Origin of the sequence: Burkholderia sp. Bp9142, assembly GCF_003853415.1 — a bacterium.
Taxonomy (GTDB): Bacteria; Pseudomonadota; Gammaproteobacteria; order Burkholderiales; family Burkholderiaceae; genus Burkholderia.
The window spans coordinates 112005-169675 of the sequence record NZ_QTPP01000004.1 but is presented as its reverse complement, the minus strand read 5'-3'; the positions used below and the strand labels follow the sequence as shown (position 1 = coordinate 169675).

42 protein-coding genes, 1 pseudogene and 2 riboswitches (2 of these 45 cut by a window edge) are annotated in these 57671 nt (G+C 70.4%); of the genes and pseudogenes, 33 read left to right on the top strand and 10 right to left on the bottom strand.

Annotated elements, in window-relative coordinates:
- The 3 genes in view from DIE22_RS06525 to DIE22_RS06515 are tightly spaced (at most 16 nt apart) and all read left to right on the top strand, a layout consistent with a single transcriptional unit that may run on beyond the window.
- Positions 1 to 2159: the 3' portion of a fimbria/pilus outer membrane usher protein gene (locus DIE22_RS06525; RefSeq protein WP_124604796.1), read on the top strand. Its footprint begins 295 nt before the window's first position; 2159 of the gene's 2454 nt are visible here — the last part of the coding sequence; its start codon lies beyond the left edge, outside the window; its stop codon occupies positions 2157 to 2159.
- 16 nt (positions 2160 to 2175) lie between these two features.
- Positions 2176 to 2922 carry a molecular chaperone gene (locus DIE22_RS06520; RefSeq protein WP_124604758.1) on the top strand — a complete coding sequence of 249 codons (747 nt, stop codon included), beginning with the start codon at positions 2176 to 2178 and terminating at the stop codon, positions 2920 to 2922.
- Positions 2919 to 3941: a fimbrial protein gene (locus tag DIE22_RS06515; RefSeq protein WP_124604757.1), complete on the top strand. Its 1023-nt coding sequence runs from the start codon at positions 2919 to 2921 to the stop codon at positions 3939 to 3941. The genes DIE22_RS06520 and DIE22_RS06515 overlap by 4 nt, the downstream gene beginning before the upstream one ends.
- Positions 3942 to 4021: 80 nt before the next feature.
- Here DIE22_RS06515 and DIE22_RS38670 read toward each other — a convergent pair.
- Positions 4022 to 4102, bottom strand: a pseudogene (locus tag DIE22_RS38670) (HHHH-motif protein); the annotation flags it as partial.
- Between the two features lie 246 nt (positions 4103 to 4348).
- Here DIE22_RS38670 and DIE22_RS06510 point away from each other — a divergent pair.
- From DIE22_RS06510 to DIE22_RS06480, 7 genes are all read left to right on the top strand, one after another.
- A complete protein-coding gene (locus DIE22_RS06510; RefSeq protein WP_124497540.1) occupies positions 4349 to 5017 on the top strand; it encodes an RNA polymerase factor sigma-70 in 669 nt (222 codons plus the stop codon).
- Between the two features lie 95 nt (positions 5018 to 5112).
- Positions 5113 to 5355, top strand: coding sequence for an MbtH family protein (locus DIE22_RS06505; RefSeq protein WP_124497541.1), 243 nt, complete (start codon positions 5113 to 5115; stop codon positions 5353 to 5355).
- Positions 5356 to 5400: 45 nt separating this feature from the next.
- Positions 5401 to 6420, top strand: coding sequence for a TauD/TfdA family dioxygenase (locus DIE22_RS06500; protein WP_124497542.1), 1020 nt, complete (start codon positions 5401 to 5403; stop codon positions 6418 to 6420).
- Entirely contained in the window at positions 6410 to 7270 is an 861-nt protein-coding gene (locus DIE22_RS06495) for an ABC transporter ATP-binding protein (RefSeq protein ID WP_124497543.1), read from the top strand. The genes DIE22_RS06500 and DIE22_RS06495 overlap by 11 nt, the downstream gene beginning before the upstream one ends.
- Entirely contained in the window at positions 7267 to 9360 is a 2094-nt protein-coding gene (fhuB, locus tag DIE22_RS06490; protein WP_124604756.1) for a Fe(3+)-hydroxamate ABC transporter permease FhuB, read from the top strand. Before DIE22_RS06495 ends, fhuB begins: the two co-directional genes overlap by 4 nt.
- On the top strand, positions 9357 to 10157 hold the full coding sequence (gene fhuF, locus DIE22_RS06485; protein ID WP_124604755.1) for a siderophore-iron reductase FhuF: 801 nt from the start codon (positions 9357 to 9359) through the stop codon (positions 10155 to 10157). The genes fhuB and fhuF overlap by 4 nt, the downstream gene beginning before the upstream one ends.
- Positions 10154 to 11191, top strand: a complete 1038-nt coding sequence (locus tag DIE22_RS06480) for an ABC transporter substrate-binding protein (protein ID WP_124604754.1) — start codon at positions 10154 to 10156, stop codon at positions 11189 to 11191. Before fhuF ends, DIE22_RS06480 begins: the two co-directional genes overlap by 4 nt.
- 288 nt (positions 11192 to 11479) lie before the next feature.
- Here the strand turns inward: DIE22_RS06480 and DIE22_RS06475 are convergent, their stop codons facing one another.
- A complete protein-coding gene (locus DIE22_RS06475) occupies positions 11480 to 13225 on the bottom strand; it encodes a cyclic peptide export ABC transporter (RefSeq protein ID WP_124604753.1) in 1746 nt (581 codons plus the stop codon).
- Between the two features lie 272 nt (positions 13226 to 13497).
- On the opposite strand from DIE22_RS06475, the gene DIE22_RS06465 reads away from it, so the two are divergent.
- The 9 genes from DIE22_RS06465 (at position 13498) to DIE22_RS06425 (ending at position 35862) form a co-directional block, all read left to right on the top strand.
- Positions 13498 to 23217: a non-ribosomal peptide synthetase gene (locus tag DIE22_RS06465; protein WP_124604752.1), complete on the top strand. Its 9720-nt coding sequence runs from the start codon at positions 13498 to 13500 to the stop codon at positions 23215 to 23217.
- A gap of 9 nt (positions 23218 to 23226) precedes the next feature.
- Positions 23227 to 28233 carry a non-ribosomal peptide synthetase gene (locus tag DIE22_RS06460; RefSeq protein WP_124604751.1) on the top strand — a complete coding sequence of 1669 codons (5007 nt, stop codon included), beginning with the start codon at positions 23227 to 23229 and terminating at the stop codon, positions 28231 to 28233.
- The gene (locus DIE22_RS06455) at positions 28223 to 29248 is read left to right on the top strand and encodes a GNAT family N-acetyltransferase (protein ID WP_124497550.1); all 1026 of its coding nucleotides are present in this window, start codon (positions 28223 to 28225) and stop codon (positions 29246 to 29248) included. Before DIE22_RS06460 ends, DIE22_RS06455 begins: the two co-directional genes overlap by 11 nt.
- A 34-nt stretch (positions 29249 to 29282) precedes the next feature.
- Positions 29283 to 30659 (top strand): lysine N(6)-hydroxylase/L-ornithine N(5)-oxygenase family protein, encoded by a 1377-nt coding sequence (locus DIE22_RS06450; RefSeq protein ID WP_124497551.1) that lies wholly within the window; start codon positions 29283 to 29285, stop codon positions 30657 to 30659.
- 46 nt (positions 30660 to 30705) lie between these two features.
- Entirely contained in the window at positions 30706 to 32961 is a 2256-nt protein-coding gene (locus DIE22_RS06445; RefSeq protein ID WP_124497552.1) for a TonB-dependent siderophore receptor, read from the top strand.
- A gap of 86 nt (positions 32962 to 33047) precedes the next feature.
- The gene (locus DIE22_RS06440) at positions 33048 to 33887 is read left to right on the top strand and encodes a formyltransferase family protein (RefSeq protein WP_124497553.1); all 840 of its coding nucleotides are present in this window, start codon (positions 33048 to 33050) and stop codon (positions 33885 to 33887) included.
- Positions 33887 to 34903 carry a GNAT family N-acetyltransferase gene (locus tag DIE22_RS06435; RefSeq protein WP_124497554.1) on the top strand — a complete coding sequence of 339 codons (1017 nt, stop codon included), beginning with the start codon at positions 33887 to 33889 and terminating at the stop codon, positions 34901 to 34903. The genes DIE22_RS06440 and DIE22_RS06435 overlap by 1 nt, the downstream gene beginning before the upstream one ends.
- Before the next feature lie 267 nt (positions 34904 to 35170).
- Entirely contained in the window at positions 35171 to 35437 is a 267-nt protein-coding gene (vapB, locus tag DIE22_RS06430) for a type II toxin-antitoxin system VapB family antitoxin (RefSeq protein WP_124497623.1), read from the top strand.
- Entirely contained in the window at positions 35434 to 35862 is a 429-nt protein-coding gene (locus DIE22_RS06425) for a type II toxin-antitoxin system VapC family toxin (RefSeq protein ID WP_124604750.1), read from the top strand. Before vapB ends, DIE22_RS06425 begins: the two co-directional genes overlap by 4 nt.
- 42 nt (positions 35863 to 35904) lie before the next feature.
- Here the strand turns inward: DIE22_RS06425 and DIE22_RS06420 are convergent, their stop codons facing one another.
- Both DIE22_RS06420 and DIE22_RS06415 read right to left on the bottom strand, forming a co-directional pair.
- Positions 35905 to 36819, bottom strand: coding sequence for a nucleotidyl transferase AbiEii/AbiGii toxin family protein (locus DIE22_RS06420; RefSeq protein WP_124604749.1), 915 nt, complete (start codon positions 36817 to 36819; stop codon positions 35905 to 35907).
- Entirely contained in the window at positions 36788 to 37858 is a 1071-nt protein-coding gene (locus DIE22_RS06415; protein ID WP_124604795.1) for a type IV toxin-antitoxin system AbiEi family antitoxin, read from the bottom strand. The genes DIE22_RS06420 and DIE22_RS06415 overlap by 32 nt, the downstream gene beginning before the upstream one ends.
- Positions 37859 to 38212: 354 nt before the next feature.
- Here DIE22_RS06415 and DIE22_RS06410 point away from each other — a divergent pair, with 354 nt between their 5' ends.
- The 3 genes from DIE22_RS06410 (at position 38213) to DIE22_RS06400 (ending at position 40024) form a co-directional block, all read left to right on the top strand.
- A complete protein-coding gene (locus DIE22_RS06410) occupies positions 38213 to 39376 on the top strand; it encodes a M20 aminoacylase family protein (RefSeq protein ID WP_124604748.1) in 1164 nt (387 codons plus the stop codon).
- A gap of 113 nt (positions 39377 to 39489) precedes the next feature.
- Positions 39490 to 39735, top strand: a complete 246-nt coding sequence (locus DIE22_RS06405; protein WP_124497558.1) for a type II toxin-antitoxin system ParD family antitoxin — start codon at positions 39490 to 39492, stop codon at positions 39733 to 39735.
- Between the two features lie 16 nt (positions 39736 to 39751).
- Positions 39752 to 40024: a type II toxin-antitoxin system RelE/ParE family toxin gene (locus tag DIE22_RS06400; RefSeq protein WP_311767440.1), complete on the top strand. Its 273-nt coding sequence runs from the start codon at positions 39752 to 39754 to the stop codon at positions 40022 to 40024.
- Positions 40025 to 40092: 68 nt separating this feature from the next.
- On the opposite strand, the gene DIE22_RS06395 is transcribed toward DIE22_RS06400, so the two are convergent.
- From DIE22_RS06395 to cobA, 4 genes are read right to left on the bottom strand one after another with little or no spacing between them, the layout of a single operon-like run.
- Complete coding sequence (locus DIE22_RS06395; protein WP_124604747.1) at positions 40093 to 41418, bottom strand: cobyrinate a,c-diamide synthase; 1326 nt, start codon at positions 41416 to 41418, stop codon at positions 40093 to 40095.
- A gap of 3 nt (positions 41419 to 41421) precedes the next feature.
- Entirely contained in the window at positions 41422 to 42024 is a 603-nt protein-coding gene (cobO, locus tag DIE22_RS06390) for a cob(I)yrinic acid a,c-diamide adenosyltransferase (protein ID WP_124497561.1), read from the bottom strand.
- Between the two features lie 34 nt (positions 42025 to 42058).
- Positions 42059 to 42436, bottom strand: a complete 378-nt coding sequence (locus DIE22_RS06385; RefSeq protein ID WP_124604746.1) for a cobalamin biosynthesis protein — start codon at positions 42434 to 42436, stop codon at positions 42059 to 42061.
- On the bottom strand, positions 42433 to 43242 hold the full coding sequence (cobA, locus tag DIE22_RS06380; protein WP_124497563.1) for a uroporphyrinogen-III C-methyltransferase: 810 nt from the start codon (positions 43240 to 43242) through the stop codon (positions 42433 to 42435). The genes DIE22_RS06385 and cobA overlap by 4 nt, the downstream gene beginning before the upstream one ends.
- A gap of 109 nt (positions 43243 to 43351) precedes the next feature.
- Positions 43352 to 43587, bottom strand: a riboswitch (cobalamin riboswitch).
- Between the two features lie 126 nt (positions 43588 to 43713).
- Positions 43714 to 43978: riboswitch (cobalamin riboswitch) on the top strand.
- A gap of 330 nt (positions 43979 to 44308) precedes the next feature.
- Here cobA and cobW point away from each other — a divergent pair.
- The 7 genes from cobW to DIE22_RS06345 all read left to right on the top strand — a co-directional run bounded on the left by cobW (position 44309) and on the right by DIE22_RS06345 (position 52548).
- Entirely contained in the window at positions 44309 to 45397 is a 1089-nt protein-coding gene (gene cobW / locus DIE22_RS06375; RefSeq protein WP_124497564.1) for a cobalamin biosynthesis protein CobW, read from the top strand.
- 6 nt (positions 45398 to 45403) lie between these two features.
- The gene (gene cobN, locus DIE22_RS06370) at positions 45404 to 49201 is read left to right on the top strand and encodes a cobaltochelatase subunit CobN (protein WP_124604745.1); all 3798 of its coding nucleotides are present in this window, start codon (positions 45404 to 45406) and stop codon (positions 49199 to 49201) included.
- Positions 49198 to 50280, top strand: a complete 1083-nt coding sequence (locus tag DIE22_RS06365; RefSeq protein ID WP_124604744.1) for an ATP-binding protein — start codon at positions 49198 to 49200, stop codon at positions 50278 to 50280. Before cobN ends, DIE22_RS06365 begins: the two co-directional genes overlap by 4 nt.
- A 68-nt stretch (positions 50281 to 50348) precedes the next feature.
- Positions 50349 to 50957 carry a VWA domain-containing protein gene (locus tag DIE22_RS06360; protein WP_124604743.1) on the top strand — a complete coding sequence of 203 codons (609 nt, stop codon included), beginning with the start codon at positions 50349 to 50351 and terminating at the stop codon, positions 50955 to 50957.
- A gap of 75 nt (positions 50958 to 51032) precedes the next feature.
- Positions 51033 to 51485: a YaiI/YqxD family protein gene (locus tag DIE22_RS06355; RefSeq protein WP_124604742.1), complete on the top strand. Its 453-nt coding sequence runs from the start codon at positions 51033 to 51035 to the stop codon at positions 51483 to 51485.
- A gap of 127 nt (positions 51486 to 51612) precedes the next feature.
- On the top strand, positions 51613 to 52185 hold the full coding sequence (locus tag DIE22_RS06350) for a DUF1993 family protein (protein WP_124604741.1): 573 nt from the start codon (positions 51613 to 51615) through the stop codon (positions 52183 to 52185).
- A gap of 36 nt (positions 52186 to 52221) precedes the next feature.
- Complete coding sequence (locus tag DIE22_RS06345) at positions 52222 to 52548, top strand: low molecular weight protein tyrosine phosphatase family protein (protein WP_124497570.1); 327 nt, start codon at positions 52222 to 52224, stop codon at positions 52546 to 52548.
- A 15-nt stretch (positions 52549 to 52563) separates the two neighbouring features.
- On the opposite strand, the gene DIE22_RS06340 is transcribed toward DIE22_RS06345, so the two are convergent.
- Together DIE22_RS06340 and DIE22_RS06335 are read right to left on the bottom strand one after the other, a co-directional pair.
- Positions 52564 to 52992, bottom strand: coding sequence for an NUDIX hydrolase (locus DIE22_RS06340; protein WP_124497571.1), 429 nt, complete (start codon positions 52990 to 52992; stop codon positions 52564 to 52566).
- Positions 52993 to 53153: 161 nt separating this feature from the next.
- The gene (locus DIE22_RS06335; RefSeq protein WP_124497572.1) at positions 53154 to 53396 is read right to left on the bottom strand and encodes a hypothetical protein; all 243 of its coding nucleotides are present in this window, start codon (positions 53394 to 53396) and stop codon (positions 53154 to 53156) included.
- A gap of 275 nt (positions 53397 to 53671) precedes the next feature.
- On the opposite strand from DIE22_RS06335, the gene DIE22_RS06330 reads away from it, so the two are divergent.
- From DIE22_RS06330 to DIE22_RS06315, 4 genes are all read left to right on the top strand, one after another.
- On the top strand, positions 53672 to 54844 hold the full coding sequence (locus DIE22_RS06330; protein WP_124497573.1) for a CaiB/BaiF CoA-transferase family protein: 1173 nt from the start codon (positions 53672 to 53674) through the stop codon (positions 54842 to 54844).
- Between the two features lie 116 nt (positions 54845 to 54960).
- A complete protein-coding gene (locus tag DIE22_RS06325; RefSeq protein ID WP_124497574.1) occupies positions 54961 to 56262 on the top strand; it encodes a CitMHS family transporter in 1302 nt (433 codons plus the stop codon).
- Positions 56263 to 56371: 109 nt separating this feature from the next.
- On the top strand, positions 56372 to 57538 hold the full coding sequence (locus DIE22_RS06320) for an acyl-CoA dehydrogenase family protein (RefSeq protein WP_124604740.1): 1167 nt from the start codon (positions 56372 to 56374) through the stop codon (positions 57536 to 57538).
- A 60-nt stretch (positions 57539 to 57598) separates the two neighbouring features.
- Positions 57599 to 57671, top strand: the beginning of a protein-coding gene (locus DIE22_RS06315) for an IclR family transcriptional regulator (RefSeq protein WP_124497576.1). 671 nt of this gene lie beyond the right edge of the window; only the first 73 of its 744 coding nucleotides appear in the window; it begins with the start codon at positions 57599 to 57601; its stop codon lies beyond the right edge, outside the window.

Sequence of the window (57671 nt, the reverse complement as noted above, 5' to 3'; positions counted from 1 at the left end):
GCGTCGATCTCGGCGCGATCGAGGGCGCGACCGTGCGTTACCTGAAGAACGACGGACGACTGAAGATCACGATTCCGCAGGCCGCGCTCGAATTCACCGATTCGACCTACCTGCCGCCGGAGCGCTGGTCCGAAGGGATTCCGGGCGCGATGCTCGACTATCGCGTGATCGCGAACACGAACCGCAGCTTCGGTGCGGGCGGCGGACAGACGAATTCGATCCAGGCCTACGGAACGATCGGCGCGAACTGGGATGCATGGCGCTTTCGCGGCGACTACCAGGCCCAGTCGAACGTGGGCAACACGGCGTACGCGGATCGCACGTTCCGCTTCAGCCGGCTTTACGCGTTTCGCGCGCTGCCGTCGATCGAATCGACGGTGACGTTCGGCGACGACTACCTGAGCTCGGACATTTTCGACACGTTCGCGCTGACGGGCGCGTCGATCCGCAGCGACGACCGCATGCTGCCGCCGTCGCTGCGCGGCTATGCGCCGCTGATCGCGGGCGTCGCGCGCACCAATGCGACCGTGACCGTGTCGCAGGCAGGCCGCGTGCTGTACGTGACGCGCGTGTCGCCGGGCGCGTTCGCGCTGCAGAACATCAACACGAGCGTGCAGGGCACGCTCGACGTCGCAGTCGAGGAAGAGGACGGCAGCGTGCAGCGCTTCCAGGTGACGACGGCCGCCGTGCCGTTCCTCGCGCGCACCGGACAGCTGCGCTACAAGGCCGCCGTCGGCAAGCCGAGGCAGTTCGGCGGCGCCGGCATCACGCCGTTCTTCGGTTTCGGCGAGGCCGCGTACGGTTTGCCGTTCGACATCACGGTGTACGGCGGCTTCATCGCGGCTTCGGGCTATACGTCGATCGCACTCGGCGTCGGCCGTGATTTCGGCACGTTCGGCGCGGTATCGGCCGACGTCACGCATGCGCGCGCGCGCCTGTGGTGGAACGGTGCGACGCGCAACGGCAACTCGTACCGCATCAACTATTCGAAGCACTTCGACGGCCTCGACGCCGACGTGCGCTTCTTCGGCTATCGCTTCTCCGAACGCGAGTACACCAGCTTCGCGCAGTTCTCCGGCGACCCGACCGCGTACGGCCTTGCCAACAGCAAGCAGCGCTATTCGGCGACGATGTCGAAGCGCTTCGGCGACACGTCGACCTATTTCTCGTACGACCAGACGACCTACTGGGCCCGCGCGTCGGAGCAACGCGTCGGTCTCACGCTGACGCGCGCGTTCTCGGTCGGCGCATTGCGCAACCTGAACGTCAGCGTGTCGGCGTTCCGCACGCAAAGCGCGGGCGCGAGCGGCAACCAGTTCTCGGTGACCGCGACGCTGCCGATCGGCGGCCGCCACACCGTCACGTCGAACCTGACGACGGGCAGCGGCAGCACGAGCGTGAACGCGGGCTACATCTACGACGATCCTGCCGGCCGCACCTATCAGATCAACGCGGGCGCGACCGACGGCCGCGCGTCGGCGAACGCGAGCTTTCGCCAGCGCGCGTCGACGTACCAGCTGACCGCGCAGGCGTCGACGCTCGCCAACGCGTATGCGGCCGCGTCGCTCGAAGTCGACGGCTCGTTCGTCGCGACGCAGTACGGCGTGTCCGCGCACGCGAACGGCAACGCGGGCGATACGCGCCTGCTGGTATCGACCGACGGCGTGCCCGACGTGCCGCTGTCCGGCACGCTCACGCATACCGACTCGCGCGGCTATGCGGTGCTCGACGGGATCTCGCCGTACAACGTGTACGACGCGACCGTCAACGTCGAGAAGCTGCCGCTCGAAGTGCAGGTGTCGAACCCGATCCAGCGCATGGTGCTGACCGACGGCGCGATCGGTTTCGCGAAGTTCTCCGCCGCGCGCGGCAGCAACCTGTACCTGACGCTGACCGACGGGGCAGGCAAGCCGCTGCCGTTCGGCGCATCCGTGCAGGACGCGGCGAACGGCAAGGAACTCGGCATCGTCGGCGAGGCCGGTGCCGCGTTCCTGACCCAGGTGCAGCCGAAATCCGCACTCGTGGTGCGTGCCGGCGAACGCACGCTGTGCACGGTGGACGTGCTGCCGAACCAGCTCCAACTCGAAGGCACGCCGATTCCGGTGACGTGCCAGGCGCCCGGCGAGTCGCATGCAGCGGCCGCCCGGGTCGAACGATGATTTCACGGATGCCGCGATGAACCCTGCTTTCTCCCTTTCCTTCCCGCGACGCACGTCGTGCATGCTGGCCGCGGCCGGCGCGCTGCTCGCCGGCGTCGCGCACGCGGCGATCGTGCCGGACCGCACGCGCGTGATCTTCAACGAAGGCGAACAGGCCGCGATCGTCACGATCACCAACAAGAGCGCGACGTATCCGTATCTCGTGCAATCGTGGCTCGAGGACGCGAACGGCAACAAGATCACGTCGCCGCTGATGGTCGTGCCGCCGCTGCAGCGCGTCGAGGCGAACGAGCGCAACGTGCTGCGCATCGCGAAGCTGCCCGGCGCCGCGCTGCCGGCCGATCGCGAATCGGTGTTCTACCTGAACATCCGCGAAGTGCCGCCGAAGACCGATACGCCGAACACGCTGCAGATCGCGCTGCATACGCAGATGAAGCTGTTCTACCGGCCGAAGGGCGTGCAGCCCGCGCGCGACGAGGACTGGACGCTGCCGATGACGCTGCGGGTGGACACGGCCGCGCACCGGCTCGTGTTCGACAATCCGACGCCGTACCACGTGACGGTGGTCGACGTGACGGCGGGCGCGCAGAAGACGCCGGTGCCGATCGAGCCCGTGATGGTGAACCCGATGAGCACGGCCGACGTGCCGTTCAAGGCCGCGACGCCGTCGACGCTGTTCGTCACGCATATCGACGACTACGGCGGCCAGGTGGCGGTCGAATATGCGTGTGATGCGGGTGCTTGCAAGAGCGTGAAGCGATGAGCGGCGCCACGCATGAACGGCAATGGCCGGCGGCATGGTTGCGCTGGATCGTGCTCGCATTGCTGGCCGTGGCCGCGCAGCCCGCGTGGGCGTTGCGGTGCCTGACGAACAGCGGCGCGACTTCGCTGACCGAACCGATCGGCGGCGTTGCGTCGTATCCGACCGACGCGCCGGACGGATACGTGATCTGGGTGTCTCCGGTCCGCACGACGTCGGGGTATTGCTACAAGGACCTCGGGGACGCCGGCAGCCTGAAAGTCGTCGACAACATCTATTTCTATGCGAACCCGAATCGCACCAACCCGGCCGCGTGGGGGCTCGAGATCGGCATCCGCTACAAGGGTATCGACTATTTCGACAAGACGAGCAATCGCGGCGGCGGCGTGTTTACCGGGTATGCGGTGCCGCCGTGCAGCAAGTACGACTTTGATCGCGGGCGTTGTCAGCAGACCCGAATCAGCATCGACTACCAGGTCGTCGTGCGCAAGAAGGGCAACTGGGTCCAGCCGCCGAGCGATATCTACACGGTATTCCAGTTCGACGGCGAGTTCGGGCTGAATGCGTACAACCCGAGCTTCCAGTACCGGCTGAGCGGCCTGCGCAACCTCAAGCCGACGCCGTGCTTCGTCGACGTGCTCGTGACGCCCGAACCGGGCATCGTCAACTTCGGGCAGGTGCAGGCGATAGGTAACGGCTTCATGCCGACGGTGCCGCGCAAGCGGTTCTCGTTGTCATTGACCAAGAAATGCAACGTCGCGGTGCGGGTCGACGGGTATTTCGAAACGAGCTTTCCGGTGCAGAACGGCTTGCTGGTGCCGGCGAAGGACAGCAATTTCGGTATCGGCATCGAGGACAGCCAGGGCAAGGCCATTCCGTTCAATCAGCAGTTCACGCTGGCTCAGTTTGCGTCCAACGTGATGAATCAGAGCGTGTTGATGGACGCGGTGCTGAAATCGTTCGGTCCGCCGAAGATCGGGCGATTCGATGCGACCGCAACGATCCGGCTGTTCATCTACTGACGTTCGCGAGCGCACCACGCGCACGTCATGAAAAATGTGCCGGCATGCTGGCGCATTTTTTCAAAAGTGCTGCGCGATGCTCAACGCACCCGGCGGCACACCTTGTGATGGTGATGCTCGAAGTGGCACACCCGGTGCGGATGCGCTTCGGCGATGGCCGGCCGAGCACGGCATGGCGGCGTTCCCGTCGTGATCGTCGAGCCCTTTCGGCGCCGTGCAGCCTCCTTTCATGCGGAAAGCTTTCTTCGCGCCACCGATCCGTGGCATCCATCCCGTCCGCCGGAACGCCGATCCCTCTGATTGATCAGACAAATCCTGATAATCGGAAGGGGTATCCGGTAATGTGATTGAGAATGATTTGCGTTTACGTTAAATTGCGCTATCTCGGAATTAGACGGAGCAGATCGATGGCAATGGCGGAAGTGCTCGAACGACCGGCAGCGGCAACGGCGAACCCGTTCCTCGGCAGTTATCCGGACCTGCCGTCGCGCCGCGCGCCGCGTGCGCGTCGTGCCGCGGAGCCGCGCGCGCAGGGCGCGCTGCTCGACGTGCTGATTTCCCATCGCGCGATGCTCGTCAATATCGCGCGCGGCTTCGTCGGCTGCACGAGCCGCGCCGAGGACGTCGTGCACGACGTGTTCGTGAAGCTCGTCGAATTCCCGAACCAGGACGCGGTGCGCCAGCCGGTCGCGTACGTGACGCGGATGGTGCGCAACGCATCGATCGACGCGTGCCGCCGGCAAAGCCTCGAGAACGTCTACCACACGGAAGAGGACGACGGCTTCGACGTGCCGTCGCCGGAACCGACGCCCGAGGCCGCGCTGATGACGCGCGACACGCTGCGCCGGGTGTGGGCCGCGCTCGACGACCTGCCGGCGCGCAGCCGCGCGGCGTTCGAGATGGTGCGGCTGCGCGAGGAGACGCTGCAGACCGCGGCGCGCGCGCTGAACGTCTCGCAGACGCTGGTGCATTTCATGGTGCGCGACGCGGAGCGGCACTGCGCGGAGTGTCTCGATGCATGCCATCGCGGCGTCGCGTGCCCGGTGTTTCTCGGCGGCCGCGCGCGGCGCGGGTAAAAAATCGCGCCGGTCAATCGTCTTCAAGACAGGAGCGGCCGATTCGACAGTCCGCCGCTTCGCATCCTTCAACCGTCTCCCGCTTTCTTACGATCATGACGCAAGCCACGACGCCTTCCGCGGACACCGACGACCTCGTCTACACGGTCGTCATCAACGACGAAGAACAGTATTCGATCTGGCCGACGTTCCGGCCCGTGCCGGCCGGCTGGCGCGAGGTCGGCGTGCGCGGCCCGAAGGCCGACTGCCTCGCGCACATCGAGACCGTCTGGACCGACATGCGCCCCGCGAGCCTGCGCCGCGCGATGGACGGCGAACGCACGACGCGCGCGTCGTGACCCGCTGCGCCGCGCTTGCGGCGCGCCACCTGAAGAGGACGTTGCATGACCCTGCTTTCGTTGCCGACGCTCGACGACCTGCGTATCGAGCCGGGGCTGCCCACCGTCGTGTCGCCGCGCGGCACCGGCGGCATGTCGATCGACGAAGTCGCGCCGCTCGCGCATGCCATCGCGGCCGACACGCTCGAACGGGCGGGCGGTGTGCTGTTCACGGGCTTCCACGTGCCGTCGATCGATGCGTTCCAGCAGTTCGCGGCATCGTTCGGCGATCCGCTGATCGGCTATGAATACGCGTCGACGCCGCGCAGCCAGGTCGAGGGCGCCGTCTACACGTCGACCGAATACCCGCCGCACCGCGCGATTCCGCTGCACAACGAGCAGTCGTACACGCGCGAGTGGCCGCTGCGGATCTGGTTCCATTGCGCGCGCGCGGCGCCGAAGGGCGGTGCGACGCCGATCGCGGACAGCCGCGCCGTCCATCGCGCGCTCGATCCGGCGCTGGTCGCACGCTTCGAGCAGCGCGAGCTGCTGTACGTGCGCAACTTCGGCCAGGGGCTCGACCTGCCGTGGCAGCAGTCGTTCGGCACCGACGATCCCGCCGAGGTCGAGCGGATGTGCGCGGCGCGCGGGATCGAATGCACCTGGCGCACGGACGACGACGGCGAACTGCTGCTGCGCACGCGCGAACGCTGCCAGGCCGTTGCGCGTCATCCGCGCACCGGCGAGCGCGTGTGGTTCAACCAGGCGAACCTGTTTCACCTGTCCGCGCTCGACGACGACATGCAGGAAGCGCTCGTCGACGCGGTCGGGCTCGACAACGTGCCGCGCAACGTGTACTACGGCGACGGCGAGCCGCTCGAGGCCGATGCGCTCGCGGAAATTCGCGGCGTGCTCGACCGCCAGCGCATCGTGTTCCCGTGGCAGACGGGCGACGTGCTGATGCTCGACAACATGCTGACCGCGCATGCGCGCGACCCGTTCGACGGGCCGCGCAAGGTGGTCGTCGCGATGGCGCAGAGTTACACGGTCCCGCGCGCGACCGAACGGAGGACCGATGACGCGTAGTACCGCCGCGCTTGCCGCGCGCGGACTGACGGTGGGTTATCGCGACCATGTCGTGATCGACGGGCTGGACCTGTCGATCGCGGCCGGCCGCGTAACGGCGCTGTGCGGTCCGAACGGCTGCGGCAAGAGCACGCTGCTGCGCACGCTCGCGGGCCTGCAGCCCGCGCGTGCGGGCCACATCGACGTGAACGGCAAGCCGCTCGCATCGTTTCGCCGTCGCGCGCTCGCGCGCGAACTCACGATGCTCGCGCAGTTCAACCAGATCCCGTCGGGGCTGACCGTGCGCGAGCTCGTCGCGTACGGACGCTATGCCTATGGCGGCTTCCTGCGCGGGCTGTCGCGCGCCGACCATGCGGCGATCGACGAGGCGCTCGACACGAGCGGCCTTGCCGGCGACGCCGAGCGTGACGTCGGCGCGCTGTCGGGCGGCGAGCGCCAGCGTGCGTGGATCGCGATGGCGCTCGCACAGCAGGCGCCGATCGTGCTGCTCGACGAGCCGACGACCTATCTCGACATCCATCACCAGCTCGACATCCTCGACGCGCTGCGCGCGCTGAACCGCGCGCGCGGGCTGACGATCGTGTGGGTGTTGCACGACCTGAACCAGGCGGCCGCGTACAGCGACGAAATCGTGCTGATGCGTGCCGGCCGCCTCATCGCGCACGGTTCGCCCGACGCGATGCTGGAGCCGGCGCGGCTGCGCGCGGCATTCGGCGTCGACATGCTGAAGCTCGCGCATCCGCGGACGGGCGCGCCGATGTGCGTGCCGGCCTACGGGCCGCCGGCGTCCGGCCCTGCATCCGGCACGCCGCACGCGGCCGGCGCGTTCGACAGGGATCTCGCCGTATGACGACGTTCGCGTTGCGCAAGCGGCTCGCGGCGAGCGGGCAGCGCACGGCATCCGGCCGCCGCGCCGGTGCGATCGCGCTCGGCCTCGTCGTGCTGATCGCCGTGCTGGCGGTGCTGCGCGTCGCGCCGGACCTGCGCGCGTGGTGGAACGCGGTGCCGGGCAGCGACGCCGCTGTGCTCGCGGGCGTGTTCCTGTTCGACCTCAACCTGCCGCGCGTCGCGGCTGCGCTCGTCGCTGGCGGCTGTCTCGGCATCGCCGGTGCGCTGTTCCAGTCGCTCACGCGCAACCCGCTCGCATCGCCCGACCTGCTCGGCGTGACGGGCGGCGCACAGCTCGGGCTGCTCGCGGCGATGCTGGTGCCGGCGCTCGCCGGGGTCGCATCGGTGCCGCTGCTGTTCGTCTGCGGGCTGATCGCCGCCGCGTGCGCGATCGTCGCGGCCGGCGGCTGGCGCGCGACGCCGCTGCGGCTCGTGCTCGCGGGCAGCGTCTGCATGCTGCTGTTCGCGGCGCTGTCGACGCTGGTGCTCGCGTTCTTCGAGCAGAACATCGCGGGCGCCGCGCTGTGGACCAACGGCAGTCTCTATCAACCGGGCGCGACCGGGCTCGCGCTCGCCGCGCGCTGGCTCGTCGTGCCGCTGCTTGCGCTGCCGTTCGTCGTTCGACCGCTGAATCCGCTCGCGCTCGGCGACGAGGCGGCTGCCGCGGCCGGCGTGCGCGTCGACGCGACGCGGCTCGCCGCGACGATCGTCGCGGTCGCGTTCACGAGCGTGGCCGTCAGCATCGCGGGCCCGCTGTCGTATGTCGGGCTCGTCGCGCCGAACCTGCTGCGCCAGGTGCGCGGTGCCCGGGTGGCGCGGCTCGGCGTGCTGGTGCCGCTGTCGGCGCTCGCGGGCGGTGCGCTCGTGCTGGTCACCGACAGCGCGGTGCTCGCGTCGGGCCTCGACGCGACGCTGTCGACCGGCGTCGCGATCGCGCTGGTCGGCACGCCGCTGATGCTCGCGATGATCCGGCGCGGCGCGGCATGGTCGGGCGTGCTGCACGCGCCGGCCGAACGCGCGGCCGGCAGCGGCTCGACGCGTGTGGTCGGCTGGCTCGAACGGCTCGGCTGGCCGCTGCGCACCGTGCTGTTCGTCGCGGGCGGCCTGCTCGTGGTGTTCGCCGGCGTGTCGGCCGGCCCCGAATGGCTGTCGCCCGCGCGCTGGTCGGCCGCGCTGTCGGGCCATGATGCGCTCGCGCGCATGCTGATCGACCTGCGCATGCCGCGGCTGCTGTGCGCGCTCCTCGCGGGCGCGCTGCTGGCCGTGAGCGGCGTCGCGATGCAGAGCGTCGTGCGCAATCCGCTCGCGGGCCCCGAAGTGCTCGGTGTCACGCAGGGTGCGGGGCTCGTCACGCTGTTCGCATTGTCGACGTGGCCGCTGATGGGCCACGTGACGCTCGCCGTGGTCGCCTTGACCGGCGGGGCGCTGTCGCTCGCGATCACGCTCGCGCTGAATCACCGGCATCGTTATGCACCGCTCGCGGTGGCGCTGACAGGCATCGTGATCGGCGCGCTGTGGACCACGCTCGCGCAATGGCTGATCACGCAGGAAAGCGTGCAGCCCGCGCGCTTCGTCGTCTGGCTCGTCGGCGGCACCTACGGCCGCAGCTGGGGCGAGGTGTCGATGCTGCTGCCGTGGTGCGTGCTCGCGATACCCGTGTTCGCATGGCTCGCGCGGCCGCTCGACATGCTCGCGCTCGGCGACGACCAGGCGGCCGCGCTCGGCCTGCCGGTCGCCGCGTTGCGGCCGCTCGCGCTGACGATCGCGACGCTCGCCGCCTGCGCGGCCGTCGCGGCGGTCGGACCGGTCGGCTTCATCGGACTGATGGCGCCGCACGTCGCGACGATGCTCGGCGCACGCCGGCATCGCACGCGTCTGTGGCTCGCGGCCGCGTGCGGCGCGCTGATCCTCGGCCTGGCCGATCTGGCCGCCCGCACGGTCGTTGCGCCGCGCGAAGTGCCGGCCGGCGTGCTGACCGCGCTGATCGGCGCACCGTACCTGCTCGGACTGCTGATCCTCGAGGGGCGCCGCGCCCGGCGCGCGGGGCGATGACGCCGGCGCTCGACGGCGCATGCGCCACGCGCTTTTCCGCGTTCGCGCCCGAACCGTTTGCCGAGCATCTCGACGTCGTGTGGCTCGGGATGCCCGACGACACGCAAGCGCCGGGCCGGGTCGTCGTGCCGGTCAGCGCGCTGCCCGATTACCGCGAGGCCGTGCTCGACGCGATGGTCCGCCATTACGGCGGCGATCCGGCGCAGCATGCGCGCGCGCTGATGTCGCAATGGAGCAAGTACTACTTCGGCCGCGCGGCGCCTGCCGGCGTGGTCGCCGCGCTGACGCTCGGCCGGCCGCTCGACATGGCGCCGGAACGCACGTTCGTCGCGCTCGACGACGGGATGCCGGCCGCACTGTATTTCGCACCGGACGCGCTCGGCGCGCCGTGCGCCGATCCCGCGCCGCGCTATGCGGGGCTCGTCGCACATCTCGGCGCGGTGATCGACCTGCTCGCGGCGATGGGCCGCGTCACGCCGCGCGTGCTGTGGAGCAACGCGGGCAACCTGCTCGACTATCTGCTCGGCACGTACCGGTCACTGCCATGCGCGGCGGATCCCGTTCGCGACGCCGACTGGCTGTTCGGCGCATCCTACGTCCAGGGCGAGCCGAATCCGCTGCGCCTGCCGGTGCGCGACGCCGTGCCGCGCTCGCCGCTGCTGCCGACGCCGTTTCGCGCGCGCCGCGTGTGCTGCCTGCGCTATGAAATTCCTGGAGAAACGCAACTGTGTGGAAGCTGCCCCCTGCTATTGACGATGGACGACGCGGCGCTCGCCGAGCAGGACGCGATCCGGTGACGCATGCCGGCCGCCGCCAGGCGCTCGGCGCACTGGCCGCGCTCGGCGCCGCGTGCTGCGGCGCGCTGGTTGGCCCGGCCGTTGCGGTCGCCGACGACGCGCGCGGCGGGCAGGGCAGCAGCACGGCTTCGCCACCGGGCCGCTCGCTCGCGGGCAATCCCGTCATATCGCAGGCGAGTGCAACGATGCCGGTGCGGCCGCAGCGCGTGGTCGCGCTCGACTTCATGTTCGCGGAAAGCGTGATCGCGCTCGACATCGTGCCGGTCGGCATGGCCGATACCGCGTTCTATCCGGGCTGGCTCGGCTACGAGAGCGACCGGCTCGCGCACGTGACCGACATCGGCTCGCGGCAGGAGCCGGGGCTCGAGGCGATCGCCGCGGTGAAGCCCGATCTCATCATCGGCGTCGGCTTCCGGCATGCGCCGATCTTCGCCGCGCTCGACCGGATCGCGCCGACGATCCTGTTCCAGTTCAGCCCGAACGTGTCCGAAGACGGCGTGCCCGTCACGCAGCTCGACTGGATGCGGCAGATCTTCCGGACGATTGGCACGGTCACCGGACGCGATGCGCGCGCGAAGGCGGTCGACGCGCAACTGGACGCGGGCATCGCGCGCAATGCGTCGCGGCTCAAGGCGGCCGGGCGCAGCGGCGAACGCATCGCGCTGCTGCAGGATCTCGGGCTGCCCGACCGTTACTGGGCCTATACGGGCAACAGCACGTCGGCGGGCCTCGCACGCGCGCTGGGGCTCGATCCGTGGCCGAGGAAGCCGACCCGGGAAGGCACGCTGTACGTGACGTCCGCCGACTTGCTCAGGCAACGCGATCTCGCCGTGCTGTTCGTCACCGCGACGGGGATGGACGTGCCGCTGTCCACGAAGCTCGATTCGCCGGTGTGGCGTTTCGTGCCCGCGCTGCGCGAACGCCGGATCGCGCTCATCGAGCGGAATATCTGGGGGTTCGGCGGGCCGATGTCGGCGCTCAAACTGGCCGACGTGATGACCGATACGATGCTGAAGCTGCCGGCCGTGCGCTGAACCGGCAGATCCTCGCGAGCGGGCGGGGCAGCGCGGTCGGGAGCCGGGTTGCCGTCCGCGTGCCGCGCGAACGGGACGCCGCATTCCGGTGGCGTCACGCGTACGCAGGTACGCCGAACGACGTTTCCTTCCGGCTTTTCCGAATCCTTCCCAATCCTTCCCAATCCTTCCCAATCCTTCCCAATCCTTCCCAATCCTTCCGATCCTTCCGATCCTTCCGATCCTCCGAACCGAGCACCGCCTGCGCGCCGCAATCGCCGCGCGCGGGCGGCCGGTGTACGCACGTGCCTACGCGCTCAGCGCGTCGGCACCATCCCGTGCGCGTGACCGCGCGGGCGTCGTGTCGCTGACGATCTGCCCGTTGTCGAGTTTCAGCAGGCGATCGGCGAGATCGAAATAGCGGTCGTCGTGCGTGATCACGATCACGGCCTTGCCGCGCGCGCGCAGTTCGGGCAGCAGCTGCTCGTAGAACACGGCCTTGAACGACGGATCCTGGTCGGCCGCCCATTCGTCGAACAGGTAGAACGGGCGGTCCTCCAGGTACGCGACGACGAGCGCGAGCCGCTTGCGCTGCCCGGTCGACAGCGCGCGGTTCGAGAACGCGCCGTCGACGACCTTCACCTTGTGGTCGAGCGCGAGCTTCGCGACCAGCGCGTTCGCGCGCGCATCGGCCTGCGCACGCGCCGGATCGTCCGGATCGACGATGCCGAGCAGTGCGTCGAACAGGTGGAAGTCGTTGAACACCGCGCTGAAGCGCTGCCGGTACGCGGCGCGCTCGCGCCAGCCGATCGTCCGGCCGTCGGCCTCGATCGTGCCTTCCTCCGGCTCGTAGAGCCCGGTCAGCACCTTCGCGAGCGTGGTCTTGCCGCTGCCGTTGCCGCCGACGATGAACACGAGCTCGCCCGGCCGGATCGTCAGGTCGATCGGCCCGATCCGGAACATCCGTTCGTCGCGCTCGTGGAAATACGCATGCGTGACGCCGCGCAGCGTGACGGCGCCGGCCGGCGGCACGTCGAGCGCGTCGCTGGCGGGCGGCACCGTGCGCAGTGCGCCGAACTCGGCCATCACGCCTTCGATCCGCCCGAGCGACACGCGCGCCGCATTGACGGTCGGCAGGTTGTTCAGCAGTCCGTCGAGCGGCACCAGCATGAACAGGAACACGACGACGTAGCCGGCTGCCGTGCTTGCATCGGCGTGCACGCCCAACTGCGGCCAGAACGCGGCCGCGCCGAGGAACACGTAGAACAGGAAGATGATCCAGCCGACGCCGACCGCATACGCGCTGAACGCGCGGCGGCGGTGATCGCGCACCTCGCCGATGGCGGCGCCGAGCTGGCCGTCGACGAACTGGCGTGCGCGCGCGTCATGCAGCTTCAGTTCCTTCGCGCCGGAGAACAGCGAGCCGAGATAGCCGAACAGGCGGTCCTGCGCCTGGCCGGCTGCTTCGAGCGACGCGATCGCGCGGCGATCGCCGGTGTGATAGCCGAGCGAGCCCGCGATGATCGCGGTCAGCGCGAGCAGGCACACGGGCCACGACAGCCACGCGAGATAGCCGAGGCAGCCGAACACGATCGAGCCGTGCATCACCAGGTTCGGCAGCGCGAAGAACAGCATCGACACGTTGGTCGCGTCGTCGGTCAGCACCGACTGCACGGGCGCCGCGCCGATCCGCTCGATGTCGCGCAGCTCGGCCGCGCCGACGCGCCGCGCGAGATGCACGCGCAGCCGCGCCATCGTGTCCTGCGACAGCCGGGCGAACAGCGTGCCCGACACGATCCGGGTGACGAGCGCGATCACCGCGCACAGCGCGAAGCGCCATGCAAGCGACGCGTCGGCCGCGCCGGGTTGCGCGAGCGCGCGGTTCAGCGTCGCGACGAGCAGCACGCTCGCGACACCGTTGAGCACGCAGGCGACGAGCGCCAGCGCGAGCGATGCGCGGCTTTCGCGCAGCAACGCGAGGATCAGGCGGGCCGCGGGGCGGCCGGGGGAGGCGTCGAGGGACGGCGGGGAAGAAGGCTCGTGGGCGGCTGTCATCGGCAACGTCGGTAAATGAAGGGCAGGCAAACCATGCGGAAACGGCAAGACTGATGCGAAAGCAGCGCGCGGGACCGGCCCGGTTGCGGCTTTCCTCCCTGATAGACGAACGGGCCGCGCAAATATTTAGCGATGCCTTCGAAAAATGCGTCCGTTCGGGCTTTGCGCGCAAAACGGTAAAAAATCGGCCGCGCCGTTCGTCACACCAATGAAGCCGCCCCAAGCGGCCCCGAGACTTGGCCGAAGCGGCCGGACCGAAGGATTTCACGCACATGACGAGTTTCCCGACTGCGTTGCACCACCGAATCCGCGAACTGGCGCGCCGTGCGCCCGACGCGCCCGCGCTCGCCGCGCCTTTCCAGAACGACCTGCGCCTGTCGCGCGGCGCGCTCGACGCGCGTGCGTCGCACCTTGCCCGCCAGCTGCGCGCGGCCGGTGTCGGCGCGGAAGTGCGGGTCGGCGTCTGCGTCGAACGCTCCTGCGAGCTGTTCGTCGCGCTGCTGGCCGTGCTGAAGGCGGGCGGCGTGTTCGTGCCGCTCGATCCGCGTCATCCGGCCGCGCGCCTCGACTGGATCGTGCGCGATGCGCAGCTGCGCCACGGGATCGTCGATGCGGCGGGCCGCGCGGCGCTCGGCACGTCGTTCGACCATGCGTTCGACGCGGCGGCGGCACTGGACCACGGCGCGGATGCCGCCGCCTTTGCCGACGACGAAGACGTGCCGGTGCATCCGCGCGCGGCCGCGTACATGATCTATACGTCGGGCTCGACTGGCACGCCGAAGGCCGTGGTCGTCGAGCACGGGCCGCTCGCCGCGCATTGCGACGCGCTCGCGGCCGCGCTGCCGATCGAAGGCGGCGATCGCCTGCTGCATTTCGCGTCGGTCAATTTCGACGCCGCGCACGAATGCTGGCTCGCGCCGCTCGCTGTCGGGGCCAGCGTGACGATTGCGCCGCCGCAGCCGTTCGCGCCGGACGCCGCGCATGCGCTGATGGTGCGCGAAGCAGTCAGCGTCGCCGCGTTTCCGCCGGCCTACCTGCGCGAATTCGCCGCCGTCGCCGCGCGCGACGGCGTGCCTTCGGCCCTGCGCGTGCTCGCGTTCGGCGGCGAGGCGCTGCCGCAGCAGGCCTTCGAATTCGTGCGCCGCACGTTCCCGTCGGTGCGCCTGGTCAACGGCTACGGGCCGACCGAGGCCGTGATCTCGCCGATGCTGTGGCCGGTCGAACCAGGCGAGACGCCCGAGCTGGCCGCGAACGATGCGTATGCGTCGCTGCCGATCGGCCGCGTGATCGGTCCGCGTGTCGCGCGTATCGATGGCGACGCGGCAGGCGCGTCGGGCGAAATGGGCGAGGGCGGCGAACTGCTCCTCGGCGGCGTGTGCGTCGCGCGCGGCTATCACGGCCGCCCGGCGCTGACGGCCGAACGCTTCATTCCGGATGCGCACGGCGAGCCCGGTGCGCGCGTGTACCGCACCGGCGACCTCGCGCGCCTGCGCGCCGACGGCGCATTCGATTATCTCGGCCGTCTCGACGACCAGATCCAGGTGCGCGGCGTGCGCGTGGAGCCCGCGGAAATCGCCGCGTGCCTGCGCACGCATCCGGCGGTGGCCGACGCGGCCGTGATCGCCGAAACCGGCGACGGGCCGGCGCGGCTGATCGCGTGCGTCGCGCTGCGTGCGGCCGCCGACGATGCGGCGCTGAAGGCGCACGTGGGCGCGCAGTTGCCCGCCGCGTGGCAGCCGCACCGGTTCGTGCGCTGCGATGCACTGCCGTACACGCTGAACGGCAAGCTCGACCGTGCCGCGCTGCGCGAGCGCATCGCCGCCGCACGCGATACCGAACGACACACGGGCGACGCACCGTGCACGCCGACCGAACAGCAGATCGCCGGTGTCTGGCGGACGCTGCTCGGCCTCGACGCGACGCCGTCGCGCGACGACCGCTTCTTCGCACTGGGCGCCGATTCGCTCGCCGCGATGCAGTTGCAGGCCGCGATCCGCGCCGCGTTGCGCGTGAACCTGCGGCTCGACACGCTGTTCGCCGATCCGGCGCTGGCCGAGCTGGCCGCGCACGTCGATCGCGCGGAACGCGAAACGGGCGAGCCGCTGGCCGCGATCGCCGCGCGCCGTGCGCCGGCCGATGCCGCGGCGGCTGCGGCGTATGTCGATCGCGCGGCATCGCTCGCGCAGCAACGCTTCTGGGTCCTCGCGCAGACGCGCGATGCGAGCGCCGCCTATCACATTGCCGCGCACTGGACGATCGACGGCGCGCTCGACCGCGACGCGCTGCAGCGTGCGCTCGATCACGTGATCGGACGGCACGACGCGTGGCGCACGACGCTCGTCGACAACGACGACGGCATCGTGATGCAGCGCGTTCATGCACGCCTGCCGGTCGCGATCACGACGCTCGACTTGCGCGGGCAACCGCCGGCTGCGCGCGATGCGGAAGCCGCGCGCATTGCCGAACGCGACGCGGGCGAGCCCTTCGATCTGTCGCGCGGGCCGCTGTTGCGCGCGACGCTCATCGTGCTCGCCGACGAGCGCCACCGGCTGCTGCTGACCGCGCACCACGCGATTACCGACGGCTGGAGCTCGCGCTGCGCATTCGACGAGCTGTCGGCCGCGTACCGCGCGTATGCGGAGGGCGGTGAACCGTCGTTGCCCGAGCTGCCGATCCAGTACGCCGACTACGCGGACTGGCAGCGCGACATGCTCGCTTGCGGCGAAGGCGAGCGTCAGCTCGAATACTGGCGCGCCGCATTGCGCGACGTGCCGGGCCCGCTCGCGCTGCCGGTCGACCGCCAGCCTGGCGCGACGCGCACGCTGCAAGGCGCGCGCGTGTCGCACCGCCTGCCCGACGCGGTCGCGGCCGACGTGCGGCGCCTCGCGCGTGACGCGCAGGCCACGGTCTTCACGGTGCTGCTGGCCGCGCTCGATGCATGGCTGGCGCGCCTGACCGGCGAGACGGACGTCGTCGTCGCCGTGCCGGTCGCGCATCGCCAGCGCCCGGAAACCCGCGCGCTGCTCGGCCTGTTCCTGAATACGGTTGCGCTGCGCGTGCGCGTGGCGCCGACGCTGCCGTTCCGCGCGCTGGTCGACGCGGCCCGCACGGCCGCACTCGACGCGGTCGCGCACCAGGACGTGCCGTTCGAGCGCGTCGTCGATGCGGTGAAGCCGCCCGTCAAGCGCGGCGACGAATGGCTGCGCGTGAAATTCGCGCAGCAGTTCGATGCGCGGCACGACAGCGTGCTGCCGGGCGCGACCGCGGTCGCGACGCCGGGGCCCGATCTCGCCGCGCGCTTCGACTTCGCGCTGGACTTCACCGACGACGCGCACGGGATCGAACTCGTCGCCGCCTACGCGACCGACTGCATCGACGCCGACACCGCGCGCGCATGGCTCGACAGCTATGCGGCGCTCGTCGCGGCCGCCGCACATGAACCGCAATGCACGACGGCCGCGCTGCCGTGCGATGCGTCGCCGGCGTCGCGCCAGCCGCGCGACGGCCGCGCGCTGAGCGTCGAACACGCCGACATCGTCGCCGCATTCGCACGGCAGGCGGCGGCCTATCCGCATCGCGTCGCGCTCGCCGATGCGTCGGCATCGCTCACGTTCGCCGAACTCGACGACGCGTCGAACCGCATCGCGCACGCACTGACACTGCGCGGCGCGACGGCCGAAGCGCCCGTCATCGTCTGCATCGAGCGCTCGGTCCGCTTCGTCGTCGGCCTGCTCGGCGCGTTGAAGGCCGGCGCGCTGGCCGTGCTGCTCGACCCGGCGCAGCCGACCGCACGCCTGGCGGCCGCGGCCGCCGACTGCGGCGCGCGTTGGGCGCTCGTCGCGCATGGTCGGGATGGGGCCGCGTGGCCGTCCGGCATCGACGCGCAGCCGCTCGACGTCGACACGCTCACGCAGGACGCGACGCTCGCGCATGCGGCCGGCGTACGCGCCGCGCCGCATCCGGAACAGGGCGCCTATCTGATCTATACGTCGGGTTCGACCGGCACGCCGAAGGGTGTCGTCGTATCGCACGGCGCGCTGGCCGACTACGTGCACGGAATGCTCGACGAACTCGCGTTCGCGCCGGACGCGTCGTTCGCGATGGTGTCGACCGTCGCCGCCGACCTCGGCCATACGACGCTGTTCGGCGCGCTGTGCGCGGGCCGCACGCTGCACCTGCTGCCGGCCGCGTGCGCGTTCGATCCGGACCTGTTCGCGCAAGAGATGCGCCGTCGCGACGTCGGCGTGCTGAAGATCGTGCCGAGCCACCTGCAGGCGCTGCTCGACGCGCGCGTGCCGGCCGACGTGCTGCCGTGCCACGCGCTCGTGACCGGCGGTGAAACGCTGACGTGGGCGCTCGTCGCGCGCCTGGCCGCGCTCGCGCCGGCCTGCCGCGTGATCAACCATTACGGGCCGACCGAAGCGACCGTCGGCGCGATCGTGTGCGATACCGCATCGATCGCCGCCGATGCGCGCGACCCGGCGAGCGGCGTGCCGCTCGGCACGCCGCTGCCGAATGCGCGCGCACTGGTGCTCGACGCGTTCGGCGCATGCGTGCCGGCCGGTGCGACGGGCGAACTGTATCTGGGCGGGCCGGGCGTCGCGCGCGGCTACCTGAACCGGCCGGCGCAGACCGCCGAGCGCTTCGTGCCCGATCCGTTCACGCCCGGCGCGCGCCTGTATCGCACCGGCGACCGCGTGCGTCTGCGCGCGGACGGCCGTCTTGCGTTCCTCGGCCGTATCGACGACCAGGTGAAGATTCGCGGCTATCGCGTCGAACCGGGCGAGGTGAGCGCGGCGGTCCGCGCGGCCGGCCCGATCGCGCAGGCCGAGACGCTCGCGATCGAGCACGACGGCCGCCTGCGGCTCGCGACGTTCGTCGTGATGCGCGACGGCGCGGCATTCGACGAAGCCGCCCTGCGCGCGGCGCTCGGCGCGACGCTGCCCGACTACATGGTGCCTGCGCAGTTCGTCGCGCTCGCGCGGCTGCCGGTGACGGCGAACGGCAAGATCGATCGCGCGGCACTGCGCGAACTGGCGGCCGCACCGGTGGCGACGGCCTTCGGCGACGCGCCGCAGGGCCCGGTCGAGACGGCGCTCGCCGAAGTCTGGCAAGCGGTGCTGAAGGCGCCGCACGTCGGCCGCGACGACAACTTCTTCGAACTCGGCGGCGACTCGATTCTCGTGCTGCAGGTGATCGCACGCGCCCGCAAGCGCGGCGTGCGTTTCACGCCGAAGCAGCTGTTCGACGGCCCGACGGTCGCCGAACTCGCGCGCATCGCGAAGACCGAGGAGGTCGCCGCTGCAACGCCGGCATCGACGTCGGCATCCGCAACGCTGGCGCAGGCTCGGTCCGCGCCGGCCGTCGCGGCGATCCTGACGCCCGCGCAGCAGCGCTTCTTCGCGCTCGACGTGCCGCATCCGGGCCACTGGAACCAGTCGGTCGCGTTCGACGTGCGCGGCCCGTTCGACGCCGATGCATTCGCGCGCGCGTTCGATACGCTGCTGACCCATCACGACGCATTCCGCCAGCGCTTCGCGCGCGGCGCGGACGGCAACTGGCATGCGAGCGAGGCGGCGAAGCCGTACGACGCGCTGCCGTTCGTCGAGGTGGCCGCACGCGACGACGCCGATGCACTGGCGCGCTTCGACGCAGTGCAGCGCCGCCTCGATCTCGGCCGCGGGCCGCTCGCCTGCGCGTGCGCGACGCGGCTGCCGGACGGCTCGACGCAGCTGTATCTGGCGATTCACCATGCAATCGTCGATGGCGTGTCGTGGCGCATCCTGCTCGACGACCTGGACGCCGCGTATCGCGCCGCATGCGAACGCGCGCCGGTGCGCCTGTCGCAGCCGGGCCTGCGCGCGGACGCATGGGCCGCACGCCTCGCGCGGGCCGCGACCGAACCGGCATCGCCGTTCGCCGCTGAAACGGCATACTGGGCCGGCATGGCACAGGGTGACGACCTCGTGCCCGATCATCCGGACGCACCGGCGACGAACGCCGATGCGGCCGTCGTCGTGCAGACGATCGACGCGACGCTGACCCGTGCCGCGCTGACCGACGCGCACGCCGCGTATCGCACGCAGACGATCGAACTGCTGGGCGCGGCGCTCGCACTGGCGCTGGCCGGTGCCGACGGTGGCGCCTCGTGCCGGGTCGAGCTCGAAGGGCATGGCCGCGAGGCGCTGTTCGACGATGCGGACGCGAGCCGCACGATCGGCTGGCTGACCAGCCACTATCCGGTGATGCTGCCGGTCGAAGCCACGGCGCGCGACACGCTGTGCGCGGTCAAGGACACGCTGCGCGCGGTGCCGCACAAGGGGCTCGGCTTCGGCGTGCTCGCGCACCACGGCGACGCGGCGACGCGTGCGGCACTGGCCGCCGTGCCGCGTCCGCGCGTCACGTTCAACTATCTCGGCCAGTTCGACGTGCCGCGCGACGCGACGCTCGTGCCGCGCTTCGGCGGCACCGGCATCGAACGCGATCCTCAGGGGCCGCTCGGCAACACGCTCGCGATCCATGCATATCTGGATACCGGCCGCGACGGCGCGCGCACGCTGAAGATTCACTGGGTATACGGCGCGCCGCAGTTCGAGCGCGCGACGATCGAGGCATTCGCCGAACGCTTTGCAGCCGCATTGCGCGAACTCGCCGACGCATGCGCGTCGCGTGTCGCGCACCGCGGCGGCGGGGCGACGCCGGGCGATTTCCCGCTCGCGCAGGCGGCCGGCCTCACGCAGGCCGCGATCGAGCGCGCGCCGCTCGACTGGCGCACGATCGACGACGTGTATCCGCTGTCGCCGATGCAGCAGGGGATCCTGTTCCATGCGCTGTTCGCGCCCGGTCACGCAAGCTACGTGAACCAGCTCGTCGCGACCGCGACGGCGCTCGATGCCGACCGGCTCGCGGCCGCGTTCGGCGCATCCGTCGCGCGCCACGACATCCTGCGCACCAGCGTGATGCCCGACGAGGCCGGGCCGCTGCAGTGCGTGCATCGCCATGCGCAGATGCCGGTCGAGCAGCTCGACTGGCGCACGCGCGGCGACACGCTGGACACCGATTTCGACGCATGGCTCGCGGCGGACCGCACACGCGGCTTCGACTGGCGCGAGCCGCCGTTGATGCGGCTCACGCTGATCCGCGTCGCGGACGACGCATGGCGCGTCGTCTGGACGCGCCACCACGTGCTGCTCGACGGCTGGAGCACCGCGCGCCTGCTCGCGGACGTGCTGCGCGACTATCGCGACCCCGATGCGGTGTCGCCGTTCGCGAGCCGCCCGACACTGCGTTATCGCGACTTCATCGCGTGGCTCGGCACGCGCGATCGCGCCGCGGACGAACGCTTCTGGACCGATCGGCTCGCGCGCCTCGATGCGCCGACGCTGATCGCCGAGCGCGTGGCCGACCGCGCGGACGCCGAGATGGTCACGTGGCGCGCAACGATCGACGCGGATGCGATGACGCGCGTCGCACAAACGGCGCGTGCGCTGAAGCTGACCGTCAACACGCTGGTGCAGGGTGCCTGGGCGCTCACGCTGCAGCGCATGACGCACCAGCCGGCCGTCGCATTCGGGGCGACCGTCGCGGGCCGTCCCGATGCGCTCGCGGACGTCGACACGGTGCTCGGTCTCTTCATCAATACGCTGCCGGTGATCACGGCACCGGCGCCGCAGCAGCGCGCGGCCGACTGGCTGCAGACGCTGCAGCGCGAGAACGCGGCCGCCGCCGAGCATGCGCACACGCCGCTCGCCGACATCCAGCGCTGGGCGCGCGGCGCCGGCGGCGCGCTGTTCGACACGCTGGTCGTGTTCGAGAACTATCCGGTCGACGATACGGCGCGTGAAGCCGATCCGCGCGCGCTCGCGCTGAGCGACGTGCGCAGCGTCGAATCGACCGATTTCGCGCTGACGCTCGTGATCGAGAGCGGCGCCGGGCTGACGATCGACTACGGCTACGACACCGCGCGCGTCGATGCGCGCCAGGTCGAGACCTGGCACCGCGCGTTCGCGTGCGCGCTCGATGCGCTGGCCCGCACGCCGGACGCACTGCTCGGCACGCTGTCGATCGCCGACGACGCGACGCGCGGCGCACTGGCGCTCGCGCAGGACACCGCGCGGACGTGGCCGGACGCGCAACGGCAGCCGCTGCACCTGCAATTCGCGGACGTGGCACAGGCGACGCCCGATGCGATCGCGCTCGAATACGCGGATGCCCGCGGTGGCGTGCAACGCGTGACCTATCGCGAACTCGATCTGAACACGACGCGCGTCGCCGCCGCATTGCGCCGGCGCGGCGTGCGGCCCGATACGCCCGTGGCGTTGTGCGTCGAGCGCTCGTTCGACATGGTCACGGCGCTCGTCGGCGTGCTGAAGGCCGGCGCCGCATACCTGCCGGTCGATCCCGACTATCCGGCCGAGCGCATCGCGTATCTGCTGCGTGACGCGCGGCCCGCGGTCGCGATCACGCAGGCCCATCTGCGCGGGCAGGTCGAGGCCGCGCTCGGCGACGACGCGACGACGCAACTGCTGACGGTGGCCGATCTGCTCGCCGACGAAGCCGCCGCATCGGGCGATGTCGCCGCAGACGCCGCGGCCGACATCGTCGACGACGCCCGGCTCGCGTACCTGATCTACACGTCCGGCTCGACCGGCAAGCCGAAAGGCGCCGGCAACTCGCACGGCGCGCTCGCGAACCGGATCGCGTGGATGCAGCACGCATACCGGCTGACGCGCGACGACGTCGTGCTGCACAAGACGCCGTTCGGCTTCGACGTGTCGGTATGGGAATTCGTGTGGCCGCTCGCGACCGGCGCGAAGCTCGCGATCGCCGCGCCCGGCGACCACCGCGATCCGGCCCGCCTCGCGGCCGCGATCCATGCGCACGGCGTGACGGTGCTGCACTTCGTGCCGTCGATGCTGGCCGCGTTCGCCGCCTATCTCGACGATTTCTCGTCCGCTGCGCAATGCGACAGCGTGCGCCTGATCGTCGCGAGCGGCGAGGCGCTCGCGCCCGAACTGGTCGCGAAGGTTGCACGGCTCATGCCGGACGCGACGCTCGTGAACCTGTACGGACCGACGGAAGCCGCGATCGACGTGTCGCACTGGACCTGCGGCCCCGACGACGCGCGCGCCGTCGCGGTGCCGATCGGCCATCCGATCGCGAACCTGCAGCTGCACGTGCTTGACGCGGCATGGCAGCCGGTGCCGGCCGGCGCGACCGGCGAACTGTATCTGGCGGGCGCGGGCCTCGCGCGCGGCTATCTCGGCCGTCCGGGGCTGACCGCCGATCGCTTCGTGCCCGATCCGTTCGTGCCGGGCGCGCGCATGTATCGCACCGGCGACCTCGCACGGCGCCGCGCCGATGGCGCGCTCGACTACCTCGGCCGCGTCGACACGCAGGTGAAACTGCGCGGCCAGCGGATCGAGCCCGGTGAAATCGAGGCGCTGCTGCGCACGGCGCCGGGCGTGCACGACGCGGTCGTGATCGTGCGCGACGAGCAGCTGATCGGCTATGTCGCACGCGGCGACGCGGGTCCGCTCGACCGTGCGGCGCTGCTGGATTCGCTGCGCGCGCAACTGCCGGCGTACATGGTGCCATCGCAGCTGATCGAGCTCGACGCGCTGCCGGTCACGCCGAACGGCAAGTGCGATCGCCATGCGTTGCCCGCGCCGGTGCGCGAGGCGGCCGCGGCCGTCGAACTCGAGACCGACACGGAGCGCGCGCTCGCAGCGATCTGGCAGCGCGTGCTGCACGTGGACGCGATCGGCCGCGACGACGATTTCTTCCTGCTCGGCGGCCACTCGCTGCTCGCGACGCAGGCCCATGCGCAGGCGAACCTGCACTGGGGCCTCGCGCTGCCGCTGCGCACGCTGTTCGACACCCGCACGCTCGCACGTTGCGCGGACGCGATCGACTCGGCCTGCGCGGCCCGCGGCGCGACCGACGCGGCGAGCGCGATCGACGCGCTGCTCGGCGAACTGGAAACCCAATAAGGACGACGGATGACGAAGGTTCAACCCGACTGGCTCGCGCTCGCGACGCGCTTCGCGCAACTGCCCGACGCGCAGCGCGCCGTGTTCATCGACAAACTCGGCGCGGCCGGCATCGACTTCCGCGTGCTGCCGATCCCGCCGCGCACGGCGCGCCACGACCGCGTGCCGGCCTCGTTCGCGCAGACGCGGCTGTGGCTGCACGCGCGGCTGATCGACGCGCCGGACGCGTATCACATCACCGAGCGGCTCGCGCTGACGGGCCCGCTCGACACGCATGCGCTGCGGCTCGCGTGCGATGCGCTGATCGCGCGCCACGAAGCGCTGCGCACGACCTTCGACGAAGCAGAAGACGGCGTCGCGCAGACGATCCATCCGCCGCTGCGCTGCCCGTGGCGCGAGACTGATCTCGAGGCGCTGCCCGACGCGCAGCGCACCGCACGCGCCGAAGGCATCGCGACGGCCGACGAAACCGACGCGTTCGATCTCGGCACGGCGCCGCTCGTGCGCGCGCACCTGATCCGCTTCGACGCGACGCATCACTGGCTCGCGCTGACCGTTCACCACATCGTGTCGGACGGCTGGTCGTCGGGCGTGATGCTGGACGAACTCGCGGCGTTCTATCGCGCGTACGCATCGGGCGCGCCGGTGCCGCTCGCGCCGCTGCCGATCCAGTACGCGGACTACGCGCTGTGGCAGCGCCGCTGGCTCGATGCCGGCGAGCGCGAGCGCCAGCTGGCGTTCTGGCGCGAGCGGCTCGATCCGCAGCGCGGCGTGCTGACGCTGCCCGGCGCGGCCGCGCGGCCCGCACGCCGCAGCGCGCGCGGTGCACGTCATGTGTTTTCGCTCGACGCACGCACCGGTGCGCAATTGCGCGCATTCGCGGCCGCCTCGGGCGCGACGCCGTTCGCGGTGCTGCTCGCGGCGCTCGACGCGCTGCTCGCGCGCGCGACCGGTGACGCGCGGATCTGCGTCGGCGTGCCGGCCGCGAACCGCGAGCGCGCGGAAACGGCCGGCCTGATCGGCTTCTTCGTCAACACGCTCGCGATCGACGTCGCGGTGCCCGCGCACGGCGATTTCTCGTCGCTGGTCGCGCGCACGCAGCGCGCGCTCGTCGATGCGCAAATGCACCAGGACGTGCCGTTCGAGCAGGTCGTCGATGCGCTCGGCGTACCGCGCAGCGCCAGCCACCATCCGCTGTTCCAGGTGATGGCCGCGTACGGCGAGCGCCGCGCGCTGCCGGCGCTCGGCGCGGCGTCGGCCGCATTGCTGCCGTCCGGCACGCCGTCCGCGAAATTCGACCTGACGCTCGCCGTCGAGGCGACGCCCGACGGCACGTTCGACGCTGCGTTCATCCATGCGCTCGACCTGTTCGACGCGGACGCGATCGCGCGGCTGGCCGCGCGCTTCGTCACGCTGCTCGGCGATGCGCTCGCGCGCCCCGACATGCCGGTCGGCGATCTCGACTGGCTGCCGGCCGGCGAACGCGCGCAGCTCTTCGGATGGAACGCGCCGGCGGGCGCCGCCGAAGCCGCACCGTTCGTCCCGGTGCACGCGCGCATTGCCGCGCATGCGACGGCACGCCCCGACGCACGCGGCGTCGCCGACATCGATCGTGCGCTGACGCGCGGCGAGGTCGACGCGCGCGCGGCACGCATCGCGCGCAATCTCGTCTCGGCCGGCGTGCGGCCCGAGATGCGCGTCGGCGTCGCGCTGCAGCGTTCGGTCGACCTGCTGGTCGCGCTGATCGCGGTGCTGAAGTCGGGCGCCGCGTTCGTGCCGCTCGATCCGGCCCATCCGCGCGAACGGCTCGCGCAGATCGTCGGCGATGCGGGCATCGCGCACGTGCTGACCGACGGCGCGAGCGCCGCATCGCTGCCCGAACTGCCGGCCCTGCGCGTCTGGCGCGCGGACGAAGTCGACGCGCTCGACGCAGCGGCCCACGTCGCGCTGCCGGACGTGCTGCCCGGTCATGCGGCGTACGCGATCTACACGTCGGGCTCGACCGGCAAGCCGAAGGGCGTGATCGTCGATCACGCGTCGTTCGCGCGGCATTGCGTGGCGATCGCGCAGCGCTACGGCGCGGGCGAGCACGACGTGTTCCTGCTGTTCCAGTCGGTCAACTTCGACGGCGCGCACGAAGGCTGGTTTTCGCAATACCTGTCGGGCGCCGCCGTGTCGGTGACGGCCGACGTGCTGTGGCCGCCCGCGCAGACCTGCGCGATGATGGTCCGCGACGGCGTGACGATGACCTACGTGCCGCCCGGCTGCGCCGCGCAGCTCGCCGAATGGGCGCTCGCGCACGGCGCGCCGCCGACGCTGCGCTCGCTGACCGTCGGCGGCGAAGCGACGTCGCGCGAAGCGTTCGCGATGCTGCGCCGCGCGATGCCGAACGTGCGCGTGGTCAACGGCTACGGCCCGACCGAAACCGTGATCACGCCGACGCTGTGGATGTTCCGTCCCGGCGACGATGTCGCGAAGCTGGGTGACGCCGCCTATCTGCCGATCGGCACGCTGGTCGGCGCGCGCACCGCGCACGTGCTCGACGAGCGGCTGCATCCGCTGCCGGTCGGCGTGATCGGCGAGCTGTACCTGGGCGGCGAGGGGATCGGCGTCGCGCGCGGCTACCTCGATCGCCCCGCGCTGACGGCCGAGCGCTTCGTGCCAGATCCGTATGGCGCGCCGGGCGCGCGCCTGTATCGCACGGGCGACCTCGTGCGGCGTCGCGCGGACGGCGTGTTCGATTTCATCGGCCGCGTCGATCATCAAGTGAAGCTGCGCGGGCTGCGCATCGAACTCGGGGAGATCGAGGCGCAGCTGGCCGCGCACGATGCGGTGCGCGAGGCGTGCGCGGTCGTGCACGGGCAGGGTGCGCAGGCGCAGCTCGTCGCGTACGTCGAACTGACCGCCGACGCGCAGGCCGCCGCCCAACCGGTCGAAGCCGCGGCGCTCGACGCGCATCTGCGCCGCACGCTGCCCGACTACATGGTGCCCGCCCAGCTGATCGTGCTCGACGCGCTGCCGCGCAACGCGAACAGCAAGGTCGACCGTGCGCGGCTGCCGGCCCCGGTGCGCGTCGAACGCGCATACGAAGCGCCGCACGACGGCGACGAAACCGCGCTCGCGGCGATCTGGCGCGACGTGCTGAACGTCGAACGCGTCGGCCGCGGCGATCACTTCTTCGAACTCGGCGGCCATTCGCTGGCAGCGGTGCGCGTGGCGACGCGCGTCGCCGAGCGGCTCGGCCGCGACGTGCCGGTGCGTGCGCTGTTCGAAGCGCCGGTGCTCGCGCAATATGCGCGCCAGGTGGCCGACGCGCCGCGCGCCGCGCGCGCCGGGGCCGCGGCGCCGGGCGTTGCGGTGGTCAAACCCGATGCGCGTGGCGTGTGGCCGCTGTCGCCCGCGCAGCTCGGCCTGTGGTTCCTGTGGCGGGCACAGCCGGACAGCGCGGCGTACAACATTCCGGTCGCGCTGCGCGTGCGCGGTCCGCTCGACGTCGACGCACTGCGCACGGCGTTCTCGGCGGCGGCGGCCGCGCACCCGGCGCTGCGCGCACGGCTCGTCGTACGCGACGGCATGCTGCCGGGCCAGCGGATCGATGCCGCGGCTTGCGTCGCGCTGCCGCTCGTCGACCTGTCCGCGCAGCCCGACGCGTTTGCCCGCGCGGCGGCGCTGACCGATGCCGATGCGCTCGCGCCGTTCGATCTCGCGGTCGATGCACCGCTGTGGCGCGCATGCGTGCTGCGACTCGGGGCGGACGATCACGTGCTGTCGGTGACGATTCATCACATCGTGTCGGACGGCGAATCGATCGAGCTGTGGTTCGACGCGGTGCGTGCCCGCTACGTCGCGCTCGTGCGTGCCGGCGCGGCGCCGGCATCGTCGGCAGCGACGTCGATGACCGCGGAAAACACGCCGCTCGTGCTGCCCGCGCCGTGTCATCCGGCCCGTGTCGCGTACTGGCGCGACGCGCTGGCCGACCTGCCGTCGTCCATGCTGCCACGGCGCGCCAACGCGCCAGCCGTCCCGCAATGGCGAGCGGCACGCATCGCGTTCGAGTTCGACGCGGCGCTGATTCGTGCCGCGCGCGACGCCGCGTCCGCTGCGCACGCGACGTTGCCGATGCTGCTGCACGCGGCGCTCAACACCGCGCTGTTCCGCGTGACCGGCGCGGCCGACCAGCCGGTCGGCGTGCTCGCGTCGACCCGCGCGCTGACCGGCGATGCGGCGCGCGAAGCGCTCGGGCTCTTCATCAATTCCGTGGTCGTGCGTACGCGGATCGATGCGGCGGCCCGCCGCACGGACGTGCTCGCGCAAGTGCGCGATACGGCGCTCGCCGCGTATGCGCATGCCGACGTGCCGTTCGCCGACGTCGTCGCGGCGCTGCGCGCGCCGCGTGCCGCGCAGGCCAATCCGCTGTTCCAGGTGATGTTCAACTACCTGCGCCCGACCGGCGCCGCCGCGCGCGACTGGGCGGGCCTGTCGCTCGCCGCATTCGACGATGTGCGCCATCGCGTGGTATTCACGCTGGAGCTGGATGTGGTCGAGCATCCGGACGGCCGCGTGAGCGCCGCGTTCTCGTATGCGGACGAAGTGCTCGACGGCGGCTTCGTCGATGCGCTCGTCGACCGCTATCACGACGAAGTCGCGCGTTTCGCCGATGCGCAGGAAGCGGCGCTCGGCGCGCCCGATGCGCTGTTCGCCGCGCGGACGGCGGTCGCGGCCGCGCCGGCCGACAACGCGGCGCGCGTCAAGGCGGCGGCGCGTGCGCCGGCCACGGCAGCCGCACTCGGCGCGCTGTGGTCGGACACGTTCGCGACGGCCGCGCCGGCACCCGACGCCGACCTGTTCGAGGCCGGCGCGACGTCGTTCGACGTCGTGCGCTTCGTCGACGCGGCGAGCCGCGCCGGTCATGCGCTGACGGTGGCCGACGTGTTCGCGTCGCCGACGCTCGCGGCGCTCGGCGCACATATCGATGCATCGACCGAAACGGCGCAGGAGGTGCGCGATGCTGGCTGAAGTGCGTCCGGACGGATTCACGATGCCCGACACCTGCCGTCTCGCGTTCGCGGACGGCCTGTTCGCCGCGCGCGACGGCGCGGAGATCCGCGTCGCGCAGGGCGACGGCATCGGCGCGCAGCTGCTGCGCGCGCAACTCGCGGACGACGGCACGCTGCGCCTCGTCGCATATAACCATCGCGCGGCGCCGGCCGATCAGCGCCGCGCGCTGCTGGCCGCGCTCGCCGCCGCGTTTTCCGACGACGTGCGCCGCGCGGCGATCCGGCTCGACCCGGCCGCGTGGCCGGTGGTCGCGCTCGATGCGCTGCGCGCGAGCGGCGTGCTCGCCGATGGCGGCCTGTGCATGCGCGAAGGCTGGGCGCAGCAGCCCGATCTGTGGCGGGTCGGCACGCATCTGCCGTGCGCGACGCTGCCGATGCTGACCGACGGCCGGCGTCATCCGCGCCGGCCGCCCGCGCCGCGCGGCGACGTGTATGCGCGCGACCTGCCGGCGCTCGGCGTGCGCTTCACGCTGCGCGGCTGGCAGCCGGCCGAGGACGCCGCGCGCGTCGCGCGCTGGTTCGACGAGCCGCGTGTGCGCGACGGCTGGCCGGGCACGCAGCCCGGCGTGGACGGCACGGCGCCCGATGCCGAGCCGCACGTGAGCCCGCTCGTCGGCTGCTTCGACGGCGAACCGTTCGCGTATGTCGAGGCGTTCTGGCTGAAGGAAGACCCGCTCGCGCCGCACGTCGGCGCGCGCGACTACGACCGCGGGCTGCGGATGCTGGTCGGCGAGTCGCGCTGGCGCGGCCCGCATTGCGTGGCCGGCTGGCTGCCGTCCGTCGTGCATTACCTGTTTCTCGACGACCCGCGCACCGAAGCGGTCGGCTGCGCGGTCCCGGCCGGCCGCGCGCGGGTCGTCGATACCCTCGCGCGGCATGGCTTCGCGCGGCAGCGCCGCCTGGCGCTCGCCGACGTGCAGCCGCTGTGGATGCGCACGCTGCGCGAGACCTTCTTCACCGGCCGTCACGTCTGACGGGCCGGTTTCACCGACAAGGGAGCTGAGAGACATGCAGAGAGAAACCGTATTCGACCTGATCGGCGTCGGCTTCGGGCCGTCGAATCTGGCGCTGGCCGTGCGCCTCGAGGAGCGGCGTGCGGCGCGCCCGCTCGCCCGATGCTTCATCGAACGGCAGCCGGATTTCGGCTGGCATCGCGGGATGCTGCTCGACGACTGCCGGATGCAGATCTCGTTTCTGAAGGATCTCGTCACGATGCGCGATCCGAAAAGCCGCTATACGTTCATCAACTACCTGTTCGAACGCGGCCGGCTGAACGAATTCGTCAACCTGAAGAACTTCTATCCGACCCGTGTCGAATTCCACGACTACCTGAGCTGGGTCGCCGACGCGTTCGACGAGCACGTCCATTACAGCGAGACCGTCACGGCCATCGAACCCGTGCGCGGCGAAGGCGCGCGGATCGATGCGCTGCGCGTGGTGTCGCGCGACGCGGCCGGCCATGAGCGCCAGCGCGTGACGCGCGCGCTGTCGGTCGGCGTCGGCGGCACGCCGGCGGTGCCGGACGCGTTCGCCGCGCTCGGCCGCGATCGCGTGATCCATTCGTCGTCGTACCTGACCGACATCGACCGCCTGGCCGCGTCGCCGGACGGCGCGCGCCGCCGCGTCGCGGTGATCGGCGCGGGGCAGAGCGCGGCCGAGGTGTTCATCGACCTCGCGCGCCGCTTCCCGCACGTCGACGCGAGCCTCGTGATGCGCGCGGGCGCGCTGAAGCCGGCCGACGACAGTCCGTTCGTCAACGAGATCTTCAGTCCCGAGTTCACCGACGTCGTCTACGCGCAGCCGCACGATGCACGCCGCGCGCTGCTCGAGCGCTACCGCGACACCAACTACGCGGTGGTCGACCGGCCGCTGATCGAGCAGATCTACGAAATGCTGTATCTGCAGCGCATCGACGGCACGCCGCGTCATGCGCTGCTCGCGAACAGCGCGATCGAAGCCGCGGTGCGCACCGCCGACGGCTGCATCGAACTGACGCTGCGCGACCGGATGAACGGCACGACGCGTGTCGAACGCTTCGATGCGCTCGTGCTCGCGACCGGCTACCGGCGCGACACGCATTCGACGCTGCTCGAAGGACTCGCGCCGCATCTCGGCGATGCGCTCACGCGCGGTGACGTCACGCGCGACTACCTGCTCGCGACGCCCGAGCACTTCGCGCCGCGCATCTACCTGCAAGGCTGCTGCGAAGACAGCCACGGCCTGTCCGACACGCTGCTGTCGGTCCTGGCGCGCCGCGCGGACGAGATCTGCGCGTCGCTCGAGGAAGGGATCGCGCCCGCCCATGACGATGGCGCGGCCCGGGCACTGCATGAACAACGACATCAAGACGGGGCGAGCGCGGGCCGCATGGCTTTCGCTCTTTGACAAAGGCGCGGTCGGGGACCGCATCAAAAAAGTGGAGCAGAGAAAGATGGAGTGGGCAACAGGCACGCGTTTGCGTGCGATCGCAGCCGCGGCAAGCGTGGCGTTCGGGATGGCGGCAGGGCACGCATTCGCCCAGACGGCGCCGGCCGTGAACGCAGGCGCCGCGGCGCCGGCCAGCAGCAATGCACGCAACGGCGCGGCGGACAATGCGTCGACCGGCGCGCCGAGCGGCTCGGCGACCGGCACGCTGCCGGCGATCAACGTCAACGCGGGCTCGGAAGGAGACGGCACGGTCGGTCTCGTCGCGAAGCGCAGCAGGACCGGCACCAAGACCGATACGTCGATCAATGAAATCCCGCAGACGATCAACGTCGTCACCGCGCAGCAGATCGAGATGACCGGCGCGACCGACGTGAACGCGGCACTGCGCTACGTGCCGGGCTTCTCGTCGTACGGCTCGGACAACCGTTCCGACTGGTACGCGGCGCTGCGCGGCTTCACGCCGACCGCCTACGTGAACGGCCTGCAGGTGCCGAACACGCTGAACCTGTCGAGCTGGCGCGTCGATCCGTACATGATCGACAGCATCACCGTGCTGCGCGGGCCGACGTCGGTGCTGTACGGCGCGGGCGACCCGGGCGCGATCATCGACGTGCAGACCAAGACGGCCGACGGCGAGCGCGTGCGCGAAGCCGGCGTGCAGTTCGGCAACTATGCGCGCAAGCAGTTCATGATCGACGTCGGCGACAAGCTCGACGCGGACGGCAAGTATGCGTACCGGTTCGTCGGCGTCGCACGCGACGGCAACGCGCTGACGGGGCCGAACAACGACCAGCGCGTCGCGCTCGCGCCGTCGTTCCGCTGGCGCCCGGACGCGGATACGTCGCTGACGCTGTCGGCCACGTACCTGCAGGACTGGGGCGACATCTCGTCGAACTTCCTGCCGGCGCAAGGCACGGTGCTGCCGAACCCGAACGGGCAGCTCGACAAGGACGTGTACGGCGGCGACCCGAATTTCAACTACTACCGCAAGAAGCAGTGGTCGCTCGGCTACCAGTTCGAGCGGAACCTGAATTCGATGTGGACGTTCCGGCAGAACGTGCGCTGGATGCACCTGTCGCTCGACAACGGGTCGGTGTTCGGCGCGGGCTTCGCGGACGGCAGCCTGACCGACATCAACCGCTGGGCCGGCGTGTTCCAGACGAACTACAGCCGCTTCGACATCGACAACAACCTGCAGGGCCGGTTCGGCACGGGGCCGCTCGAGCACACGCTGCTGCTCGGCTTCCAGTACAACCGGCAGACCGCGACCGACAGCGAATGGCTCGCCGCCGCATCGACGCTGAACATCTACAACCCGGTCTACACGCCGGTCACGCTGTCCGTGTTCTCGCCGCCTAACACGACGTACCGCACCAACACGTACACGACGATGAACACGTTCGGGCTCTACGTGCAGGACCAGGTCAAGTGGAACCGCTGGACGCTGACGCTCGGCGGCCGTGAGGACTGGGTCAACCAGCGGATGGACGATCGCGAGGGCGGCACGCAGTCGAAGGCCGACGTCACGGCGTTCACCGGCCGCGTGGGCCTCACGTACCAGGGCGACTACGGGCTGTCGCCGTACATCAGCTACGCGACGTCGTTCAACCCGCTGATCGGCGTGAACCTGTACGGCGGCGGCCTGCCGCAGCCGACACGCGGCAAGCAGATCGAGGCCGGCCTGCGCTGGCAGCCGCCCGGCCGGAACCTGATGCTGAGCGCGGCGATCTACCAGATCAACCAGACCAACGTGCTCACGCCGACGCCGACGAATCTCGACCCGACCGGCACGACGTCGGTCCAGACCGGCGAAGTGCGTTCGCGCGGGATTGAGCTGAACGCGACCGGCAAGCTCACGCGGAACCTGTCGCTGATCGCGTCCTACGTCTACCAGGACGTGAAGAACGTGAAGGCGAACGACGCGTCGCTGAACAACTGGCCGGTCGACATTCCGCGCCCGCGCCAGATGGCGTCGCTGTGGGCGGACTGGACGTGGCACACGGGGCCGCTCACGGGCTTCGGCCTGGGCGGCGGCGTCCGTTACCAGAGTGCGTCGGCCGGTGCGGCGGACAACTCGCTGACGGTCGCGAGCTACACGCTGTTCGACGCGGGCGTGCACTACGACACGCGTAACTGGCGCTTTGCCGTGAACGGGACGAACCTGTTCAACCGCCACTACATCAGCGGTTGCCAGTCGACGAGCGTCTGCATTTTCGGTACCGACCGCACGGTGATCGCCACCGCGAAATACAACTGGTGACGCCGCGCGCCGCGGCGCGCCGGCCGGCCTTCGGGCCGGCGCGGGCGGGCCGCGGCGCCGTCGTCCGCTTTTTCCACGACGCCTCCATGCCGAAGAAAAATCTCGTCTACATCCAGTCGCTGCGCAACGGCGCGGCCGATCGCGCCGGCCAGCCGGTCGCTTACCAGGGCGGCACGCGCTACATGAAGGCGCCGCTCGAATTCCTCGTCGAGCGCCTGAACGATTCGCCGCTCGGCGAACGCTATACGCTGAAAGGCGTGATCGTCGACGACGACGAAGGCTCGCCGGCCGATCGAGCGAAGGTCGCCGACTACGGCTTCACGCGCACGCCGGGCCGCCCGTGGATTCTGCCCGACGGGCTGACCGTGCAGGGCCGGCCGGTCGACGAACTGTTCTGCACGATTGCGTCGACGTACCGCCGGCTGCCGCGCGACGCGCGCGAGCGCGTGACCGGCAAGCAGGCGTTCGAGCGCCGCCTGCTCGAACGCCTGCTCGAACTCGACGCCGACGTGGTGGTGCTCGACGGGCTGCTCGTGATCCTCGACGAACTCGTGCGTCCCGGCGCGCGCTTTCACCGCCGCATCGCGAACATCCACCCCGGCATCACGGCCGACGATTCGCCGTACCAGCGGCGCGGCGCATGGGCGACGCTCGACGCGCTGCACGGCGCGCGCGGCGAACGGGTCGACTGGGCGAGCGGCGCGACGTCGCGCGTCGAACCCGTGACGATGACGGGCGCGTCGTTCCATTACGTCGACAACGGCATCGATTCCGGCGAGGTGATCTGCGACGTGCTCGACACACCGATCGCGCCGGACGACACGATTCTCGAACTGCGCTGGAACAACTTCCAGCGCAGCCTGTTTCCGGCGCTCGAGCGAGGGCTGCACATCCTCGCCGACCGCCACGACGCGGGAGCACTGTGATGGAAGACACGATGACGAAGCCGGCGCGCACGGCAGACGCCGTCGAAGGCGAGGTGGCCGCGGCACTTGACGGCGCCGCGCACGGGCCGGCGACGCCCGCCGCCGAGCGCACGCTCGATTCGTGGCGGCCCGATGATCCGCCGGCCGCGCTGCTCGCGGCATTCGTCGCACTGTTCAACACCGACACGCGGCACGACGCGGCGACGGTGTCGGTGCCGCTCGGCGGCGCCGATCGGGCGGCCGTCGCGTCGTACGTCGACCGCGCGGTGCGCGAAGGCGTGATCGACGGCGCGCAGGTCGCGGGCGACCGGTTGCGCCTGAGCGCATCGCGCGCAACGTTCTGGCAGAACCCGCAGCCGTGGCTGAAGGCGCCCGCGTCGGGCGGGATGCCGCTGCGCTACACGATCACGAACGGCCATCGGCATCCGGTGCGGCCGCCGTCGCCGGCCGGCGAGATCTATGCGCGCTACATGCCGCAGGTCGGGATGACGTTCAGCCTGCGCACCGTCGACATCGATGCCCATGCGCAGCTGTTCAGCGACTGGATGAACCTCGATCGCGTCGCGCATTTCTGGGATCAGCGCGGCACGCTCGACGAGCACGCCGCGTATCTCGCGGAGCGGCTTGCCGATCCGCACATGCATCCGATGATCGGCTATTTCGACGACACGCCGTTCGGGTATTTCGAGTTCTACTGGGCGAAGGAGGACCGCCTCGCGCCGTTCTACGACGCGCACGACCACGATCGCGGGCTGCACCTGCTGATCGGCGACTCGCGCTTCCAGAGCGCGGGCAAGCTGCATGCGTGGTGGAGCGGGGTGCTGCACTACATGTTCGTCGACGAACCGCGCACGCAGCGGCTCGTCGGCGAGCCGCGCGTCGATCACGTGCGGCATATCGCGTACATGCACCGGCTCGGGTTCCATACGCTGAAGGAGTTCGACTTCCCGCACAAGCGCGCGGCGCTCACCGTGATGGAGCGCGAGACATTCTTCGACACTTTCCGGTTGCCGTGACGGGACGGGGGCGCGAAGCGTCGATGCGCCGATTTGCAAGCGTCGACGTTTCGCGCGGCGAGAAGGGCGGGCATCGGCCGTTCGGGATATGGATCGGGCGAGCAGCATGAGGAAGAATGGACCGCTCCCTCATCGCAGACTGGTCGTGACGACATGGCAAGCACCCCCGCGACGGCATCGGGCGCGATCCCCGATCCATGCTCCCCGACATTGACATATGCCGGCATATGCCTAGAATGGGCGCATCGTACTCCCATGGAGTGGCTCATGCGCACCGTTTCCATTTTCAAGAACGCCCGTAACCAGGCAATCCGCATCCCGAAGGACATGGAATTCGAGGGTGTGACGGAACTCGAAATCCGCCGCGAGGGCGACACGCTGCTGCTGCGTCCGGTGCGGCCGACGTGGCTGTCGTTCGCAAGTGAACCGCTGGCCGATGCCGATTTCCTCGTCGAGCGCCCGGCTGTCGTCGAATCCGGCCGTTTCGACCTGTCCGGTGCCGATAACGACGCACCGCCGGAGTCGCGCCGGTGACCACGCTCTACATGCTCGATACGAACATCTGTTCGTTCATCATGCGCGAGCGGCCGCCCGTGGTGTTGTCCCGGTTGCAGTCGTGCGTCAATGCGCAGCACCGGATCGTCGTGTCGGCGATCACCTATGCCGAAATGCGGTTCGGCGCGGTCGGCAGAAAGGCATCGCCGAAGCATGCGGAACTCGTCACGGCCTTTGTCGCGCGGCTGGACGGTGTGCTGTCGTGGGATGCCGCGGCGGTCGATGCGACGGCCGCGATTCACGTCGACCTTGCCGCACGTGGCACACCGATCGGCGCGAACGATGCGTCGATCGCCGGTCACGCGATCGCGGCCGGTGCCGTGCTCGTCACGAACAATCGTCGCGAATTCAGCCGCGTCGCGGGGTTGTCGCTCGAAGACTGGGCGGCCTCGGCCCAGGGCTAGGGCTGTGAATGCGCGATGGCGTTGCTGTCGCGCGGTCGCACATCATGTGCGGGGCACGGGCGGATCCGCGAGGAAAGCGCCGCGGAACGCGTCGAGATACCGGTCGGCGTCATCGCTGAATTCACCCGGCAGCAGCGCGAACGCGCGGGCCTGCAGATCCTGCCCGAGCGTCGCGTAAGTCGCGTCGTCAGATAACAGCGCGCGGATCGCATCGTGCGTCTGCGGCGAAGCAATCCGCTTCGCCTCGCGCGCCAGCAGCAGCGCCGCCGCCAGCTCCGGCTGGAAGCCGTGCCGTTCGAGCAGATCGGGCGCGACGTCCCAGATGCGCTCGCGATTGCCCGCGTCGTGAAAATGCGTGAGCAGGAACAGCAGGTCGTACGCGTCGCTGTTCTGGCGCGCGCGCCGGTCCTTCCACGCAAGCAACTTCAGCAGCGCAAGCGCCGGCAGGCTCGCCACCGGCACCGCGATGCCGGTGGCGATCGACACGGCGAGCGCCGTATCGACCGCCTCCTGAAAGCCCAGCACGTTCAGCACGAAATCGCCGAGCGGCGGCCACGTGATCTCGCCGGGCGGTGCTTCGAGCGGCCCGAACGGCACGAGATCGAGCGCCGTGCGAAACCCTCGCGTCCCGCTGTCGAACAGCAGGGTCTGCTGATGCTTCGGCGCGCGCGCGAATTGCCCGGTCGCGACGAGCGCATCGACGAGCCGCTCGTGAAACGGCCAGCTCACCGCGCACACGGCGACGTCGACGTCCCGCGTCGCACGCACCGGCCGGATGCCGTGGACATGCCACATCAGGATGTCGCGCGCGGTTGCGCCGGCGACGACGAATGCCGTGTCGAGCCGCGCGCAGGCGGCACCGACCGCCTGCAGCAGCGCGACCGCCGCCGGCTCGAGCGGCCGGCGCGCGTCGACTTCAAGCGGTTCAAGCGGGCGGGCGGGCGAGGTATCGGTCATGGATGTGTTCGGCGGCGGCAAGATTGCGGCTGTCTCCTGACGAGACGAGATCCGCATAGATCAGCAGCGGCGGCACGAGCGGCACGTCCTGCTCGCGCCAGTCGAGCGCCGGCGACGGCGGCCAGAACGCTTCGAGCAGCTCGACGTCGCCGCGCTCGTCCGGGCGCAGGCGCGCCTGGAGCAGCAGGCGGCTCGACACGGCGCCGTGCGTATAGACGGTGACCGCGGCCGGCTTCAGGTCGTGCGTCAGCAGGTCGGCCGCCGGTTCGCCGCCGAGCCGCGCATCGAATGCCGCGAAATCGAAGGTGCGCCACCAGTCGGGCGCGACGGCGGCAAATCGCCGGGCCGGCAGTTTCGCGCGCAGGCGGCTCGGATACAGCGCGACCCATTCCTGCACGAAGCGCGGCCAGTCGGGCATCAGGCGCTCGCCATTGCGCCGCTGCGCGACGAGGCCGCGCGCGAGCAGGTCGTCCATGGCGAGATTGACCGTGCCGAGCGCGACGCCCGACGCGGCAGCGATCGCCCGGTACGGTTGCGCGACGAGGCCCGGCTGCGTCGCGAGCGCGAACATCACGGCGAGCCCCTTGGGTGTCGTCGCGCGCGACGCCTGCCGGCGCGGCGTGCGGGCGGGTTTCGGCCGGCCGGAGATCAGCACGGTCGCCTCCGGCTGGATCAGGCTCGCGTTGCCGGCGGTATCGAGGAACGGGATGCCTTGATCGGTCAGGCGGGCGGCCAGCTCGGCCGACACGTACGGCGCGACCAGCATCAGCGGCCGCTCGCCGGGCAGCGGGGCGCCGCCGCGGCGACGCAGCGCCGCGCGCGCGTCCTGCACCGAATCGACACCGATGCTCACGGCCGCCGGCATCTCGAAGGTCTGCCCGGCAATGCGGAAGCGGATCATCGCGTCGGCGTGCGCGGTGTATGCGACCGGCACGCGCACGGGCCGTGCGTCGAAGCGCCGGGTCGCGCGTTCGAACGCGGTGCAGGCTTCGTCGAGCACGTGCTGTTCCGCTATCGGCAGGGTGGCGTTCTCGGGCATCAGGGCGGGTCGCTTGTTCACTTTTTCATCAGCGTACACAAAAAATGTACACCCGTCAAAAAATGAACAAATTCGCTCAACCCGTTGATATGGCGGAATTATTCCGGAATGTTGAACGGCAATCAACGAACACTCCCCCTGCAGAATCGAGACTGAACACGCAGCGTCGCGAATTCCGGTCTTGCGCGGCAGTCGCCCGGATGGCCGGTTTTGCCGGCCGTGCGATGCGTCATGTGCCGCCGTGATCGCTAGGCAACTCCAGGTTGCCGCCGCGACGACTTTCTGTCTGTCCGGTTGCTGCCCAACGGGCTATCCTTGCCTGCACATTCCCCACCGAACCCAGGAGACGACACCGTGACGCACAGCGTGATCCCCGCAGGCCTCGCCGACGAAATGATCGAGATCCGGCACCGCATTCATGCCCACCCCGAACTGGGCTTCGAGGAATTCGCGACGAGCGACCTCGTTGCCGAGCAGTTGCAGGCATGGGGCTACGCGGTGCATCGCGGGCTCGGCGGCACGGGGGTGGTCGCGCAGCTGAAGATCGGCAACGGCACGCAGCGTCTCGGCTTGCGCGCCGACATGGACGCGCTGCCGATCCACGAGTCGACCGGCCTGCCGTACCAGAGCACGATCCCCGGCAAGATGCATGCGTGCGGCCACGACGGCCACACGGCGATGCTGCTCGCGGCCGCGAAGCACCTGGCGCGCGAGCGACGCTTTTCCGGCACGCTGAACCTGATTTTCCAGCCGGCCGAGGAAGGGCTCGGCGGCGCGAAGAAAATGCTCGACGACGGGCTGTTCGAGCAGTTCCCGTGCGACGCGATCTTCGCGATGCACAACATGCCGGGCTTCCCGACGGGCAAGTTCGGTTTCCTGCCGGGGCCGTTCATGGCGTCGTCGGATACCGTGATCGTCGACGTGCAGGGGCGCGGCGGCCACGGTGCGGTGCCGCACAAGGCGATCGACCCGGTCGTCGTGTGCGCGCAGATCGTCATCGCGCTGCAGACGATCGTGTCGCGCAACGTGTCGCCGCTCGACATGGCGATCGTCACGGTCGGCGCGATCCACGCGGGCGAGGCGCCGAACGTGATTCCCGATCGCGCGCAGATGCGCCTGTCCGTGCGCGCGCTGAAGCCCGAGGTGCGCGACCTGCTCGAGACGCGCATCCAGGAAGTCGTTCATGCGCAGGCGGCCGTGTTCGGCGCGACCGCGACGATCGACTACCAGCGCCGCTACCCGGTGCTCGTCAACGATGCGGAGATGACCGCGTTCGCACGCGGCGTCGCGCGCGAGTGGGTCGGCGAAGCGCACCTGATCGACGGGATGGTGCCGCTCACCGGCAGCGAGGATTTCGCGTTCCTGCTCGAACGGCGGCCGGGCTGCTACCTGATCATCGGCAACGGCGACGGGGAGGGCGGCTGCATGGTGCACAACCCCGGCTACGACTTCAACGACGCGGCGCTGCCGACCGGCGCGTCGTACTGGGTCAAGCTGGCCGAGACGTTTCTGGTGTGACGGAGTGTGCGGCGTGAGGTCCGGGGCCGGGCATCGGTAAGCCGTTCCGGCAGCCGAATGCAATATGTACCAAATTTTGGTATATGATAATTGCCTTGAAAAGGAGGTGAGCCATGCCCCGAAACACATCCGTTTCCCTTGGTGACCACTTTGCCGAATTCGTCGATGCTCAAGTGCAATCCGGGCGATATGGCTCTGCAAGCGATGTCGTACGGGCTGGTTTGCGGCTCCTCGAGTCACACGAAACGCAGGTGCGTGCGTTGCAAGAAGCGTTGAAGGCCGGTGAAGCATCAGGAGCGCCCAAGCCATTCGATAGCGAGGCGTTCCTGACGCGCATGCGGGGATCGCATGGCGGTTAAAGGTCGACAGCTTCAATTGACCCCACTGGCCGAACTCGATCTCGAAGACATTTGGCGCTATACCGCCGAGCATGGGTCGATCGGGCAGGCAGACCACTACCACCGCGATCTGATTGCAACCATGGAAGCGCTGGCGCGCGGCGAAAAGGTCGGCCGGACTTGCGTTGTTCGCGATGGCTATTGCCGGTACGCAGTGAGCTCACACGTCGTGTTCTATCGCGAAACGGACGACTCGCTCGATGTAATCAGGATTCTGCATCAGCGAATGGACCTCGAGCGGCATCTGTAATCGCGCGCACCGCGCAGTGCGATCACGTCGAAACGGCCCGCAATTCCGGTATGACGTGCCGTCTCGGTTCAATTGCGGCATGTGCCGAACTGGAACACGTCCCCACTGAACAACGCCACCGCCGCCTCCGGATTCGACGGCCAGTACATGTGCATGTACGTCGCGACGATCGAACCCGCGTGATAAACGGCCTCGCCGCTGCCGTGCGCCCCATCGGGCCGGGCGGCGGCCGCCACCGGCACCAGCGGCGTGTCGAGCCGCGAATAATGAAACGTATGGCCGCGCATCGGCCCGGTGCGCGTATCCAGCTGCTGCATCCCGAGCGCCGCGAACCGGCGCTGCATCGTCGCATGGCCTGACAGCAGCCCGAGCATCGGCGTCGTCGCGCCATCCACGTCGGTCAGCGACTCGCACAGATACACCATGCCCCCGCATTCCGCGACGATCGGCCGGCCGGCCGCCGCGTGTGCGCGAATCGTCCGCGCGGTCACGGCATTCGCCGCGAGCGTCGCCGCATGCAGTTCCGGATACCCGCCCGGCAGGAACAGCGCGTCGCACTCGCCGGGCACGGGTTCGTCGGCAAGCGGGGAAAAGAACCGCAGTTGCGCACCCAGCGCATCGAGCAGCGCGAGATTGGCCGGATAGATGAACGAGAACGCCGCATCGCGCGCGATCGCGATCCGCTTGCCGGCAAGCGCGCGCGGCAGCGGGGTGCGGACGTCCGGTTCCGCGAACGAGACGGCCGGCGGCAATTCGGCGAGCGCCGTCTGCGCGAGCACGTCGGCTGCACGATCGAGCCGCGCATCGAGGTCGCCGATGTCGGCCGGCTGGTGCAGGCCGAGATGCCGTTCCGGCAGCGCGATGCCCGCATCGGCCGGCACGTGCCCGAGCCAGCGCAAGTCGTCCGGCAGCGCCTGCCGCAACAGTTCCGCGTGTCGCGGCGACCCGACGCGGTTCGCGAGCACGCCGTGAAACGGCACCTCCGGCCGGAACCGGGCGAGCCCGAACGCGACCGCCGCGAACGTCTGCGCCATCGCCTTCGCGGAAATCACCGCGACGACCGGCACGCCGAACGCCGCCGCGAGATCGGCGCTGCTCGGCGTGCCGTCGAACAACCCCATCACGCCTTCGATCAGGATCAGGTCCGCGTCGCGCGCGGCCTCGGCGAGCAGCGCACGGCAGCCGGCTTCACCGACCATCCCGAGATCGAGCGCGTGCACGGGCGCGCCGCTCGCGCGCGCGAGCAGCATCGGGTCGAGAAAGTCCGGCCCGGTCTTGAACACCCGCACGCGCCGGCCGAGCCGGCGGTGCAGCCGCGCGAGGCCGGCCGTCACCGACGTCTTGCCCTGGCCGGACGCGGGCGCGCTGACGAACAGCGCGGGGCAGGCCGGCATCGGTCAGAACTCCACGCCGCGCTGGGCCTTCACGCCTTGCTCCTTGTACGGATGCTTGACGAGCCGCATTTCGGTGACGAGGTCGGCCGCATCGATCAGCGCATCGGGCGCATGCCGGCCGGTGACGACGACGTGCACCGAATCCGGCCGCGCGACGAGCGTCGCGAGCACTTCGTCGAGCGGCAGGTATTCGTACTTCAGCACGGTGTTCAGCTCGTCGAGGATCACCATCCGGTACTCGCCGCTTTCGATCATCCGGCGCGCCTCGTCCCAGCCCTTGCGCGCGGTCGCGATGTCGGCGTCGCGGTTCTGCGTGTTCCACGTATAGCCGTCGCCCATCGTCACGAAGTCGCATTCCGCGACCGCGCCGAGGAAGTCGCGCTCGGACGTATGCAGCGCGCCCTTGATGAACTGCACGACGCCGAGCCGCATGCCATGGCCGAGCACGCGCACGGCCATGCCGAACGCGGCCGTGCTCTTGCCCTTGCCGTTGCCGGTGTTGACGATCAGCAGGCCCTTTTCCTGGGTGGCGGCAGCCTGCTTCTTTTCATGGCCGGCGCGGCGGCGTTCGGTCATCCGCTGATGGGATTCGGCATCGGTCTTCATCGGGAGTCGTCCTGTCGAAAGCGAAACAAAGGGTTCAGAGCGGGCCGGCGAGCGCGACCGTCACGCCGTCCCGGATGGATTTGGGGCCGAGCAGCCGGCCATGCGGCGCTGCGAGCTGCGCGCACGGCTCGGCCACGCCCGCGACGCCGAAACGCGCGAGCGCGGCGGCCGACGGGCCGCTCAACGCCGGTTCGGGGCAATGCGCGAGCTGCGCCGCGTCGAACGCGACGAGCGGCCAGCCGCGCCGTGCGCACAGCGTGCGCAGCGGCCGGGCACGCGCCTTGTCGGCGAGCGTGGCGACGACGGCCGGCTCGGTGTCCGGGTAGCATGCCAGCGCCGCGCGGATCGCGGCATCGAGTTGCGCGGCCGTCACGCCCGCGCGGAAACCGACGCCGAGCGCGACGCGCATCATGCGCGGCCGCCGAGCGCCGCGCGCACCGCGGGATCGCCGGCGAGCGCCGCGACGCGGCCGATCACGACGATCGCCGGTGAACCGATGCCGGTTGCGCCCACCCGTTCGACGATCGTGTCGAGCGTCGCGAGCACGTGGCGCTGGCCGTCACGCGTGGCGTTCTCGATCGCCGCGCACGGCGTGTCGCCGGCCAGGCCGCCGTGACGCAGTGCGGCCGCGATCGCGTCGAGCCGGCGAATGCCCATGTAGATCACGATCGTCATCCGCGTCGCGGCGAGCGCGCGCCAGTCGGGTTCGTCCGCGCCCGCGCCGTGGCCCGTGACGAAGATCACGCCCTGCGCGTCGCCGCGATGCGTGACCGGAATGCCGAGCGCGGCCGGCGCGGCGATACCGGCCGTGATGCCGTTGACGACCTCGACCGGAAAACCGGCCGCGCCGAGCGCGAGCAGTTCCTCGCCGCCGCGGCCGAACACGAACGGATCGCCACCCTTGAGCCGCGCGACGCTGCGGCCCGCGCGCAGATGCGCGAGCATCGCGGCGACGATCGTTTCCTGCGGCGTCGAGGCATGGCCGCCGCGCTTGCCGACGTGCTCGATGCGTGCGTCGGCACGCGCGTGGCGCAATACGTCGGGGTTCACGAGATCGTCGACGAGCAGCACGTCGGCCGCGGCGATCGCGCGCACGGCCTTCAGCGTCAGCAGATCGGCGTCGCCGGGGCCGGCGCCGACGAGCCATGCGCGGCTCATCGGACGCGGCACGGCGCGCACCGTGTCGTGGCAGTGGAAAGGGGACAGCGAGCGGCACATCGGCGGCCGGCGGACAGGCAATGCATGACGGATCGAGCGAAGCCCGCGCAAGCGCGGGCGGAATGCGCACCCCATCCGTCCCCCGCGGATCGGGCGTTCGGCGAGCATCGGGCTCGCCCCTTGCGTCGGCCGGTATCCGGGCTGGCCGCTTGCCAGGCCGCAGCCTTCCCGCCCGCTGAAGGGCAGTGGCATCGCGGGCGGCCTGGGCGCGTGCGGGGGAACCGCGGCGCGCGGGCGGCGTACCGTTGCGGGGACAGCACAGGCCGGCCGGACTTCCGCCTCCTGTTTCCCGTTTAACTGCGTGCGCGGAATGCGCACGCGAGCACCGAACGCGGCGCATACGATAGCACAGCGGCCGGCCCGCGCGAACCCGCCGCGCGGGCGCCGGATGTGGCCCCGGATGCGGCGCCGCGGCCATGCCGAATACCCCGCGGCAGCTCGTTCCGCCTTGACGCTCCCGGCACCGCCGCCTACACTCGCACGCGTTTTGGTGCTCGCGCGCGCTCCTCCGGCGCGCGCAGTTAAACGGGAAACAGGGAGCCCGCCTGCGCCGCAGTCGAGCCAACCTGTGCTGCCCCCGCAACGGTAAGCGAACGCGTCGCGCGCAAGCGCCACGCAGCGCCGCTTCGCCGCATGCCCGCCGCATGCGGACGACTGCCACTGGATGCCGCGCATCCGGGAAGGCGAAGCGGCGTGTTCGTCAGCCCGGATACCGGCCGAAACGTTGGGGTTCAGCGCCGCGGGGAGGCGGCGCATCGTCCACGGCCGCAGCACGCCCGACGCCCGAGCGTTTCCCGCTTGCTCCACCGATCCGTCCGTCGCATGCACGTGCGCGGACCCGAACGGAGAACGGCAGGCGGCGCGGGCAGGGCCGGCGGCGGCCGTGTTGGCATTCACCATGTCGACCGTTCGCAAGGAAGCGTCATGTCCGATTCGTCGTGCCGTCCGTTGCGCAGCCGTCCGTCCGGACCGAGCCGCGACATCCCCGCGATCCGCCAGATGACATGCCGCGCCGCATTCGACGCGACGATCCCGGCCTGATTCCATTTTCGCCACAGGACCTACCATGACCCTACGCAAGCTTCCCGTCACGATCGTCACGGGCTTTCTCGGCAGCGGCAAGACCACGCTGATGCGCCACATCCTGCAGCACGCCGAAGGCCGCCGCATCGCGGTGATCGTCAACGAATTCGGCGAGCTCGGCATCGACGGCGAAATCCTCAAGGGCTGCGGCATCGGCTGCGAGGATACGGAGGGCGCGCAGGGCGAAGCGTCGGGCCAGTTGTACGAACTCGCGAACGGCTGCCTGTGCTGCACCGTGCAGGAGGAGTTCTATCCGGTGATGGAAGCGCTCGTCGAGCGCCGCGCCGACATCGATCACGTGCTGATCGAGACGTCGGGCCTCGCGCTGCCGAAGCCGCTCGTGCAGGCCTTCAACTGGCCGACGATCCGCAACAGCTTCACGGTCGACGCGGTCGTGACCGTCGTCGACGGCCCGGCTGCCGCGAGCGGCCAGTTCGCCGAGAACCCGCAGGCCGTCGACGCGCAGCGTCGCGCCGATCCGAACCTCGACCACGAATCGCCGCTGCACGAACTGTTCGCCGACCAGCTGTCGTCCGCCGATCTCGTGATCGTGAACAAGGCCGACCTCGTCGCCGATGCGCAGTTCGCCGAAATCGAAGCCGCGATCCGCGAGGAAATTCCCCCGCAGGTGAAGATCGTGCGCGCGACGCGCGGCGAACTGGATCTCGCGATGCTGCTCGGGCTCGAGTCGGCGTCGGAGGAAACGATCCACCTGCGGCACGACCATCACGGCTCGGCCGACGACGGCGATCACGACCACCATCACGACGAGTTCGATTCGGTGGTGGTGGCGGGCGATGCGGGCTCGCGCGACGCGACGATGGCCGCGCTGCAGCGTGTCGTCGAGACGCACACGATCTATCGCGCGAAAGGCTTCGCGGCGCTGCCCGAGGCGCCGATGCGGCTCGTGATCCAGGGCGTCGGCCGCCGCTTCGACAGCTATTTCGACCGCCGCTGGCAGGACGGCGAGCCGCGCGCGAGCCGCTTCGTGCTGATCGGCGAGGATCTCGACGCGGCCGCGCTGCAGCGCGCGTTCGATGCCGCGTGCGCGGCCGAAATGCAGCAGGCGTAACGCGCGATGCATCTGTTGCGCACCACGCCGGGCGGCTTCGTCGACGATACGCAGGGCGTCGTCCGGATCGACCAGCAGCCGGCCGACATCGTGATCCTGAGCTCGGCCGACACGACGCTGTCGCTGCTGGCCAGCATCGTGCCGAAGCTGCCGCCCGGCTTCCCGAGCGTGCGGCTCGCGAACGTCACGTTCCTGCGGCAGCCGGCGTCGGTCGATTTCTATGTCGACGACGTGCTGCGTCATGCGAAGACGGTCGTGATCGACCATCTGGGCGGCGAGGCGTACTGGCCGTACGGGATCGAGCAGGCCGTGTCGCTCGCATCGAAGCGCAGGCAACGGCTCGCGATGTTCTCGGGCGACCTGCAGGAAGACCCGAACCTCGTCGCGAAGAGCACGGTCGCGCCCGACCTGTGCCGGCTGTGGTGGCGCTACCTGCGCGAAGGCGGGATGCACAACGCCGAAGCGTTGCTGCGCAGCATCGCATTCCATACGCTCGGCTTCGGCGACGAACCCGAGCAGCCGCGCCCGCTGCCGGCCGCCGCGCTGTATCACCCGGCGCGCGACCCGGCGAGCGTCGACGACTGGCGGGCGCGCTGGACGCCTGGTGCGCCCGTCGTCGCGATCCTGTTCTATCGCGCGCACTGGCAGGCCGCGAACACGGCCGTGTTCGACGCGCTGGCCGACGCGCTCGTGCGCGAAGGGCTCAATCCGCTGCCGATCGCGGTCACGTCGCTGAAGGACGCGGTGAGCCGCGAGGTCATCACCCAGCTCTGCGACACGCACGGCGTCGCGCTCGTGCTGAACACCACGGCCTTCGCGGCCGGCGCGATCGACAGCCCCGAGCCCGACGTGCTCGCCGGCGATGCGCCCGTGCTGCAGGTGATCCTGTCCGGCGGCAACCGCGACGCATGGGTGGCCGACAACCAGGGCCTGCACGCGCGTGACATCGCGATGCACATCGCATTGCCTGAAGTCGACGGCCGCATCGTCACGCGTGCGGTGAGCTTCAAGGGGCTGGCATATCGTTGTCCGCACACCGAAGTCGACGTCGTGCGCTACCAGCCGGACGCCGAACGGATCGCGTTCGTCGCGGCGCTCGCGCGCGGCTGGTGCCGGCTGCGCACGCTCGACAATGCCGACAAGCGCATCGCGCTGATCCTCGCGAACTACCCGCAAAGCGAAGGGCGGATCGGCAACGGCGTCGGGCTCGATACGCCGGCGTCCGCACTGCGTGTGCTGGCGGCGCTGCGCGATGCGGGCTATGCCGTGGCCGACCTGCCCGACGACGGCGACGCGCTGATCGCGCGGCTCACCGAAGGCGTGACCAACGACCCGGCCGTGCGCGCACTGCGCCCGGCGTTCCAGAGTTTCGCGCTGGCCGACTACGTCGCGCATTTCGCGCGGCTGCCGGCCGCCGTGCGCGACGCGCTGAGCGCACGCTGGGGCGCGCCTGAAGCGGACCCGACGCTGCGGCAGGGGCGCTTCACGATCGCCGGCTGGCGCGCGGGCAACGTGTTCGTCGGCATCCAGCCGTCGCGATCGCGCGACGAGAACGACTATGCGAGCTACCACGACGCGGACCTCGTGCCGCCGCACGCGTACCTCGCGTTCTATTTCTGGCTGCGCGACGCGTTCGGCATCGACGCGGTCATCCACCTCGGCAAGCACGGCAACCTCGAATGGCTGCCGGGCAAGAGCGTCGCGCTGTCCGACGCGTGCTGGCCCGATCTGACGCTCGGGCCGCTGCCGCACCTGTATCCGTTCATCGTCAACGATCCGGGCGAGGGCAGCCAGGCGAAACGCCGCGCGCAGGCGGTGATCGTCGATCACCTGATGCCGCCGCTCACGCGCGCGGAAAACTACGGCCCGCTGCAGGATCTCGAACGGCAGGTCGACGAGTACTACGAAGCACTGATGGTCGATGCGCGGCGCGCGAAACTGCTGCGCAAGACGATCCTCGCGACGATCGCCGAACACCGGCTGCATGACGAGCTGAGCGTGTCGCCGCCGCGCGATACGGGCGACGAGGATGCGCTGCTGACGCGCGTCGACGCGTGGCTGTGCGAACTGAAGGAAGCGCAGATTCGCGACGGGCTGCACGTGTTCGGCGCGTCGCCGGCCGATCGTCAGCGGCGCGATACGCTGCTCGCGCTCGCACGCTTTCCGGTCGGCGACGGCAAGGGCGAGCGCGCGGGACTGATCGCCGCGCTCGCGCGCGATCTCGCGCTCGGCGACGATTTCGATCCGCTCGCGGCCGACTGGGCCGCGCCGTGGACGGGCCCGCGGCCCGCCGCGCTGCAAGCGCTCGACGCGTCGCCGTGGCGCCATGCGGGCGATACGCGCGAGCGGCTCGAACGGCTTGCGCAGCAGTGGCTGGACAGACTGTGCGCGGACACCGCCGTCGACACCCAGCCACCCGGCGACTGGCCGCACACGCTCGCGGTCATCGAACGCGTGCGCGCGACGCTGATGCCCGCGCTCGACGCGTGCGGCGGCGAGGAACTGCGCCAGCTGCTGCGCGGACTCGACGGCCGTTTCGTGCCGCCGGGGCCGAGCGGCTCGCCGTCGCGCGGCCGCCCCGACGTGCTGCCGACGGGACGCAACTTCTATTCGGTCGATACGCGCGCGGTGCCGACGCAGGCCGCGTGGTCGCTCGGGCTGAAATCCGCACAGCAGCTGATCGAACGCCATCTGCAGGATCACGGCGACTATCCGCGCGCGATCGGGCTGTCGGTGTGGGGGACGGCCACGATGCGCACCGGCGGCGACGATATCGCGCAGGCGTTCGCGCTCATCGGCGTGCGGCCGAAATGGGCGCACGGCAGTCATCGCGTGACCGACTTCGAGATCCTGCCGATCGAGATCTTCGACCGGCCGCGCATCGACGTGACGCTGCGCGTGTCGGGCTTCTTCCGCGACGCGTTCCCGAACCTGATGCACCTGTTCGACGCGGCCGTGCAGGCCGTTGCCGCCCTCGACGAGCCGGAGGAACTGAACCCGATCCGCGCACGCATCGAGCGCGAACGCGCGAAATGGATCGAGCAGGGCGTGGCGCCCGACGAAGCGCGGCGTCGCGCCGGCTGGCGCGTGTTCGGCGCGCGGCCGGGCAGCTACGGCGCGGGCCTGCAGGACCTGATCGACCAGCGCCGCTGGCAGAGCGACGCCGAGCTTGCCGACGCGTACCGCCGGTGGGGCGGCCATGCGTACGCGCAGAACAGCGCGGGCGCCGCCGCGCCCGACGTGTTCGGCGAGCGGCTCGCGACGATCGACGTCGTCGTGCAGAACCAGGACAGCCGCGAACACGACATCCTCGACTCGAATGACTACTACCAGTTCCAGGGCGGGATGACGGCGGCCGTGCGGCACCTGTCCGGGCAACAGCCGAGCATCTACCACGGCGACCATGCGAACCCGGTCGCGCCGAAGATGCGCACGCTGCGCGAGGAGATCGCGCGCGTGATCCGCTCGCGCGTCGTCAACCCGAAATGGCTCGACGGCGTGAAGCGTCACGGCTACAAGGGCGCGGCCGAAATGGCCGCGACCGTCGACTACCTGTACGGCTATGACGCGACCGCGCGCGTGCTGTCGGACCACCAGTACGCGCTCGTCGCCGACGCGTACCTGTTCGACGACGACACGCGCGCGTTCCTCGAACGACACAACCCGAAGGCGCTGCACGGCATCTGCGAACGCTTCGTCGAAGCGATGCAGCGCGGGCTGTGGCAGCAGCCGGGCGACTATCGCGAGCGGATCGAAGCGGTCTGGCTCGACAGCGAACAACTCCAGGAAGGGGGACGGCGATGACCGATCCGACGACGCACCGTGCACGCGCGGTGTTCCCGTTCGCGGCGCTGGTCGCGCAGCAACCGCTGCAGCAGGCGCTGCTGCTCGCGGCGATCGACCCGTCGCTCGGCGGCGTGCTCGTCAGCGGGCCGCGCGGCACCGCGAAATCGACCGCGGCGCGCGCGCTGGCGGAATTGCTGCCCGAAGGCGAATTCGTCACGCTGCCGCTGTCGGCAAGCGACGAACAGGTCACGGGCACGCTCGATCTCGCGCATGCGCTTGCTGAAAACGGCGTGCGCTTCCGGCCGGGCCTGCTCGCGCGCGCGCATCGCGGCGTGCTGTACGTCGACGAAGTGAACCTGCTCGCCGACGGGCTCGTCGATACGCTGCTCGACGTCGCCGCGAGCGGCGTGAACGTGGTCGAGCGCGATGGCGTGTCGCACGCGCACGACGCGCGCTTCGTGCTGGTCGGCACGATGAATCCCGAGGAAGGCGAACTGCGCCCGCAACTGCTCGACCGCTTCGGGCTGATGGTCGAGCTCGAGAACTGCTTCGACGCCGCACGGCGCGAACAGATCGTGAAGGCGCGCCTCGCGTTCGATCTCGATCCGGACGCGTTTCGAGTGCGTCACGCGGCTGCGCAGCGCGGACTCGGCGACCGGATTCACGCGGCGCGGGCACGGCTGTCGACGCTGGATTTCGACGATGCGGTTCACGCACGCGTCAGCGCGCTGTGCATCGACGCGGCCGTCGACGGCTTGCGCGCCGACCTCGTGATGCTGCGCGCCGCGCGCGCGCTCGCGGCGCTGGAGCAGGCTGACGCGGTGACGGTGTCGCATGTCGAACGCGTGGCCGACGCGGTGCTGCGGCATCGGCGTCATGCGGGTACGCCGCCGTCGTCGGGCGCGTCGCAAGCGCGCAGCGACAACGACCGCGCCGACCGTTCGCCGCCGGACACGCGCCGGCAGCCCGACGCTCGACCGGGCGCGGCACGCAACGATGCGACGGCGTCGCAAGGCGACTGGGGCTACCTGCCGCCCGAGCCGGCCGGACTGAGCAACGTCAAAGGCGTGGTGCCGCTGCCGCTAAAAAAACGCTGAGCCATCGAGCCGACGCCGCCGCGAATGCCGTTCGCGGTGCTCGATGGCAGCCAGGCGCCGCCGCGTGCGTGCCGGGGTCGGCGCGTGCCGGCACGGCCGTTGCGTGGCCGGCGACGCTCGCCGCGAAGCGCGGCGGTCCGCTGCACGCCGACCATCTGCGTTTCCGCAAACAGGCCGGCACACCGCGCGCACTCCATTGTTTCGTGCTCGACTGTTCGGCGTCGATGCTGTCGCACGAACGGCTCGCGCTCGCGAAAGGGTTGATCGTCGCGTACTTCGATCAGGCCGCGCGCGAGCGTGTGGAAACCGCGCTGATCTGCTTCGGCGGCGACGGCGCCGCACGGCGTTTCGGCCCGGCCGTGCCGCGCTGGTGGAATGCACGCTGGCTCGAACCGGTGGACGGCGGCGGCGGCACGCCGCTCGCGGACGGCATCGCGGCCGCCGCGCAACTGCTGGCGCGCGCTGCACGGCGTACGCCGGACCAGCAGCGCTGGCTGTGGGTGCTGTCCGACGGACGCACGCGCGACACGCCGCCGAAACCGGCGGCGGCCGATCACGTCGTGTTCGTCGATTTCGATGACGCGGCCGTGCGGCTCGGGCACGGCAGGCGGCTCGCCGATGCGTGGGGCGCGCAATGGAGGACGGCCGCGTCGCTGTGCACCGGGCTGACCGGCTGATCGGATCAGCGGCCGCGCGGGACGATCGCCGGCGCTGCGCTATGATCGCCGTTTCTGCTCACCGGAATGCCTGCCATGCAAGTACTCGTCGATGCCGACGCATGTCCCGCCGTCGTCAAGGACATGCTGTTTCGCGCCGCGCGTCGTGCCGAGATCTGCGTGACGCTGGTCGCGAACCAGTTCCTGCGCACGCCGCCGTCGCCGTTCATCAAGGCGCTGCAGGTGCCGGCCGGCTTCGACGTGGCCGATGCGCGGATCGTCGAGCTCGCGGAAGCCGGCGATCTCGTGATCACCGCCGACATCCCGCTGGCCGCGGCCGTCCTCGACAAGGGCGCGCATGCGCTCGACCCGCGCGGCAACTGGTTCAGCCGCGAGAACATCGAGGAACGCCTGTCGACGCGCGCGATGATGGATCAACTGCGCAGCGCGGGCATCGACACGGGCGGGCCGGCGCCGTTCAGCGCACGCGACGGCAAGGCGTTCGCGTCGCAGCTCGACCGGTTCCTTGCACGCCACGGCAAGCCCTGACGCACCGGGCGCCGGTCGTCCGGCATGCGATACGTCACCGGTTTCGCGTCGAATCGTCGGCTACGGCAGAATACGGATTCGCCGCGACCTTGATATCGTGGCGCGAACGACCCATCGGAGGGCATGGATGTCACCGACCCAACTTCTCGTTCCGACGTTGACCCAGATGCTGCGCGCGCAATCCGCGTGGCTCGACAAGGCCGCGGCGCACCGGCAGGCCACCGGCGACGCGCCCGATGCAATGCTGATGCTGAAGCTGGCGCCCGACATGTATCCGCTCGCCGCACAGGTGCGGTTCTCGTGCTTCCAGGCGATGGAGCCCGTCTACCGGCTGCGCGGCGAGCCGCTGCCGGCTGCGTTGCTGGCACTGCGGGAAGCCGGCTGGCATGCCGATGCGCAGCCGGGCACGCTGAGCGACGCGCAGGGCATCCTCGCCGGCACGATCGCATTCCTCGGCGAACTCGCGCCCGACGCGCTCGATGGCGGCGCCGCGCTGCCGATCACGCTCGAGCTGCCGAACGGCATCGCGTTCGACATGACGGGCGAGCAGTACGTGCGCGACTGGGCGCTGCCGCAGTTCTACTTTCACGCGATCGCCGCATACGCGATCCTGCGCCATGACGGCGTCGAGCTCGGCAAGGCCGACTACGTGCCGCACATGCTGGCGTACGTGCGGCCCGGCACGATTCCGCAAGGTTGAACGGATGAGCGGACGCCCCGGCCGCGGCGCTCCGGCATGACGCGGGCGCTGTTCGTCTGCAGCCGCAACCGGCTGCGCAGCCCGACGGCCGAGGCGTTGTTCGCCGCCTGGCCGGGCGTCGAAACCGACTCCGCGGGCCTCGCGCCCGACGCGGACACGCGTTTGTGCGCGGCGCAGCTCGAATGGGCCGAGATCGTGTTCGTGATGGAGCGCACACACAAGGCGAGGCTGTCCGCGCGGTTCGGCGCCCGGTTGAAGCACAAGAAGATCGTCTGTCTCGACATTCCCGACCGCTATGCGTACATGCAGCCCGAACTGGTCGCGCTGCTCGAACGCAAGGCCGGGCCGTTTCTGCGCGCGTGACCGGCGCGGGTCGGCTCAACGCGCCCGATGCGCCCCGTCCACGAACGCCGAAAAACGATCGAGGTGCAGCAGTTCGATGATCTTGCGGGTCGGCACGCTCGCGCGCAGCGTCTCGAGCCGCTCGACGTCGAACCACTTGCAGCGCGCGATCTCGTTGCTCGCGCGCGGGGTCAGGTGTTTCGGCACCTCGGCCACGAACACGTGATGGAGCTTCGTGAGGCCGCCGAACTGCACCGCGTAGTCGAGCGCGAGTCCCTCCAGCCGCGTTTCCTCCGCCAGTTCCCGCTGCGCGGCCTCGAGCGGCGTCTCGCCGCGCCGGATCGTGCCGCCCGGCAGCGACCAGCGCGCGGCGGTACGGGCGACCAGCAGCACGCTGCTGCGCTGGCGGCACACGATCGTGGCGCGTTCCTTGATGCTGGCGACGGTATCCGGCCCGGTATTCATGTTCGGCAAAACGGGTGCTGAATGGTGGAGGAAAATGCGCGTCGACCGGGGCTGCCGGCCGGTCGCCCGATCGACGGGCACGACGGCATGAAAGCCGCCGCGCCGATCATACCGGGCATTCGTGACAGTTCCGTGCGTTGCCTCGCGCAACGCGCATCGCGTCACGCGTGCGTGTCGATCCCCGAGCGCGCCGGCTTCCCGGACCGCCCGTGGCGCCGTTTGTGGACGGTACGCCGATGATGCGGCGGCGCCGTCACATGCGGGCGCGTGGGCGCCGGCCGAGCCGTCGGCGCGGCGGCCCGCGGCTGTAATTGTCCCTCGCCAAAATGGAAGGTCTGGGTTTGCGCGCGGGCGGCGCCCAGCGTCGACGCCAGCACGATGGCCGCGAACAGCATGCGTTTCATGAAATCTCCGTCTTTCGCCAGATAAGCACGTTCCACGAGCTTAGCGAACGGCGGCAGGGCGCCGCAACCGGCGCGCGCTCGGTGTCGTCCCCGGTTGGGCGCGGCCGCGCGATCCGCGCGGCGGATGCCGCATGTCCGGCTTGACAATAAAATTCCTGAGTGTGAATATAAATTCACGCACAAGAATTAACCTTCACAGTCCGGGAAGTCGGGGCGCGCCGATGCCGGCCCGACGAAACCGGCGATCCGATCAACCGGAAGCAGGAGCGAGACGCATGGCGGAGCTGCAGCAGCAAGGCGCGTTGGCGGGGTTGCGCATCATCGATCTGTCGCGGGTGCTGGGCGGCCCGTACGCGACGCAGATCCTCGCCGACCACGGCGCGGAGGTGATCAAGGTCGAACCGCCGTCGGGCGACGAGACGCGCACCTGGGGCCCGCCGTTCGACGGCGACACCGCGTCGTATTTCCTCGGCGTGAACCGCAACAAGCTCGGCATCGCGCTCGACCTGACGAAGCCGGACGATCGCGAGCGGCTGCTCGGCCTGCTCGAGCACGCCGACGCGCTGGTCGAGAACTTCAAGATCGGCACGATGGAACGCTGGGGGCTCGGCTTCGACGCGCTGCATGCGCGCTTTCCGCGCCTCGTCCATTGCCGCGTGTCGGGCTTCGGCGCGGACGGCCCGCTCGGCGGGCTGCCCGGCTACGACGCGGCGGTGCAGGCGCTGGCCGGCCTGATGAGCGTGAACGGCGAAGCAGGGGGCGCGCCGCTGCGCGTCGGCGTGCCGATCGTCGATCTCGTCACCGGGCTGAACGCGGCGCTCGGCGTGCTGATGGCGCTGCGCGAGCGCGATGCGAGCGGGCGCGGCCAGTTCGTCGAATCGACGCTGTTCGACTGCGCGCTGTCGATCCTGCATCCGCATACGCCGAATTTCTTCCATTCCGGGAAGGCGCCGGTGCGCACCGGCAACGCGCATCCGAACATCACGCCGTACGACAGCTTTCCGACCGCGAGCGTCGACATTTTTCTCGCGGTCGGCAACAACGGGCAGTTCGCCGCGTTGTGCGACGTGCTCGGCACGCGCGACTGGCCCGACGACCCGCGCTTCGCCGACAACCGCGCGCGCAGCGCGAACCGCGCAGCGCTGCGCGCGCTGCTCGAAACGGCGCTGGCCGCGCACGACGGCGCGGCGCTCGCCGAGCAGCTGATGCGCCGCGGCGTGCCGTGCGCGCCCGTGCTCGGGCTCGACGCGGCGCTCGACCATCCGCACGTCGCGCATCGGCGGATGAAGGTCGAACTGGGCCGGCATCGCGGCATCGCGTCGCCGATCAAGCTCGGCCGCACGCCGGCCACGTACCGGCGGCCGCCGCCCGCGCTGAACGAACATGCGGCGCAGGTGTTTGCCGACGACGAACGCGACAGCACCGACAGCGGCACGCGCCGGAACTGACACGCATGGCGGCCGTGCCCGTGCGATGGCGTCCGGCGCCGCCGCACGACCGCGCGACGCTTCGGACATCACGCCGCACCGCCACCGATGCGCGGCGGCACAAGAGGAGACACATCATGCTCGCATGGATCGGCGCGATCGCGATCGTCGCGCTGTTCGGCCTGATCATCACGAAGCGGCTGTCGCCGCTCGTCGCACTGATCGTCGTGCCGGTGGCCGCGTCGCTCGCGGCCGGCTTCGGACTCTCGACCGGAAAGTTCATCGTGCACGGCGTGCAGAACATCGGCCCGATCGCCGGGATGTTCGTTTTTGCGATTCTATTTTTCGGAATCCTCACCGATGCGGGGATGCTCGACCCGATCATCGCGGGCGTGCTGCGCGTGATCGGCTGCCATCCGCCGCGCATCGTGGTCGGCTCGGCGCTGCTCGCGCTGCTGATCCACCTGGACGGCTCGGGCGCCGTCACGTTTCTCGTCACGCTGCCCGCGATGATGCCGCTCTATACGCGGCTCGGGATGGACCGGCGGATCCTCGCGTGCGTCGCGTCGATGGCGGCCGGCGTCAACTTCCTGCCGTGGGTCGGGCCGATGCTGCGCGCATCGGCCGCGCTGCACATTCCCGGCTCGGCGATCTTCATGCCGATGATCCCGGTGCAACTCGTCGGGCTCGTGTTCGTGTTCGGCACCGCCTACGTGCTGGGTGTGCGCGAGGCGAAGCGGCTCGGGCTCGATCGCGCCGGCGCGGCGTTGCTCGCGATCGCACCGCGCGTGCTGACCGACGCCGAACGCGCGCTGCGCCGGCCCGGGCGCTTCCGGATCAACCTGGCGCTGACGCTCGTCGTGCTCGGCACGCTGGTGTCGGGCATCGTCGATCCGATGGTGATGTTCATGCTCGGCACGGTGGCCGCGCTCGTGATCAACTATCCGGACGTGCAGGCGCAACGCGAGCGGATCGACGCGCATGCGAAGGCCGCGCTGATGATGGCGAGCGTGCTGCTCGCGGCCGGCGCGTTCACGGGAATCATGTCCGGCACCGGAATGCTGAAGGCGATGGCCGAGGTCGTCGTCGCGCACGTGCCGGTCGAGCATGCGCGCCACCTGCCGTTCGTGCTCGGCCTGCTGTCGATGCCGCTCAGCCTGCTGTTCGATCCGGATTCGTTCTACTTCGGCGTGCTGCCGGTGCTCGCGGAAAGCGCGAAGCTGCTCGGCGTGCCGCCGATCCAGATGGCGCAGGCCGCGCTGCTCGGCCAGATGACGACCGGTTTTCCGGTCAGCCCGCTCACGCCCGCGACGTTCCTGATCGTCGGCCTGACCGGCGTCGAGCTGGCCGAGCACCAGAAATTCACGATTCCGTTCCTGTTCGCCGCCACCGTGCTGATGGTCTTCGCCGCGGTCGTGGCGGGCGTGTTTCCGTTGTGAGCGTCCGCGTACCTGTCGCGCCGCGCCGGCTTCCACCGAGGCGGCCCCTCCAAGCCCGGCGTCGTATGGGGAATCGCGCGGCCGTTCACGTTTTCCTGGAGAGCAATCCATGCAGTTCGACCTGACCGACGACCAGCGCGCGATCGAAAGCGCGATCGAGAAAATCTGCGAACGCTTCGGCGACGATTACTGGCTCGAACGCGATCGCGCGGGCGGGTTTCCGTCCGACTTCCACGCGGCGCTCGCCGAGGCCGGCTGGCTCGGCATCGCGATGGACCCGGCCCACGGCGGCGCCGGGCTCGGGATGACCGAGGCCGCGCTGATGATGCGCGCGATCAGCGCGTCGGGCGCCGGCCTGTCCGGCGCCTCGGCCGTCCACATGAACATCTTCGGGCTGAACCCGGTGCAGGTGTTCGGCAACGACGCGCAGAAGGCGCGCTTCCTGCCGCCGCTGATCGCCGGACGCGACAAGGCCTGCTTCGCGGTGACCGAGCCCGACGCGGGCCTCGACACGACGCACCTGAGCACCCAGGCGCGCCGCGACGGCGACCATTACGTGCTGAGCGGCCGCAAGATCTGGATCTCGACCGCGCAGGTCGCGAACAAGATGCTGATCATCGCGCGCACGACGCCGCTCGACCAGGTCGCGAAGCCGACCGACGGGCTGAGCCTGTTCTACACCGACCTCGACCGTTCGCGCGTCGAGGTGCGCGAGATCGAGAAAATGGGCCGCAAGGCCGTCGATTCGAACATGCTGTTCATCGACAACCTGCGCGTGCCGCGCGACGACCTGATCGGCAACGAGGGCGACGGCTTCCGCTACCTGCTGCACGGGCTGAACCCCGAGCGGATCCTGATCGCCGCCGAGGCGATCGGGCTCGGGCAGGCCGCGCTGCGGCGCGCGACGCAGTATGCGTGCGAGCGTGTCGTGTTCGGCCGGCCGATCGGGCAGAACCAGTCGATCCAGCATCCGCTCGCGCAGGCGTGGATGCAGCTCGAGGCCGCGTGGCTGATGGTGATGAAGGCCGCGACGCGCTACGACGCGGGGCAGTCGTGCGGGGCCGAGGCGAACGCCGCGAAGTACCTCGGCGCGGAAGCCGCGTTCCAGGCGTGCCAGACGGCGATCGCGACGCACGGCGGGATGGGCTACGCGAAGGAATACCATGTCGAGCGCTACCTGCGCGAGTGTATGATTCCGAGGCTCGCGCCCGTGAGTCCGCAACTGATCCTGTGCTACATCGCGGAGAAGGTGCTCGGGCTGCCGAAGTCGTACTGACCGTACCGACCCGGCGGCCGGCCCGGCGCGCGGTTTCCCGTTCCGAATCAAGCGCTCGTCATGGACGTCAAACTCGTTGCCCGCACGCTCGACCTGTTCGAGCTGTTCGCCGCCGAACGGCGGCCGCTGCCGC

What these genes read in the sequence shown, in the direction of transcription:
- cobW (WP_124497564.1), top strand. Translation starts at nt 44,309, where the DNA reads ATGACCCTACGCAAGCTTCCCGTCACGATCGTCACGGGCTTTCTCGGC.
- DIE22_RS06455 (WP_124497550.1), top strand. Translation starts at nt 28,223, where the DNA reads ATGCTGGCTGAAGTGCGTCCGGACGGATTCACGATGCCCGACACCTGC.
- DIE22_RS06520 (WP_124604758.1), top strand. Translation starts at nt 2,176, where the DNA reads ATGAACCCTGCTTTCTCCCTTTCCTTCCCGCGACGCACGTCGTGCATG.
- fhuB (WP_124604756.1), top strand. Translation starts at nt 7,267, where the DNA reads ATGACGACGTTCGCGTTGCGCAAGCGGCTCGCGGCGAGCGGGCAGCGC.
- DIE22_RS06495 (WP_124497543.1), top strand. Translation starts at nt 6,410, where the DNA reads ATGACGCGTAGTACCGCCGCGCTTGCCGCGCGCGGACTGACGGTGGGT.
- vapB (WP_124497623.1), top strand. Translation starts at nt 35,171, where the DNA reads ATGCGCACCGTTTCCATTTTCAAGAACGCCCGTAACCAGGCAATCCGC.
- cobN (WP_124604745.1), top strand. Translation starts at nt 45,404, where the DNA reads ATGCATCTGTTGCGCACCACGCCGGGCGGCTTCGTCGACGATACGCAG.
- DIE22_RS06440 (WP_124497553.1), top strand. Translation starts at nt 33,048, where the DNA reads ATGCCGAAGAAAAATCTCGTCTACATCCAGTCGCTGCGCAACGGCGCG.
- DIE22_RS06350 (WP_124604741.1), top strand. Translation starts at nt 51,613, where the DNA reads ATGTCACCGACCCAACTTCTCGTTCCGACGTTGACCCAGATGCTGCGC.
- DIE22_RS06445 (WP_124497552.1), top strand. Translation starts at nt 30,706, where the DNA reads ATGGAGTGGGCAACAGGCACGCGTTTGCGTGCGATCGCAGCCGCGGCA.
- DIE22_RS06415 (WP_124604795.1), bottom strand. Translation starts at nt 37,858, where the DNA reads ATGCCCGAGAACGCCACCCTGCCGATAGCGGAACAGCACGTGCTCGAC.
- DIE22_RS06405 (WP_124497558.1), top strand. Translation starts at nt 39,490, where the DNA reads ATGCCCCGAAACACATCCGTTTCCCTTGGTGACCACTTTGCCGAATTC.
- DIE22_RS06500 (WP_124497542.1), top strand. Translation starts at nt 5,401, where the DNA reads ATGACCCTGCTTTCGTTGCCGACGCTCGACGACCTGCGTATCGAGCCG.
- DIE22_RS06365 (WP_124604744.1), top strand. Translation starts at nt 49,198, where the DNA reads ATGACCGATCCGACGACGCACCGTGCACGCGCGGTGTTCCCGTTCGCG.
- DIE22_RS06345 (WP_124497570.1), top strand. Translation starts at nt 52,222, where the DNA reads ATGACGCGGGCGCTGTTCGTCTGCAGCCGCAACCGGCTGCGCAGCCCG.
- DIE22_RS06465 (WP_124604752.1), top strand. Translation starts at nt 13,498, where the DNA reads ATGACGAGTTTCCCGACTGCGTTGCACCACCGAATCCGCGAACTGGCG.
- DIE22_RS06335 (WP_124497572.1), bottom strand. Translation starts at nt 53,396, where the DNA reads ATGAAACGCATGCTGTTCGCGGCCATCGTGCTGGCGTCGACGCTGGGC.
- DIE22_RS06355 (WP_124604742.1), top strand. Translation starts at nt 51,033, where the DNA reads ATGCAAGTACTCGTCGATGCCGACGCATGTCCCGCCGTCGTCAAGGAC.
- DIE22_RS06385 (WP_124604746.1), bottom strand. Translation starts at nt 42,436, where the DNA reads ATGATGCGCGTCGCGCTCGGCGTCGGTTTCCGCGCGGGCGTGACGGCC.
- DIE22_RS06320 (WP_124604740.1), top strand. Translation starts at nt 56,372, where the DNA reads ATGCAGTTCGACCTGACCGACGACCAGCGCGCGATCGAAAGCGCGATC.
- fhuF (WP_124604755.1), top strand. Translation starts at nt 9,357, where the DNA reads ATGACGCCGGCGCTCGACGGCGCATGCGCCACGCGCTTTTCCGCGTTC.
- DIE22_RS06325 (WP_124497574.1), top strand. Translation starts at nt 54,961, where the DNA reads ATGCTCGCATGGATCGGCGCGATCGCGATCGTCGCGCTGTTCGGCCTG.
- cobO (WP_124497561.1), bottom strand. Translation starts at nt 42,024, where the DNA reads ATGAAGACCGATGCCGAATCCCATCAGCGGATGACCGAACGCCGCCGC.
- DIE22_RS06395 (WP_124604747.1), bottom strand. Translation starts at nt 41,418, where the DNA reads ATGCCGGCCTGCCCCGCGCTGTTCGTCAGCGCGCCCGCGTCCGGCCAG.
- DIE22_RS06330 (WP_124497573.1), top strand. Translation starts at nt 53,672, where the DNA reads ATGGCGGAGCTGCAGCAGCAAGGCGCGTTGGCGGGGTTGCGCATCATC.
- DIE22_RS06450 (WP_124497551.1), top strand. Translation starts at nt 29,283, where the DNA reads ATGCAGAGAGAAACCGTATTCGACCTGATCGGCGTCGGCTTCGGGCCG.
- DIE22_RS06460 (WP_124604751.1), top strand. Translation starts at nt 23,227, where the DNA reads ATGACGAAGGTTCAACCCGACTGGCTCGCGCTCGCGACGCGCTTCGCG.
- DIE22_RS06510 (WP_124497540.1), top strand. Translation starts at nt 4,349, where the DNA reads ATGGCAATGGCGGAAGTGCTCGAACGACCGGCAGCGGCAACGGCGAAC.
- DIE22_RS06505 (WP_124497541.1), top strand. Translation starts at nt 5,113, where the DNA reads ATGACGCAAGCCACGACGCCTTCCGCGGACACCGACGACCTCGTCTAC.
- DIE22_RS06340 (WP_124497571.1), bottom strand. Translation starts at nt 52,992, where the DNA reads ATGAATACCGGGCCGGATACCGTCGCCAGCATCAAGGAACGCGCCACG.
- cobA (WP_124497563.1), bottom strand. Translation starts at nt 43,242, where the DNA reads ATGTGCCGCTCGCTGTCCCCTTTCCACTGCCACGACACGGTGCGCGCC.
- DIE22_RS06435 (WP_124497554.1), top strand. Translation starts at nt 33,887, where the DNA reads ATGGAAGACACGATGACGAAGCCGGCGCGCACGGCAGACGCCGTCGAA.
- DIE22_RS06515 (WP_124604757.1), top strand. Translation starts at nt 2,919, where the DNA reads ATGAGCGGCGCCACGCATGAACGGCAATGGCCGGCGGCATGGTTGCGC.
- DIE22_RS06420 (WP_124604749.1), bottom strand. Translation starts at nt 36,819, where the DNA reads ATGACCGATACCTCGCCCGCCCGCCCGCTTGAACCGCTTGAAGTCGAC.
- DIE22_RS06475 (WP_124604753.1), bottom strand. Translation starts at nt 13,225, where the DNA reads ATGACAGCCGCCCACGAGCCTTCTTCCCCGCCGTCCCTCGACGCCTCC.